Annotated in this window: 58 protein-coding genes (1 of these 58 running past the window's edge); 26 read left to right on the forward strand and 32 right to left on the reverse strand. The window is 52.3% G+C overall.

All coding sequences use genetic code 11. The annotated features are described in order from the left end of the window. Both FHD02_RS24385 and wzz(fepE) read left to right on the forward strand, forming a co-directional pair. The coding region (locus FHD02_RS24385; RefSeq protein ID WP_039391442.1) for a hypothetical protein at window positions 1-90 on the forward strand (90 nt) is incomplete at its 5' end. 82 nt (window positions 91-172) lie between these two features. Next, the gene (wzz(fepE), locus tag FHD02_RS10360; RefSeq protein ID WP_137360474.1) at window positions 173-1,306 is read left to right on the forward strand and encodes an LPS O-antigen length regulator Wzz(fepE); all 1,134 of its coding nucleotides are present in this window, start codon (window positions 173-175) and stop codon (window positions 1,304-1,306) included. Between the two features lie 45 nt (window positions 1,307-1,351). Here the strand turns inward: wzz(fepE) and fepC are convergent, their stop codons facing one another. Genes fepC through fepD form a run of 3 tightly spaced genes read right to left on the reverse strand, consistent with a single transcriptional unit; the run spans window position 1,352 to window position 4,142 of the window. Further along, window positions 1,352-2,149 (reverse strand): iron-enterobactin ABC transporter ATP-binding protein, encoded by a 798-nt coding sequence (fepC, locus tag FHD02_RS10365; RefSeq protein ID WP_137360475.1) that lies wholly within the window; start codon window positions 2,147-2,149, stop codon window positions 1,352-1,354. Beyond that, window positions 2,146-3,138 carry an iron-enterobactin ABC transporter permease gene (gene fepG, locus FHD02_RS10370; protein ID WP_200007445.1) on the reverse strand — a complete coding sequence of 331 codons (993 nt, stop codon included), beginning with the start codon at window positions 3,136-3,138 and terminating at the stop codon, window positions 2,146-2,148. Before fepG ends, fepC begins: the two co-directional genes overlap by 4 nt. Next, entirely contained in the window at window positions 3,135-4,142 is a 1,008-nt protein-coding gene (fepD, locus tag FHD02_RS10375; RefSeq protein ID WP_137360476.1) for a Fe(3+)-siderophore ABC transporter permease, read from the reverse strand. The genes fepG and fepD overlap by 4 nt, the downstream gene beginning before the upstream one ends. 109 nt (window positions 4,143-4,251) lie before the next feature. Between fepD and entS the strand changes: the two genes are divergently transcribed. Further along, the gene (gene entS / locus FHD02_RS10380; RefSeq protein ID WP_137360477.1) at window positions 4,252-5,487 is read left to right on the forward strand and encodes an enterobactin transporter EntS; all 1,236 of its coding nucleotides are present in this window, start codon (window positions 4,252-4,254) and stop codon (window positions 5,485-5,487) included. A gap of 39 nt (window positions 5,488-5,526) precedes the next feature. Here the strand turns inward: entS and fepB are convergent, their stop codons facing one another. Then, a complete protein-coding gene (fepB, locus tag FHD02_RS10385; RefSeq protein ID WP_137360478.1) occupies window positions 5,527-6,483 on the reverse strand; it encodes a Fe2+-enterobactin ABC transporter substrate-binding protein in 957 nt (318 codons plus the stop codon). 187 nt (window positions 6,484-6,670) lie between these two features. Between fepB and entC the strand changes: the two genes are divergently transcribed. From entC to FHD02_RS10420, 7 genes are all read left to right on the forward strand, one after another. Next, entirely contained in the window at window positions 6,671-7,846 is a 1,176-nt protein-coding gene (gene entC / locus FHD02_RS10390; RefSeq protein WP_137360479.1) for an isochorismate synthase EntC, read from the forward strand. Window positions 7,847-7,855: 9 nt separating this feature from the next. Further along, window positions 7,856-9,466 (forward strand): (2,3-dihydroxybenzoyl)adenylate synthase EntE, encoded by a 1,611-nt coding sequence (gene entE, locus FHD02_RS10395; protein WP_137360541.1) that lies wholly within the window; start codon window positions 7,856-7,858, stop codon window positions 9,464-9,466. Between the two features lie 13 nt (window positions 9,467-9,479). Next, entirely contained in the window at window positions 9,480-10,337 is an 858-nt protein-coding gene (locus FHD02_RS10400) for an isochorismatase (RefSeq protein WP_137360480.1), read from the forward strand. After that, window positions 10,337-11,092: a 2,3-dihydro-2,3-dihydroxybenzoate dehydrogenase EntA gene (gene entA / locus FHD02_RS10405; RefSeq protein WP_137370890.1), complete on the forward strand. Its 756-nt coding sequence runs from the start codon at window positions 10,337-10,339 to the stop codon at window positions 11,090-11,092. The genes FHD02_RS10400 and entA overlap by 1 nt, the downstream gene beginning before the upstream one ends. A 2-nt stretch (window positions 11,093-11,094) precedes the next feature. Next, window positions 11,095-11,508, forward strand: a complete 414-nt coding sequence (entH, locus tag FHD02_RS10410) for a proofreading thioesterase EntH (protein WP_042310169.1) — start codon at window positions 11,095-11,097, stop codon at window positions 11,506-11,508. Between the two features lie 184 nt (window positions 11,509-11,692). After that, on the forward strand, window positions 11,693-13,798 hold the full coding sequence (cstA, locus tag FHD02_RS10415) for a pyruvate/proton symporter CstA (RefSeq protein WP_006685575.1): 2,106 nt from the start codon (window positions 11,693-11,695) through the stop codon (window positions 13,796-13,798). A gap of 64 nt (window positions 13,799-13,862) precedes the next feature. After that, complete coding sequence (locus FHD02_RS10420; RefSeq protein WP_003022064.1) at window positions 13,863-14,060, forward strand: YbdD/YjiX family protein; 198 nt, start codon at window positions 13,863-13,865, stop codon at window positions 14,058-14,060. A 127-nt stretch (window positions 14,061-14,187) separates the two neighbouring features. Here the strand turns inward: FHD02_RS10420 and FHD02_RS10425 are convergent, their stop codons facing one another. Then, window positions 14,188-15,276: an oxidoreductase gene (locus FHD02_RS10425; protein WP_042309859.1), complete on the reverse strand. Its 1,089-nt coding sequence runs from the start codon at window positions 15,274-15,276 to the stop codon at window positions 14,188-14,190. 132 nt (window positions 15,277-15,408) lie between these two features. Between FHD02_RS10425 and FHD02_RS10430 the strand changes: the two genes are divergently transcribed. Continuing rightward, a complete protein-coding gene (locus FHD02_RS10430; RefSeq protein ID WP_079225047.1) occupies window positions 15,409-16,569 on the forward strand; it encodes a pyridoxal phosphate-dependent aminotransferase in 1,161 nt (386 codons plus the stop codon). Here FHD02_RS10430 and FHD02_RS10435 read toward each other — a convergent pair whose 3' ends face one another. From FHD02_RS10435 to dsbG, 4 genes are all read right to left on the reverse strand, one after another. Further along, on the reverse strand, window positions 16,570-17,187 hold the full coding sequence (locus FHD02_RS10435) for a ParB/RepB/Spo0J family partition protein (protein WP_137370889.1): 618 nt from the start codon (window positions 17,185-17,187) through the stop codon (window positions 16,570-16,572). Further along, window positions 17,172-18,395 carry a phosphoadenosine phosphosulfate reductase gene (locus tag FHD02_RS10440; RefSeq protein WP_137370888.1) on the reverse strand — a complete coding sequence of 408 codons (1,224 nt, stop codon included), beginning with the start codon at window positions 18,393-18,395 and terminating at the stop codon, window positions 17,172-17,174. The genes FHD02_RS10435 and FHD02_RS10440 overlap by 16 nt, the downstream gene beginning before the upstream one ends. 164 nt (window positions 18,396-18,559) lie before the next feature. Next, on the reverse strand, window positions 18,560-19,465 hold the full coding sequence (locus FHD02_RS10445; protein ID WP_220393857.1) for a LysR family transcriptional regulator: 906 nt from the start codon (window positions 19,463-19,465) through the stop codon (window positions 18,560-18,562). A gap of 205 nt (window positions 19,466-19,670) precedes the next feature. Then, window positions 19,671-20,417: a thiol:disulfide interchange protein DsbG gene (dsbG, locus tag FHD02_RS10450; RefSeq protein ID WP_137360487.1), complete on the reverse strand. Its 747-nt coding sequence runs from the start codon at window positions 20,415-20,417 to the stop codon at window positions 19,671-19,673. Window positions 20,418-20,783: 366 nt separating this feature from the next. On the opposite strand from dsbG, the gene ahpC reads away from it, so the two are divergent. The 6 genes from ahpC (at window position 20,784) to FHD02_RS10480 (ending at window position 27,426) form a co-directional block, all read left to right on the forward strand. Beyond that, entirely contained in the window at window positions 20,784-21,347 is a 564-nt protein-coding gene (gene ahpC / locus FHD02_RS10455) for an alkyl hydroperoxide reductase subunit C (RefSeq protein ID WP_004859485.1), read from the forward strand. A gap of 150 nt (window positions 21,348-21,497) precedes the next feature. Further along, window positions 21,498-23,063 carry an alkyl hydroperoxide reductase subunit F gene (gene ahpF / locus FHD02_RS10460; RefSeq protein WP_220393858.1) on the forward strand — a complete coding sequence of 522 codons (1,566 nt, stop codon included), beginning with the start codon at window positions 21,498-21,500 and terminating at the stop codon, window positions 23,061-23,063. Window positions 23,064-23,284: 221 nt separating this feature from the next. Beyond that, window positions 23,285-23,845 carry a molecular chaperone gene (locus FHD02_RS10465; RefSeq protein ID WP_061381645.1) on the forward strand — a complete coding sequence of 187 codons (561 nt, stop codon included), beginning with the start codon at window positions 23,285-23,287 and terminating at the stop codon, window positions 23,843-23,845. Continuing rightward, a complete protein-coding gene (locus tag FHD02_RS10470; RefSeq protein WP_137360490.1) occupies window positions 23,835-26,105 on the forward strand; it encodes a molybdopterin-dependent oxidoreductase in 2,271 nt (756 codons plus the stop codon). Before FHD02_RS10465 ends, FHD02_RS10470 begins: the two co-directional genes overlap by 11 nt. Beyond that, window positions 26,102-26,659: a 4Fe-4S dicluster domain-containing protein gene (locus tag FHD02_RS10475; RefSeq protein ID WP_042309843.1), complete on the forward strand. Its 558-nt coding sequence runs from the start codon at window positions 26,102-26,104 to the stop codon at window positions 26,657-26,659. Before FHD02_RS10470 ends, FHD02_RS10475 begins: the two co-directional genes overlap by 4 nt. Next, a complete protein-coding gene (locus tag FHD02_RS10480) occupies window positions 26,659-27,426 on the forward strand; it encodes a DmsC/YnfH family molybdoenzyme membrane anchor subunit (RefSeq protein ID WP_220393859.1) in 768 nt (255 codons plus the stop codon). The genes FHD02_RS10475 and FHD02_RS10480 overlap by 1 nt, the downstream gene beginning before the upstream one ends. Window positions 27,427-27,496: 70 nt before the next feature. On the opposite strand, the gene uspG is transcribed toward FHD02_RS10480, so the two are convergent. Together uspG and rnk are read right to left on the reverse strand one after the other, a co-directional pair. Then, window positions 27,497-27,925 carry a universal stress protein UspG gene (gene uspG / locus FHD02_RS10485; protein WP_016152215.1) on the reverse strand — a complete coding sequence of 143 codons (429 nt, stop codon included), beginning with the start codon at window positions 27,923-27,925 and terminating at the stop codon, window positions 27,497-27,499. Between the two features lie 187 nt (window positions 27,926-28,112). Further along, window positions 28,113-28,523, reverse strand: a complete 411-nt coding sequence (gene rnk / locus FHD02_RS10490; RefSeq protein ID WP_005120853.1) for a nucleoside diphosphate kinase regulator — start codon at window positions 28,521-28,523, stop codon at window positions 28,113-28,115. 276 nt (window positions 28,524-28,799) lie between these two features. On the opposite strand from rnk, the gene FHD02_RS10495 reads away from it, so the two are divergent. Both FHD02_RS10495 and FHD02_RS10500 read left to right on the forward strand, forming a co-directional pair. After that, window positions 28,800-29,630, forward strand: a complete 831-nt coding sequence (locus tag FHD02_RS10495) for an alpha/beta fold hydrolase (RefSeq protein WP_038638697.1) — start codon at window positions 28,800-28,802, stop codon at window positions 29,628-29,630. A 96-nt stretch (window positions 29,631-29,726) separates the two neighbouring features. Then, complete coding sequence (locus FHD02_RS10500; RefSeq protein ID WP_042309838.1) at window positions 29,727-30,350, forward strand: flavin reductase family protein; 624 nt, start codon at window positions 29,727-29,729, stop codon at window positions 30,348-30,350. 41 nt (window positions 30,351-30,391) lie between these two features. Here the strand turns inward: FHD02_RS10500 and rna are convergent, their stop codons facing one another. From rna to citC, 8 genes are all read right to left on the reverse strand, one after another. Further along, window positions 30,392-31,198, reverse strand: a complete 807-nt coding sequence (rna, locus tag FHD02_RS10505) for a ribonuclease I (protein ID WP_061381648.1) — start codon at window positions 31,196-31,198, stop codon at window positions 30,392-30,394. 110 nt (window positions 31,199-31,308) lie between these two features. Further along, entirely contained in the window at window positions 31,309-32,772 is a 1,464-nt protein-coding gene (gene citT / locus FHD02_RS10510; protein ID WP_038638704.1) for a citrate/succinate antiporter CitT, read from the reverse strand. Between the two features lie 25 nt (window positions 32,773-32,797). After that, window positions 32,798-33,703, reverse strand: a complete 906-nt coding sequence (gene citG, locus FHD02_RS10515; protein WP_220393860.1) for a triphosphoribosyl-dephospho-CoA synthase CitG — start codon at window positions 33,701-33,703, stop codon at window positions 32,798-32,800. Then, complete coding sequence (gene citX / locus FHD02_RS10520; RefSeq protein ID WP_137360493.1) at window positions 33,672-34,226, reverse strand: citrate lyase holo-[acyl-carrier protein] synthase; 555 nt, start codon at window positions 34,224-34,226, stop codon at window positions 33,672-33,674. The genes citG and citX overlap by 32 nt, the downstream gene beginning before the upstream one ends. Before the next feature lie 3 nt (window positions 34,227-34,229). After that, window positions 34,230-35,762 carry a citrate lyase subunit alpha gene (gene citF / locus FHD02_RS10525; RefSeq protein ID WP_042309829.1) on the reverse strand — a complete coding sequence of 511 codons (1,533 nt, stop codon included), beginning with the start codon at window positions 35,760-35,762 and terminating at the stop codon, window positions 34,230-34,232. A 9-nt stretch (window positions 35,763-35,771) separates the two neighbouring features. Then, window positions 35,772-36,680 (reverse strand): aldolase/citrate lyase family protein, encoded by a 909-nt coding sequence (locus tag FHD02_RS10530; RefSeq protein WP_220393861.1) that lies wholly within the window; start codon window positions 36,678-36,680, stop codon window positions 35,772-35,774. Further along, on the reverse strand, window positions 36,677-36,973 hold the full coding sequence (citD, locus tag FHD02_RS10535; RefSeq protein WP_003831276.1) for a citrate lyase acyl carrier protein: 297 nt from the start codon (window positions 36,971-36,973) through the stop codon (window positions 36,677-36,679). The genes FHD02_RS10530 and citD overlap by 4 nt, the downstream gene beginning before the upstream one ends. Then, window positions 36,970-38,046 (reverse strand): [citrate (pro-3S)-lyase] ligase, encoded by a 1,077-nt coding sequence (citC, locus tag FHD02_RS10540; protein ID WP_137360494.1) that lies wholly within the window; start codon window positions 38,044-38,046, stop codon window positions 36,970-36,972. Before citC ends, citD begins: the two co-directional genes overlap by 4 nt. Before the next feature lie 388 nt (window positions 38,047-38,434). Here citC and dpiB point away from each other — a divergent pair, with 388 nt between their 5' ends. Together dpiB and dpiA are read left to right on the forward strand one after the other, a co-directional pair. Next, window positions 38,435-40,096, forward strand: coding sequence for a sensor histidine kinase DpiB (dpiB, locus tag FHD02_RS10545; RefSeq protein WP_220393862.1), 1,662 nt, complete (start codon window positions 38,435-38,437; stop codon window positions 40,094-40,096). After that, window positions 40,065-40,745: a two-component response regulator DpiA gene (gene dpiA / locus FHD02_RS10550; RefSeq protein ID WP_137360496.1), complete on the forward strand. Its 681-nt coding sequence runs from the start codon at window positions 40,065-40,067 to the stop codon at window positions 40,743-40,745. Before dpiB ends, dpiA begins: the two co-directional genes overlap by 32 nt. A 113-nt stretch (window positions 40,746-40,858) precedes the next feature. On the opposite strand, the gene dcuC is transcribed toward dpiA, so the two are convergent. Then, complete coding sequence (gene dcuC / locus FHD02_RS10555; protein WP_220393863.1) at window positions 40,859-42,244, reverse strand: anaerobic C4-dicarboxylate transporter DcuC; 1,386 nt, start codon at window positions 42,242-42,244, stop codon at window positions 40,859-40,861. A gap of 449 nt (window positions 42,245-42,693) precedes the next feature. Between dcuC and pagP the strand changes: the two genes are divergently transcribed. Both pagP and cspE read left to right on the forward strand, forming a co-directional pair. After that, window positions 42,694-43,257, forward strand: coding sequence for a lipid IV(A) palmitoyltransferase PagP (pagP, locus tag FHD02_RS10560; protein ID WP_038638726.1), 564 nt, complete (start codon window positions 42,694-42,696; stop codon window positions 43,255-43,257). Window positions 43,258-43,444: 187 nt separating this feature from the next. Further along, the gene (gene cspE / locus FHD02_RS10565) at window positions 43,445-43,654 is read left to right on the forward strand and encodes a transcription antiterminator/RNA stability regulator CspE (protein WP_000034825.1); all 210 of its coding nucleotides are present in this window, start codon (window positions 43,445-43,447) and stop codon (window positions 43,652-43,654) included. A gap of 51 nt (window positions 43,655-43,705) precedes the next feature. Here the strand turns inward: cspE and crcB are convergent, their stop codons facing one another. Then, entirely contained in the window at window positions 43,706-44,089 is a 384-nt protein-coding gene (gene crcB, locus FHD02_RS10570) for a fluoride efflux transporter CrcB (RefSeq protein WP_003831281.1), read from the reverse strand. Window positions 44,090-44,179: 90 nt separating this feature from the next. Here crcB and FHD02_RS10575 point away from each other — a divergent pair, with 90 nt between their 5' ends. Then, on the forward strand, window positions 44,180-44,968 hold the full coding sequence (locus FHD02_RS10575; RefSeq protein ID WP_042309822.1) for a deaminated glutathione amidase: 789 nt from the start codon (window positions 44,180-44,182) through the stop codon (window positions 44,966-44,968). Window positions 44,969-45,096: 128 nt separating this feature from the next. Continuing rightward, on the forward strand, window positions 45,097-45,300 hold the full coding sequence (tatE, locus tag FHD02_RS10580; protein ID WP_042309820.1) for a twin-arginine translocase subunit TatE: 204 nt from the start codon (window positions 45,097-45,099) through the stop codon (window positions 45,298-45,300). Window positions 45,301-45,397: 97 nt separating this feature from the next. Here tatE and lipA read toward each other — a convergent pair whose 3' ends face one another. The 10 genes from lipA to FHD02_RS10630 form a co-directional block, all read right to left on the reverse strand. Continuing rightward, window positions 45,398-46,363 (reverse strand): lipoyl synthase, encoded by a 966-nt coding sequence (gene lipA, locus FHD02_RS10585; RefSeq protein ID WP_042309819.1) that lies wholly within the window; start codon window positions 46,361-46,363, stop codon window positions 45,398-45,400. A gap of 206 nt (window positions 46,364-46,569) precedes the next feature. After that, complete coding sequence (lipB, locus tag FHD02_RS10590) at window positions 46,570-47,211, reverse strand: lipoyl(octanoyl) transferase LipB (RefSeq protein ID WP_042309816.1); 642 nt, start codon at window positions 47,209-47,211, stop codon at window positions 46,570-46,572. A gap of 112 nt (window positions 47,212-47,323) precedes the next feature. Continuing rightward, window positions 47,324-47,587, reverse strand: a complete 264-nt coding sequence (gene ybeD, locus FHD02_RS10595; RefSeq protein WP_003022706.1) for a DUF493 family protein YbeD — start codon at window positions 47,585-47,587, stop codon at window positions 47,324-47,326. A gap of 106 nt (window positions 47,588-47,693) precedes the next feature. Continuing rightward, window positions 47,694-48,905: a D-alanyl-D-alanine carboxypeptidase DacA gene (gene dacA, locus FHD02_RS10600; protein WP_038638745.1), complete on the reverse strand. Its 1,212-nt coding sequence runs from the start codon at window positions 48,903-48,905 to the stop codon at window positions 47,694-47,696. A 142-nt stretch (window positions 48,906-49,047) separates the two neighbouring features. Beyond that, window positions 49,048-50,142 (reverse strand): endolytic peptidoglycan transglycosylase RlpA, encoded by a 1,095-nt coding sequence (rlpA, locus tag FHD02_RS10605; protein WP_137360497.1) that lies wholly within the window; start codon window positions 50,140-50,142, stop codon window positions 49,048-49,050. 10 nt (window positions 50,143-50,152) lie between these two features. After that, entirely contained in the window at window positions 50,153-51,265 is a 1,113-nt protein-coding gene (mrdB, locus tag FHD02_RS10610; protein WP_006685529.1) for a peptidoglycan glycosyltransferase MrdB, read from the reverse strand. A 2-nt stretch (window positions 51,266-51,267) separates the two neighbouring features. Further along, window positions 51,268-53,169 carry a peptidoglycan DD-transpeptidase MrdA gene (gene mrdA / locus FHD02_RS10615; RefSeq protein ID WP_220393864.1) on the reverse strand — a complete coding sequence of 634 codons (1,902 nt, stop codon included), beginning with the start codon at window positions 53,167-53,169 and terminating at the stop codon, window positions 51,268-51,270. Window positions 53,170-53,199: 30 nt separating this feature from the next. Then, window positions 53,200-53,667 (reverse strand): 23S rRNA (pseudouridine(1915)-N(3))-methyltransferase RlmH, encoded by a 468-nt coding sequence (gene rlmH / locus FHD02_RS10620; RefSeq protein ID WP_115614971.1) that lies wholly within the window; start codon window positions 53,665-53,667, stop codon window positions 53,200-53,202. Between the two features lie 3 nt (window positions 53,668-53,670). Continuing rightward, window positions 53,671-53,988, reverse strand: a complete 318-nt coding sequence (gene rsfS, locus FHD02_RS10625; RefSeq protein WP_003022728.1) for a ribosome silencing factor — start codon at window positions 53,986-53,988, stop codon at window positions 53,671-53,673. Between the two features lie 254 nt (window positions 53,989-54,242). Continuing rightward, on the reverse strand, window positions 54,243-54,854 hold the full coding sequence (locus FHD02_RS10630) for an adenosylcobalamin/alpha-ribazole phosphatase (protein WP_220393865.1): 612 nt from the start codon (window positions 54,852-54,854) through the stop codon (window positions 54,243-54,245). Window positions 54,855-54,950: 96 nt separating this feature from the next. Between FHD02_RS10630 and cobD the strand changes: the two genes are divergently transcribed. Further along, window positions 54,951-56,045 carry a threonine-phosphate decarboxylase CobD gene (cobD, locus tag FHD02_RS10635; RefSeq protein ID WP_220393866.1) on the forward strand — a complete coding sequence of 365 codons (1,095 nt, stop codon included), beginning with the start codon at window positions 54,951-54,953 and terminating at the stop codon, window positions 56,043-56,045. On the opposite strand, the gene nadD is transcribed toward cobD, so the two are convergent. Next, on the reverse strand, window positions 56,020-56,459 hold the 3' portion of the coding sequence (gene nadD, locus FHD02_RS10640; RefSeq protein ID WP_137360499.1) for a nicotinate-nucleotide adenylyltransferase. The gene runs 202 nt beyond the window's last position; 440 of the gene's 642 nt are visible here — the last part of the coding sequence; its start codon lies beyond the right edge, outside the window; its stop codon occupies window positions 56,020-56,022. The genes cobD and nadD overlap by 26 nt on opposite strands.

The following is a 56,459-nucleotide window of genomic DNA, read 5'->3' on the forward strand; positions in this document are numbered from 1 at the left end:
TCAATGTGGCAGTTACTGAAAAAGGTCCGCCATTTTATGGAAACCGCCAGCCCATTCCCCGGAGGAAAACATGGCCAGGCAAAAGTGTAGCGGTATTAGGCGCAGCTATTTAGCTGGTAGACTTCTCCCACGGGAGTGTTTTTCATTTGGGAAAGTTTTCAGGTCACGCAACATGTCATCATTAAATATTAAGCAAGACAACGTTTCGGAATTTACTGCCTATCCTCAGCCTACGGTAAACACCAACGAAATAGATTTGGTTAACCTGATCGAAATCTTATGGCGCGCCAGGACGAAAATTGTGGCTACCGTTTTCGCCTTTGCCTTTGTGGGTATCCTAGTCTCTTTCCTGCTGCCGCAAAAATGGACCAGTCAGGCCATCGTGACCCCAGCAGAACCGGTTCAGTGGCAGAACCTCGAGAATACATTGACCAAATTGCGCGTACTGGATATGGATATTGGCGTTAGCCGTGGTGATGTGTTTAACCTGTTTATCAAAAAATTCCAGTCGCCTTCATTGTTAGAAGTTTATCTGCGTTCTTCACCCTATGTGATGGATCAATTGAAAGGCGCTGATATTGACGAAATGGACCTGCACCGCGCAATCGTCAGGCTCAGTGAAAAAATGACCGCGGTTGACGCCAACCGTGACAAAAAGAATGAGACCTCGCTGTATACCGCGTGGACGCTGAGCTTTACCGCCCCTCAGGCCGAAGAAGCCCAGTCTGTGCTACAGGGATATATCCGATATATTTCTGATATTGTAGTGAAAGAAACGCTGGAAGATATTCGCAATAAACTGTTCATCAAAACCAGTTATGAGAAAGAAAGACTGGCGATGGATCGCGTCAGGCTCAAAAACCAGATGGAAGCAAATATCCAGCGGCTCAACTACTCCCTGGAAATTGCGAATGCCGCCGGGATTAAAAAGCCGGTCTACAGTAATGGCCAGGCGGTGAAAGATGACCCTGATTTCTCTATTTCACTGGGCGCTGACGGTATCTCGCGTAAATTAGAAATAGAAAAATCAGTAACAGATGTTGCGGAGATTAACGGAGAATTACGTAACCGCCAATATCACGTTGATCAGCTGTTAGCGATGAATGTGAGTGACGTAAAATTTACGCCGTTTAAATATCAGCTTTCACCTTCACTGCCCGTGAAAAAAGATGGTCCGGCTAAATCGATAATCGTTATTCTGGCGGCGTTACTGGGTGGCATGGTGGCTTGTGGCGGCGTTCTGCTGAACTACGCCATGGTGTCGCGTAAGCAAAAAATGACGTTTATTGATCAGCAACTGGTGTGATTAATTGGCGTATGGCGGCAGGCAGCCGCCATACGTTAAATCTCGTTATTTGTTGCGCCCTAGTGGCACCACTAACGGCGTGCCGGCAACCGGATCGTCGATAATCATACAGCGTAATCCATAGATTTTTTCGATAAGCTCCGCAGTAACAATCTCCTCCGGTGCCCCCTCGGCAATAATTTTTCCGTCACGAAGCGCAATCAGATGCGTGGCGTAGCGACAGGCCTGATTGAGATCGTGTAGAACGGCGGCCAGCGTGTAACCCTTCTCCCTGTTTAGCTCACTGAGCAGCTCCAGCAGATCAATCTGATGGCTGATATCCAGCCAGGTGGTGGGTTCATCGAGCAACATAATCGATGTTTCCTGCGCCAGCACCATTGCAATCCATGCGCGCTGACGTTGCCCGCCGGAAAGAGTATCTACACTTTGCGCTGCCAGATGCGTGATCCCTGTGGCCTGCATCGCTGTGTTTACCGCGATTTCATCTTCTTGCCGCCAGCGGGTAAACAGCGGCTGATGTGGGTAACGCCCGCGAGCAACCAGCTCCTGTACGGTAATATCACCCGGCGTGGTGGCGTTTTGCGCCAGCAAACCTATTCTGCGTGCGACCTCTTTGCTGGCATAGTGCTGAATATGCTCACCGTCGAGCCAAACCTTGCCGTGTGCGGGTGTCATCAGACGACTCAGTGTACGTAGTAGCGTTGATTTCCCGCAGCCGTTTGGCCCAATGATCGCGGTAAAGTGACCGTCGGGAATCGACACATTGAGGTTTTCCGCTACGGTAAACTTGCCATAACCCAGCGTTAACTGGTCGCCGCGCAAACGGGCAACTGATTCGATCATTTTTTGCGGGACTCCTGAATTAACAAGACGATAAGATAAATACCGCCGAGGCTTACGGTGACCACACCCACCGGAAGCTGATAAGGCATAAACAGCTGTTGGGCGCATAAATCCGCCATCAGCAGCAGCAATGCGCCGCACAGCGCTGACAGGGTTAATCCCCAGCGGGATGTGCCGCTAAGTCGACGCGCAATATGCGGGGCGACGAGAGCAATAAAGGAAATTGGACCTGCCAGCGCGGTGGCGGCGGCGGTCAGTACCACGGCGACCAGCATCATCATCAGACGCGAACGCTCAACGCTGACGCCAAGCGCACAGGCGCTGTCATCACCCATTTCCAGTAAACGCATCCGGCGCACCAGCAGTGTGGCGCACACCAGCATCACAATAATCAGCGGGGCAGAAGGCCAGGTCTTGGCCCAGGTCAGGCCATTGAGCGATCCGGCGTTCCACAGTCCGGCTGTTAACGCGGTTTCTAATGATGCTTTCAGTAGCAGCCAGGTGTTGAACGCCACCAGCATAGCGCGTATGCCAATACCAATAATTATTAGCCGGAAGGTGTCGATACCATTACGCCAGGCGAGCGCCCAGACTACCAGTGAAGTCAGGATCCCACCCAGCATAGCCGCCAGTGCGATAGCGGTGAGATGCTGACCGAACAGCACCATTGCCACCAGTACACCGCTCCAGGCTCCGGTATTGAAACCCATCACATCCGGGCTGCCCAACGGGTTGCGCATCAGCGACTGAAATATTGCGCCGCTCACGCCCAGTGCTGCGCCAATCAATAGCGCCATGAGCACGCGTGGCAAACGCCATTCGGTGACCACCAGCGTAATACTGCGCGGCGCATCGCCGAACAGAGCGGCAATAATTTGCTGAGTTTCCAGCGTAACGACGCCGCTACGCAGGCTCCACAATCCAACGACGAGACAACCTACAACCAGCAGCATGCTGCTGATGATCAGGCGACGTGAGCGATGCATCATGCGCCACCCCCGCGCGATTTACGGCGTACCAAAAAGATAAGCACCGGCGCGCCGATAAACGCGCTGACCACCGAAACACGCAGCTCACCGGGGACAATCACACGACCGATAATATCGGCAATTAACAGCAGAGAGGGGGTTGCCAGCAGAGTGACGGGCAATGACCAGCGGTGATCGGCGCCTACCAGCCAGCGCGCCATATGCGGCATCATCAGGCCGATAAAGGCGATAGGACCAACAATCGCGGTCGCGCTGCCGCACAGGACAGTGATCGCCAGCAGGCCGATAAACTGCGTGCGAGCGACTTTACTGCCAAGCGCGGTTGCGGTGTCACTGCCGAGACTCAGGCTATTCAGGGCACGGCTGAGGAACAATGCGACAGCCGCGGCAATCAGTACCGGCAACAGTACTACCTTCAGCGTTTGCAGGCTGCGGATATCGAGGGAACCGGCCTGCCAGAAACGCAACTGATCGTAGACGTCCGGGTTGAGTAGGGCGATGCCGGTGGATAGCCCCTCGAGCACTGCACCCAGCGCAACGCCCGCCAGCGTCAGTCGTACCGGGCTGAGCTGCCCACCGCCCTGGCTACCGGTAAACGCCACAATCAGCGAGGCGGCCAGCGCCCCGGCAAAAGCCATCAGCAATTGTTCCTGTGGCGAAGAGAAACCGAACAGCGACGCGCCCAGCACGATGGCGAAGCTGGCGCCAGAGTTAACGCCAAGGATCCCCGGATCGGCGAGCGGGTTACGCGTGAGCGTTTGCATTAATGCGCCCGCCAGACCCAGCGCGCCGCCGGCGAGCAGTCCTGCCAGCGTGCGTGGCAGTCGCGCGTCCAGCACGATGGTGCAATCCGCGCTTTCGCAACTGCCGGAGAGTGCGTCCAGCACCACGGAGGCAGGTAGCGATTTTGCGCCAATAACCAGGCTTAATACCGTGGTGAGTACAAGTAATAACAATAGTCCGGGCACGGCGAAGGCGCGTGTCGCGGAAACAGAGCATGACATATCAACTTCCCTGATAATGATAGTAATTATCGTTATCGATCTTATTTGGATATGTTAGCATGTGCAGCCATCGAATGGATATTGAAAAAGTACCTGGTAAGGCTCTGTAATGAATCGACAATCCTGGCTGCTTAATCTCAGCTTGTTAAAGACCCACCCTGCATTTCGCGCCGTCTTCCTCGCTCGTTTTATTTCCATTGTCTCTTTGGGGCTACTCGGTGTGGCGGTTCCGGTACAGATCCAGATGATGACCCAGTCGACCTGGCAAGTCGGTTTGTCGGTGACGTTGACCGGCAGCGCGATGTTTATTGGCCTGATGGTTGGTGGCGTACTGGCCGACCGCTATGAGCGTAAAAAGGTGATCCTGTTGGCGCGTGGAACCTGTGGCGTCGGCTTTATTGGTTTGTGTCTGAATGCGCTGCTACCCGAACCGTCGTTACTGGCGATTTATCTGCTTGGCTTATGGGACGGTTTCTTTGCCTCGCTGGGCGTGACGGCTTTGCTGGCAGCAACGCCGGCGTTGGTCGGGCGGGAAAACCTGATGCAGGCCGGGGCGATTACCATGCTGACGGTGCGTTTGGGTTCGGTCATTTCGCCGATGCTTGGCGGAGTGCTGCTGGCGACCGGCGGCGTGGCCTGGAACTACGGGCTGGCGGCGGCAGGCACGTTCATAACCTTACTGCCTCTATTGAGCCTTCCCACGTTACCTCCACCGCCGCAGCCGCGCGAGCATCCGCTGAAATCGCTGCTGGCAGCATTTCGCTTTTTGCTCGCCAGTCCGCTGATTGGCGGCATTGCGTTGCTCGGGGGCTTGTTGACCATGGCGAGCGCCGTGCGCGTGCTGTATCCGGCGCTGGCGATTAACTGGCAGATGTCGAGCGCGCAAATAGGTTTGCTGTATGCGGCTATTCCTCTTGGCGCGGCGGTGGGGGCATTGACCAGCGGACAGCTAGCGCACAGCGTTCGTCCGGGACTGATCATGCTGGGTTCTACCGTGGCTTCGTTCCTGGCTATCGGCCTGTTTGGCTTGATGCCGGTCTGGGAGCTTGGGGTAGTCTGCCTGGCGCTGTTCGGTTGGTTAAGTGCGGTTAGTTCTTTGTTGCAGTACACCCTGTTACAGACGCAAACGCCAGAAGCGATGCTCGGGCGAATTAACGGTTTGTGGACGGCGCAGAACGTCACCGGGGATGCGATTGGCGCGGCGCTGTTAGGCGGTTTGGGGGCGATGATGACGCCCGTCGCCTCGGCAAGCGTGAGTGGATTTGGGCTGGTGATTGTTGGTCTGCTACTGCTGCTGTTGCTGGGGGAACTACGTCGATTCCGGCAAATGCCAGTGAATGCCTGACGGGCCGGATAGGGCGTTAGCCGCATCCGGCGCTGGCGATTAAAAGAGAGCTGACAGACGTTGCAACAGCAGCGTCGCGCTGTAGTAGTCGAGACGGAAGGTTTCCGTGCCCAGGGCGTAAACACGTTTATTTTGCACGGCTGGCAGATGCGCCAGAAGCGGATTGGCATAAATGGCTTCGGCATCTTTGCTGTCGCCAGCAAACAGGAACAGCGCTTCGCCGTTCAGGCCTGCCGCCAGATTTTCACCGCCAAGCTGGATGATATCGTGGCGTTTGCCCTGGCTCTGGCTGGTGTGCAAACCGGCAGGTAGCGGCGCCAGCGTGAAGCCTAGCTGTTCCATCAGCTTGCCCTGTGCCGACTCAGGCGTCCAAAGATTGGCACTGTGCGCCGCAGCGGTATAGACCAGCGCGCTGACCGGCTGTGGTGGCAGGGTGATACGTTGCTTAACCGCTTGCAGTTGCTTATCAAATTCGGCAATACGCGCTGCTGCCTGTTGTTCCTGACCGGTAATTTCACCCAGTTGCGTCAGCAGCGACTGCCAGCTTTTGTCGTCGTAGTTGATGATAAGCGTGGGCGCGATGGTGGACAACTGATCGTATAGCGCGAGGGCGGAGTCGCCGCCGGTGGCGCTGATTAGAATCAGATCCGGCATTTGTGCCGCTACGGCCTCAGCGCTCGGTTCACCGATGTACAGACGGCTGAGTTTGCGTTCCCTGGCCACATCGCTCCATTGACGTAAAAAGCCCTGCGCATCGCCAATGCGGTTGTTCGGCGTGGTGGCGCCGCTGGCGATGACCGGAGCATCAATCGCCAGCAGCGAGCCGGTAAGGGTGACGCTGGTGGAGACAATGCGCTGCGGCTTATGCTCCAGCGTATGCGTGCCACGGCTGTCGGTGATCTGACGCGGCCAGTCGGCGGCGTCACCTAAAGAAACTCCTGAAATAAACACACCAGTCAATAAAAGCACGGTGCGACAAAAAGAGGGGAGACTCACGAATCAGCTTCCTGTTATCAGTATGGTTAATGCTTCTCATTTTCATTGTTAGCGAGCAAGGATGCAAGCCAAAGTCGCACATTGTGCTGCCACAAGAGTTGACATACAGCCGCTTTGCTTTTAGGTTAGCGACCGAAAATATAAATGATAATCATTATTAGAGCCTTTATCATTTTTGGAGGATGATATGGATATGTCACTGGCCGAGGAAAAAACGCAGACTATGCCGACGCTCGCTCCCGACATTTTTTTCTTTATGTCGCCGTATCGTAGTTTTACGACGTCAGGATGCTTCGCCCGCTATGCGGAACCGGCAATTGATGGCGATTCGCCAGACAGCCCTTTCCAACACAAAATGCACGCACTGTTTGCTGATGCCAAATCACAGGGCATCGCTAACCCCATCATGGTCGGGGCAATTCCTTTCGATACCCGCCAGCCATCATCGCTGTTTATTCCCCAATCGTGGCAGAGCTTCTCTCGCACGGCAAAGCAGCAATCATCACGTTACTTTAATCGGCATCAGTCATTAAACGTCGTTGAGCGTAAATCGATTCCGGAACAGGACTTTTTTGAAGAGATGGTTGCCCGGGCGGCGGCGCTGACGGCAACCCCGGAAGTCGACAAAGTGGTGTTGTCACGCCTGATCGATATCACCACCGATGCCAATATTGACAGTGGGGCGTTACTTGAGCGTCTGGTGGCGCAAAATCCGGCGAGTTACAACTTCCATGTCCCTATTGAAGACGGTGGCGTATTGATTGGCGCCAGCCCGGAACTGCTGTTACGCAAAGAGGGCGATCGTTTTAGCTCGCTGCCGCTGGCCGGTTCGGCGCGTCGTCAGCCTGATGATGTGCTGGATCGCGAAGCAGGGATCCGCCTGCTGGCGTCTGAGAAGGACCGCCATGAGCACGACCTGGTGACGCAGGCGATGAAAACGGTATTGCGCGATCGCAGCAGTGAACTGCAACTACCTTCCTCTCCGCAACTGGTCACTACGCCTACGCTCTGGCATCTCGGTACGCCGTTTGAAGGTAAAGCCAACGCAGAGGAAAACGCGCTGACGCTGGCGTGCCTGTTGCATCCGACGCCTGCGCTGAGCGGTTTCCCGCATCAGGTTGCGCGCAAGCTGATCGCCGAGCTGGAGCCGTTCGATCGCGAACTGTTCGGCGGCATTGTCGGCTGGTGTGATGCCGAAGGCAACGGCGAATGGGTGGTGACGATCCGCTGCGCGAAGCTGCTGCGTAATCAGGTTCGTTTCTTTGCCGGCGCCGGAATTGTGCCTGCATCTTCTCCGGTTGCGGAATGGCGTGAAACGGGAGCCAAGCTTGCCACCATGCTGAATGTTTTTGGACTGCATTAAGGAGTCATGATGAGTATTCCTTTCACCCGTTGGCCGGAGGAGTTTGCCCGCCGTTATCGTGAAAAAGGCTACTGGCAGGATTTGCCGCTGACCGACATTCTGACCCGTCACGCCGAGAGCGACCATACGGCGGTAATCGATGGCGAACGCCATCTGAGCTATCGCCAGCTGAATCAGGCCACTGACAATCTCGCCTGCAGCCTGCGTCGTCAGGGAATCAAACCTGGCGAAACCGCGCTGGTGCAGTTGGGCAATGTGGCTGAGCTGTACATCACCTTCTTTGCGTTACTCAAGCTGGGTGTCGCTCCGGTGCTGGCCCTGTTCAGCCATCAGCGTAACGAACTCAACGCCTATGCCAAACAGGTTGAACCGGCGCTGCTGATTGCCGATCGCCAGCATGCGCTGTTTAGCGGGGAAGATTTTCTCAATACCTTTGTGGCTGAACACAATTCAGTGCGCGTGGTGCAACTGCGCAATGATGAAGGCGAACATAACCTGCAAACGGCGATAGACCAGCCTGCGGCTGATTTTACCGCGACGCCATCGCCTGCTGATGAGGTGGCGTACTTCCAGCTTTCCGGCGGTACCACCGGCACGCCAAAGCTTATTCCTCGTACTCATAACGATTACTACTACAGCGTGCGACGCAGTAATGAGATCTGCCGCTTCACCGGGGAAACGCGCTATCTGTGCGCGATCCCGGCGGCGCATAACTACGCCATGAGTTCGCCTGGCGCGCTGGGCGTGTTCCTGGCTGGCGGCACCGTGGTACTGGCGGCTGACCCGAGCGCAACCCTGTGTTTCCCACTGATTGAACAGCATCAGGTTAACGTCACGGCGCTGGTGCCGCCGGCGGTGAGTCTGTGGCTGCAGGCGATTGCGGAGTGGGGGAGTAATGCGCAATTGGCTTCGCTGACGCTGCTGCAGGTTGGTGGGGCACGGCTTTCTGCCTCGCTTGCGGCGCGTATTCCAGCGGAGATTGGCTGCCAGTTGCAGCAGGTCTTTGGCATGGCGGAAGGGCTGGTGAATTACACCCGTCTGGACGACAGTCCTGAGCGCATCATCAATACCCAGGGTCGTCCGATGTGTCCCGATGATGAAGTCTGGGTAGCAGACGCTGACGGCAACCCCTTAGCCCAGGGAGAGACCGGACGTCTGATGACGCGTGGTCCGTACACCTTCCGCGGTTATTTCAAAAGCCCGGAGCACAACGCCAGCGCTTTTGATGCCAACGGTTTTTACTGCTCCGGCGATCTGATCGCTATCGATCAGGATGGCTATATCACCGTACAAGGACGTGAAAAGGATCAAATCAACCGGGGTGGCGAGAAGATCGCAGCAGAAGAAATTGAAAATCTGCTGTTACGCCACCCATTGGTGATCCATGCGGCCCTGGTCAGTATGGATGACGAACTGATGGGCGAGAAAAGCTGTGCCTGGCTGGTGGTGAAAGAGCCGCTGCGCGCGGTGCAGGTGCGCCGTTTCCTGCGCGACCAGGGCGTGGCGGAATTCAAATTACCTGACCGCGTGGAGTGCGTTGAGTCACTCCCGCTGACCCCGGTCGGTAAAGTGGATAAAAAACAATTACGTCAGTGGCTGGCATCACGTTCACTGGCCTGAAGGAGAAATAGAAATGGCAATTCCTAAACTGCAGGCTTATGCGCTACCAACGGCGCTCGATGTTCCGGTGAACAAAGTCGACTGGGTATTTGACCCTGAACGCGCTGCTCTGCTGATCCACGACATGCAGGATTATTTTATCGGCTTTTGGGGCGATAACTGCCCGATGATGGAGCAGGTCATCGCGAACATCGCCGCGCTGCGCCAGTACTGCAAAGAGCATAACATTCCGGTGTATTACACCGCTCAGCCGAAAGAACAGAGTGATGAAGATCGCGCTCTGCTCAATGATATGTGGGGACCGGGCCTGACGCGTTCCCCGGAACAACAAAAGATCGTTGAGGCGCTGGCGCCGGATGAAGCGGATACCATTCTGGTGAAATGGCGTTATAGCGCATTTCATCGATCTCCGCTGGAGCAGATGCTCAAGGAAACCGGACGTAATCAACTGATTATTACCGGTGTGTATGCTCATATTGGCTGCATGACCACTGCGACGGACGCTTTTATGCGCGATATCAAGCCGTTTATGGTCGCCGATGCGCTGGCGGACTTCAGCCGTGATGAACATCTAATGTCGCTGAAATATGTGGCCGGACGCTCCGGTCGGGTGGTGATGACCCAGGAACTTTTGCCGACGCCGGTCCCGGCGAGTAAAGAGGCGCTGCGCAGCGTTATTCTGCCGTTGTTGGATGAGTCCGAGGAGCCAATGGATGACGAAAACCTGATCGACTACGGGCTGGATTCCGTGCGCATGATGGCGCTGGCGGCACGCTGGCGTAAAGTTCATGGCGATATTGATTTCGTGATGCTGGCGAAAAATCCGACCATAGACGCCTGGTGGAAGTTGCTCTCCCGCGAGGTGAACTGATGGCCGGATTTGAGTTTGCAGGGAAAACTGTCTGGGTAACCGGCGCGGGAAAAGGCATTGGTTACACTACGGCACTGGCATTTGTGAAAGCAGGTGCGCAGGTGACTGGCTTCGATCGTGAATTTCCTCAGGATAATTACCCGTTTGCGACCGAAGTGCTGGATGTGGCCGATGCCGGACAGGTGGCTGAGGTGTGCCAGCGCGTCCTTAAAGCGTGCGAGCGGCTGGATGTGTTGGTCAATGCCGCCGGTATTCTGCGCATGGGGGCCACTGACGCACTGAGCGCTGAGGAGTGGCAGCAGACGTTTGCCGTTAACGTTGGCGGCGCGTTCAATCTGTTTCAGCAGACGATGGCGCAGTTTCGTCGTCAGCAGGGCGGGGCGATCGTGACCGTGGCGTCGGATGCGGCGCACACGCCGCGTATCGGCATGAGCTCTTATGGAGCGTCAAAAGCTGCGCTAAAAAGCCTGGCGCTCACCGTCGGGCTGGAACTGGCGGGCAGCGGTGTGCGCTGTAATGTGGTTTCGCCAGGCTCGACCGATACTGACATGCAGCGCACGTTATGGGTCAGTGATGACGCGGAACAGCAGCGTATTCGCGGGTTTGGCGAGCAGTTTAAGCTTGGTATCCCGTTGGGGAAAATCGCCCGTCCACAGGAGATCGCCAACACCATTTTATTCCTCGCCTCCGACCTTGCCAGCCACATTACGCTACAGGATATCGTGGTGGATGGCGGCTCAACGCTGGGAGCATGATGATGATCTGGAAACGCCATCTCACGCTGGACGAATTAAATGCCACCAGCCGCAACACCATGGTCGCGCACTTAGGCATCCTTTATACCCGGCTGGGCGATGATGTGCTGGAGGCCGAAATGCCGGTTGATACCCGCACGCATCAGCCGTTTGGTTTGCTGCACGGTGGCGCGTCGGCGGCACTGGCCGAAACGTTGGGTTCAATGGCGGGTTATCTGATGACCCGCGACGGGCAGTGTGTGGTCGGTACAGAACTGAACGCCACGCACCATCGGGCGGTTTCACAGGGCAAAGTGCGCGGTGTTTGCCAGCCATTGCATCTTGGACGGCAGAACCAAAGCTGGGAAATCGTTATCTTTGATGAGCAAGGACGACGCTGTTGTACCTGCCGATTAGGTACTGCGGTGATGGGGTGAAGTCGCCCGGCAAAGTAAAATGAAATTGCAGGGTTAACAGGTAAATGAAGTGATCTAGTTAACACTGCAATGTAAAAATTCAGTGATACTTCGGGTTTGCATGGTTGTCATGTTGTTAAATTCAGAAAAGATGTTATAGAAACAAAATGTAACATCTCTCTGACCTGGACAACGGATAATCAATATGAATAAATCAGGGAAGTACCTCGTCTGGACAGTGCTCTCCGTTATGGGAGCATTTGCCCTCGGCTATATCGCATTAAACCGTGGTGAACAGATCAACGCGTTGTGGATAGTCGTGGCGTCGGTCTGTGTCTACCTTATCGCTTACCGTTTCTATGGCCTGTACATTGCGAAAAATGTGCTGGCGCTGGACCCAACGCGTATGACGCCAGCCGTGCGCCATAACGACGGTCTGGATTATGTTCCTACCGATAAAAAAGTGCTGTTCGGTCACCATTTTGCGGCGATTGCCGGGGCGGGTCCGTTAGTCGGACCGGTGCTGGCGGCACAAATGGGTTATTTGCCGGGGATGATCTGGCTGCTTGCCGGGGTGGTACTTGCGGGGGCAGTGCAGGACTTCATGGTACTGTTTGTTTCTACCCGTCGCGATGGTCGTTCCCTTGGCGAACTGGTGAAAGAAGAAATGGGCCCAACGGCGGGCGTTATTGCGCTGGTAGCCTGTTTTATGATCATGGTGATTATCCTCGCGGTACTGGCGATGATCGTCGTGAAAGCGCTGACTCACAGTCCGTGGGGAACCTACACCGTCGCATTTACCATTCCGCTGGCGATCTTTATGGGGATCTACCTGCGTTATTTGCGTCCGGGCCGCATTGGCGAAGTGTCGGTCATCGGTCTGGTATTCCTGGTGTTTGCCATTATTTCCGGCGGTTGGGTGGCCGAAAGTCCGACCTGGGCACCGTATTTTGACTTTACCGGCGTACAACTGACGTGGATGCTGGTGGGTTACGGCTTTGTCGCTGCCGTGCTGCCAGTATGGCTGTTGCTGGCCCCGCGTGATTATCTCTCTACCTTCCTGAAGATCGGCACCATTGTTGGTCTGGCGGTGGGTATTCTGATCATGCGTCCGACGCTGACCATGCCTGCGCTGACCAAGTTTGTTGACGGTACTGGCCCGGTCTGGACCGGTAACCTGTTCCCGTTCCTGTTTATTACCATTGCCTGTGGTGCGGTATCTGGCTTCCACGCGCTGATCTCTTCCGGTACCACGCCGAAGATGCTGGCGAACGAAGGGCAGGCCTGTTTTATCGGCTATGGCGGAATGTTAATGGAATCCTTTGTCGCCATTATGGCGCTGGTTTCCGCGTGCATCATCGATCCAGGCGTGTACTTCGCGATGAACAGCCCGATGGCGGTGTTGGCTCCGGCGGGTACGGCGGATGTCGTGGCTTCTGCGGCGCAGGTGGTCAGCAGTTGGGGCTTTGCTATTACCCCAGACACCTTGCATCAAATCGCCAATGAAGTCGGCGAACAATCCATAATTTCCCGCGCAGGCGGTGCGCCGACGCTGGCCGTTGGGATGGCGTATATTCTGCATGGTGCGCTGGGCGGCATGATGGATGTGGCGTTCTGGTATCACTTTGCCATTCTGTTTGAAGCCCTGTTTATTCTGACGGCGGTTGACGCCGGTACACGCGCCGCACGCTTTATGCTGCAGGATCTGTTGGGCGTGGTATCACCGAGCCTGAAACGTACCGATTCACTGCCTGCGAACCTGCTGGCTACAGCGCTGTGCGTACTGGCCTGGGGTTACTTCTTACACCAGGGCGTGGTGGATCCGCTGGGCGGTATCAACACCCTGTGGCCGTTGTTTGGTATCGCCAACCAGATGCTGGCCGGTATGGCATTGATGCTCTGTGCGGTGGTGCTGTTCAAGATGAAACGTCAGCGCTACGCATGGGTAGCGCTGGTGCCAACGGCCTGGCTGCTGATTTGTACTCTGACTGCGGGCTGGCAGAAAGCGTTTAGCCCGGATGCGAAAATTGGCTTCCTGGCTATCGCCAACAAGTTCCAGGCGATGATCGACAGCGGTAATATTCCGGCGCAATACACCCAGTCGCAGCTGACGCAACTGGTGTTTAACAACCGTCTGGATGCGGGTCTTACCATATTCTTCATGGTGGTCGTCGTGGTGCTGGGTCTGTTCTCGATTAAAACTGCGCTGGCAGCACTGAAAGAGGACAAACCGACGTCGAAAGAAACGCCGTACGAACCGATGCCTGAGAATGTCGAAGAGATCGTGGCGCAGGCGAAAGGCGCGCATTAATATTCTCTTAACCAACATAGCCCTCCCCTGAACAGGGAGGGCGTTTGTACGCCAGGGAATCACTATGTTTGAAACACTCGCTAAAGCCGGGAAGTATTTAGGGCAAACCGCCCGCTTGATGATCGGTGTGCCGGATTACGACAACTATGTTGAGCATATGCGTGTCACGCACCCGGACCAGACGCCAATGACCTACGAAGAGTTTTTCCGCGAGCGGCAGGATGCGCGCTATGGGGGGAAAGGCGGCGCGAAGTGCTGTTAATTTTTTGCCGGATGCGCTGACGCTTATCCGGCCTACAACTCTTCGAATTATTGTGAGCATTTGCCGTTATAATTAGTCGTCGTTGACCTGATAAGGCGAAGCCGTCATCAGGCAACCTGCACCATAGTCACACCGTCAACGATTCTACTTTCTCAAATGCTGCGCGCAGGGTATCTGGCGTTAACGTTACCGGCAGCGCATGAATAGATTCCACCGGGCGCAGGGTATGCGCAATCACCTTATCGATCTCAGCGCGATTTGCGATATCCACGTCTAACTGGGCCAGCCTGGTGGGGAGATTGAAGCGCTGATAAGCGGTGACAAGTTGCGCCAGAACATCATCTTGCCCAAGTAATGCGCTCTGCACCAGAATGCCATACGCCACTTTGGTGCCATGGAGAAACTTCTCCGTTTGCGGGAGGACGGTCAGACCGTTATGGACCGAGTGTGCCGCCGCCACACGGGTGTAGCGCTCGCCCAGACCACCAACCATGCCGCCGCCGGCTATAATCGCATCCACCACGTCGCAAAACGCCTGGGTTAGTTCACCACGCTGCTTATCTGCCAGCGCCTGCTCGCTGCTTTCCAGCAGGACGTCGCGGATGGCCAGCGCGCCGTTGATGCCCAGACGTACGGTCAGAGGTAACGTTTCTGGCTGCGGAGCCAGCACCACTGCCTCATACCATTTCGCCAGCGTATCGCCAATACCGGCCAGTAAATACTCTTCAGGCGCGTTGAGTATGATTCGTGGCTCAACCAGCACCAAAAAATTGGCATCGTCGAATATTTCGAAATGCAGAGCCTGACCGGCATCGTTGTACCAGACGGAAAGCGGCGTCCAGGCCGCACAGGTGGCGGCAATGGTCGGGATCGCCACGAAAGGTAAATCAAGGCGGCGAGCCAGCGCTTTAGCCGTATCGAGCAGTGTACCGCCGCCCACGCCAATCACGATGCTGCGATCATCTCCCGATTCTTTTGCCAGTTGAGCAACATCGGTTTCGCTGCAATGTCCCGTAAACAGTAGGCGCTTAGCCTCGGCAAGATGAAAAGCCTCTGGCAGATAAGGGCGGGCCGCATCGATGGCGCGCTCACCGTAAACCCAGACAGCGCGTGAGAGTTGGTCGGTTGTGAAAAAATCGTTGAGTCTCGACAAACTGCCGGGATGGGAAAAATAGTTGGCCGGGCCGGTGACGACGCGAATCTCGGTATTACTCATGTTGTGTTGTCCTTTTGGCTGTCCTGTCCTGGCAGGTTATATTTATATAGACGTCTGAACGTCTTGATTGCCAAATACTAGCATCGTGCTATAGTGGCTTCAACAACAACATCACTCTCTGGGATAACAATAATGAGTAATAACCCGCTGATTGTGCAAAGTAAACTGCCTAATCTGGGCACCACAATCTTCACGCAGATGAGCGCGCTAGCGCAGCAGCATCAGGCCATTAACCTCTCGCAGGGATTTCCTGATTTTGACGGTCCACATTTCTTGCAGGAACGTCTGGCATATCATGTTGCGCATGGCGCTAACCAGTATGCGCCGATGACGGGCGTGCAGCCGCTGCGCGAAGCCATTGCCGATAAAACAGCGGAGTTGTACGGCTATAAGCCCGACGCGACAAGTGAGATCACCGTCACGGCTGGGGCCACAGAAGCATTGTATGCAGCGATTACGGCGCTGGTGCGGCCTGGTGATGAAGTGATCTGTTTTGATCCGAGCTACGACAGCTATGCGCCTGCGGTGGCGTTATCCGGCGGCGTGGTGAAACGTATTGCGCTGCAACCGCCGTTATTTCGTGTGGACTGGCAGGAATTTGCCACGTTGCTCAGCGAGCGTACCCGGTTAGTGATCCTCAATACACCGCATAACCCATCTGCGACCGTCTGGCAGCGCACTGATTTTGATGCGTTATGGCAGGCGATTAAAGAGCGTGAGATTTTTGTTATCAGCGACGAAGTTTATGAGCATATCTGCTTTGCCGCTCATGGACATGCGAGCGTGCTGGCTCATCCGCAGCTACGGGAACGCGCTGTTGCCGTTTCATCATTCGGTAAAACGTATCATATGACCGGCTGGAAAGTTGGCTATTGCGTTGCACCCGCCGCCATTAGCGCCGAGCTACGCAAAATCCATCAGTACCTGACGTTCTCAGTCAACACGCCGGCTCAGCTGGCGCTGGCGGATATGCTGCGGGAGGACCCAATACACTACCGCGAGCTGCCCACGTTTTATCAGAAAAAGCGTGATGTACTGGTGAATGCGTTACGCGACAGTCGACTGGAAATTCTGCCGTGTGAGGGGACGTACTTTCTGCTGGTCGATTACAGTGCAGTCTCAACGCTTAATGACGTTGAGTTTTGTCAGTGGTTAACTAAAGAAGTGGGCGTTGCGGCGATACCGCTGTCGGTGTTCTGCGCCGATCCTTTCCCGCATAAGCTGATCCGCCTATGTTTTGCCAAGCAAGAATCGACGCTGTTAGCAGCCGCAGAGCGTCTGGTTTCGCTGTAATTATTTCACTGTCCAGGCTTTGGAAAACCGACGGTCGGCAAATAACTCCTGCAGGCCGTTGATTTGTTTCAGTCGCAATACTTCGTCGTTATCCATGCCGAGTTCTTTAGCGATTTTTTCTTCACTCCAGCCCAGTTGCGATAATTCACGTACGATTTCCGACATGGCGTGGATTTGGTGGCGTCCGCGAGCGCGGTTGTGGCGGATTGTCGCCGCCATACGCTCATGACGATTGCGTTGCAGGCAGGTGACGGGCAGATAGCCTTTTAAGCGCGGTTTTAGCGATGCTTTGTTTTTACCTAATTCATGGCGGTGAAAGCCATCGATGATTTCATACTCTTCTTCCGTTGAGTGAACCACGACAATCGGCTGGGTGAAGCCATCCGCTTCGATGGATTTCAACAGCAGCTTCTTCTCCGGCGGCGCAACGTTATTAGGATTGTAATCATTGGGCGAAATGTGATCGCTTTTAATCCATAACACGCAATCTACTGGTTCTTCACGAAATGGACTGACGCTGTGGATTGCCATTCTGAATTCATTAATGGCTTCAATTCTATCTTTTTCTGGCAAACCAGAAAGAAAGTCCGTGAGTTCCTGAGTTAGTCGTTGCTGCATAAGATCCCCCATTCCTGGCGTTTGGTTTTCATTCGTTCAGTATATCGCTGGTAGTTTTTCGTTTTTGTGGGGCTGAACGAAAGTGCTCGACACCAGTAATCATTATTCAGGAGTACTTTGCAGATCCTTCTCCATGAGGGGATATCCCTGGAACCAATATCGCTTTCCTGGCTTTCCGGGATATTGTCCATACCTTTTTTCTTATACCACTGTATATAGACGGCGATTTTGTTGCGGTAATGCTCTGCAGTCTTTTCTGGCATGCTATTTAATAGCAGCATGGCGTACTCTTGCCAGCTTAAATGTTCAGGCTTGAGTATTTTCCTATGGCCATAAAAATGGTTGTCATGACCGGCGTAAATCCCGCCGCTTTTAACGCCGCTGACGCGGGCGCACATAGCCGCCCATCGCTGTGGCTCAATGACATGGTACAGCCACAGCCCCTGGCGTTGTTCCGGTCCAAAGGGCTCGCAAATACGCATATATCGTGTTGGAACCCCGGCCTGATACATCAGGTTATACAAGGGATTGCATGGCATTTTTGTCTTTGCAAACCATGTCCAGATATCGGCTGTTTTCCAGTCATATAACGGATAAATATACCAGGTGTGTCCACCTGGCGCTGCCGTCGTCCACGGCTTGTCATCGGCAAAACGTTGCTTACGCGAGTTGGCGATGGCCACAAAGCGGTTATAGGACTCGTCCGCGCGAATGCCGACCATCATCGCGGCTGGTCGTTTTTCTGAAAACCAGTCAGCAAACTCGCGAACAAATTGTTCAAAGGTCATGCCGGGCTGATAGAAAGAAAAGAAATTAGGGTCGGTAATGGCATCGGTCGGCGGCTGACGAACCCACTGTATATTCGGCTCCCAGCACTGCCATTCGGGTTGATATTGTGAAAGTGAGTTTTGCGTGGTTAGAGGTAATGCAACCCAATAAAATTTTTCAATAACGTCAGAATAATGCTCTCTCAATGTTTGAACATAGTCGATGGTGCAAGAAAACTGAGCTTCCCAGTCAATAAATAGTACGCTAATTTTTTTATGTAACTGGCGGGCAAAGGTGGCCGTAAGATGTAGCATAAGACCGGAATCTTTTCCTCCTGAAAATGACACGCATACGCGAGGCAGGGCTTCCAGAGTCCAGGCAATGCGTTCCAGGGACGCTTCCAGAACATTTTGTCCAAGCGGGATTTTGTAAACAGACATAGCAAGTCCATATTGAAATAATAAATGAGTTACATCTCCAATGTATACTTGTAATAAGATAGGCTAATTTACGCGACGTGCAACTTTTAAATATATTTACGGAATGAATTTATCACTCATGGTTTATTCGTGGCGTCAATTTGTCTTTGGCAAAATATATAAGATTAGTGTTCTTTGTCATTTATTTTGTTTATAAATGCCTCAAAGCTTTTATTATTTAGCGAGGCGCGATTATACATGATAAAAAAATCTAATGATGGCATCTCAATATCAATGCCGATCTCTTTTAAGTTCAAAGCAGACGAGTATAGTTCATATTTTGCTTTGGGAAGCAAGCCAATAATATCGGTGTTGGCAATGATGTTAATAATTGATATGAGTGAATTACTGGAAAAGCCTATTTTTCTATTTTGTAAAAAGGAATTTGCTTGAGACTGGTATTTTTTTACACCGGCATCTTCAGTGTTCAGCAGGGAAAACTCCTCTTCAAGTATTTTAGTTAAAGTCGTTTTACCCTTAATCCTGGGATGATTTTTACTGCAGACCAAAACTGTTTCGACCTTTGTAAACGGACTACATATAATCGAACGGTTCTCAACAGGGTATGCAGTGATGACCACATCTGCTTTGCGGTATGCTAGCAGTTCTTCAGCCAACACTGAGGTCATTAATATGTCATTGTGTTCGATTTCAACATTCTTATCCTCTCTGATGAGATTAACTAATGTGCTAGCATATATGTTATGTATAATCTGCGGACTATAGATAATGAATTTTTTCTTCAGGCTGGAACTGTGCATAATATTTATCGTTTGTTCCAGATGATTGAGATTATTCTCGAGGTGGTGGTGTAAATTGATGCTCATCACTGTGGGTGCAATTCCTTTTCCTGAACGAACAAACAGCGGGTCGTTGAGTTGCGTGCGCAATCTTTGTAGCGACTGGCTCACGGCTGAAGGAGTAATAAAAAGTGTTTCCGCGGCTTTGCTGATGCTCAGGTGCTGGTAGATGCATTCAAAAATAACGAGCAGATTGAGATCGAATTTTTTAAGATCGTACAGATTAGCCATGTATACTTTCCTTTGACGGTAAAATTTGAAATAATTAAAATATGAAATAATTTAAAATGTACTTATTTACAGGCTTTATGATTCAGTGCTTAATGACCGATTAATTTAAACTAACATAACACAGAGTGTTTAATTTTTACGAGAAAAAAAGAATTGTACTGAGTGATTGAAATGAGAACGATAACAATCACTCATTTTGTTACCTTTATTTATTTCCCATGATAATGTTTAATTTTTCCTTATCGGGTAACCCGACTTCCTGTTGTAACGTATTGTCTTTACTCATGTAGTAGATGGCTGGCGTCACGTTAGCGCCCAAATCATCCATCAACTTTTGGTTGATATTGAGTATCTTCATCTGCTCGGGCGGGAGAGAGGCAGGAATTTCCAGCTTCATTTTGCCGCCGGAGGCTTCATAGTCATGCCAGGTTTTGGCCGGATCTTTTGCCGACAAGATTGTGACAGCTGTTGCTGGGCTTTCGGGTTTGATTACGCCCACTAACAGCGTACGCAGCTGAACTTTACCGGAATCGACCCACGGACGCGCCTGCTGCCAAAACTGCTTGCAATAAGGGCAGAAGGGATCGGCGAACACGTAGACAATTACCGGAGCCTCTTTATTTCCATCCAGAATCCACGAGGCTTTTTCCATTCGTTGCCACATCTCGCGCCCTGCTGGGGCATAGATCTCTTTTTCTATCAGCGTATTACTAAGATTTTCCCCTTTTTCGTTATACATATAACCGGAGATGGCATGTTTGCCGTCAGGGGTGACATAAATGGTTACTCCCATATCCTGGTATTTACCAAGATAACCTTTCATTCCACCTGGCGCGTCGAAGGGCTTCACGATGGTAATACCCTGTTTCTCAATGGCTTTAACAGGGGCCGGTAGCTCTTCGGCATGGACAATAGCGGGAAGCAAGGATAAGAGTAAGGTACGTTTAAACATTGATTTTCCTTATAAAATCAGAAGGAAAGGGGACTGAATTGCAAAACCTATCACAGCCATAGGTAAGATCGACAGTCTGTCGATTGCCCTTTCTTTAGTTGGGTGATGTAATCCCAATCGCTGTTACGACCTTTGTTAAGGTAATGTAGAGCGCAACACATAGCCAGCTCTGCTGGTACTGACGTTACCTGCGGGTAGCTCGGGTAATGAGGCTCCCTGCATAGGGGGCCTTTTTTACTTTTGTCTTTTAAGTTCGATTGAGTAAGTTGTTAGTTAACGCTTATTGATTTGATAAAGGAAACGCATTAGCCCTTTGAAGAGATTTTCGTTAACTTATCTCTCAACGAAAACACGGAGGAAGTACAGATGTCTTTGATTAATACCAAAATTAAACCTTTCAAAAACCAGGCGTTCAAAAACGGTGAGTTCATCGAAGTAACCGAGAAAGATACCGAAGGTCGCTGGAGCGTCTTCTTCTTCTACCCGGCTGACTTCACCTTCGTTTGCCCGACCGAATTGGGTGACGTTGCAGACCATTATGAAGAACTGCAGAAACTGGGCGTAGACGTTTACTCTGTTTCTACCGATACCCACTTTACGCACAAAGCATGGCACAGCAGCTCTGACACCATCGCAAAAATCAAATATGCGATGATCGGCGACCCGACTGGCGCCCTGACCCGTAACTTCGACAACATGCGTGAAGATGAAGGTCTGGCTGACCGCGCAACCTTTGTTGTTGACCCGCAGGGTATCATCCAGGCAATCGAAGTTACCGCTGAAGGTATCGGTCGTGATGCTTCTGACCTGCTGCGCAAAATTAAAGCCGCACAGTATGTTGCATCCCACCCAGGCGAAGTTTGCCCGGCTAAATGGAAAGAAGGTGAAGCAACTCTGGCTCCATCTTTAGACCTGGTTGGTAAAATCTAAGCTAATTTATAGGCCGGATAAACGTAGTGCATCCGGCATTCCACAGGCGCGAATTTGCGCCTGTTTCATTCCAGCACCATGACGCAAGTTGCATTAACGCAGTCCCGCGAAGTCGGCTTGCATGATGATGTTTTCAGAGAGGGAAGAAGAATGCTCGACACAAATATGAAAACCCAGCTCAGGGCTTACCTTGAGAAACTGACCAAACCTGTTGAGCTGATTGCTACGCTGGATGACAGCGCTAAATCGGCAGAAATCAAGGAACTGCTGACTGAAATTGCTGAACTGTCAGAAAAAGTCACCTTTACAGAAGACAATACTCTGGCAGTGCGTAAGCCATCGTTCCTGATTACCAATCCTGGCTCTCACCAGGGGCCGCGCTTTGCGGGTTCTCCGCTGGGCCATGAATTTACCTCGCTGGTGCTCGCGCTGTTGTGGACCGGTGGTCATCCGTCAAAAGAGGCGCAGGCGTTGCTGGAGCAGATCCGCGATCTCGACGGCGATTTTGAGTTTGAAACCTATTATTCACTCTCCTGCCATAACTGTCCGGACGTGGTGCAGGCGCTGAACCTGATGTCGGTACTGAACCCACGCATCAAGCATACGGCGATTGATGGCGGTACTTTCCAGAACGAAATCACCGATCGCAACGTGATGGGCGTTCCGGCGGTATTTATGAACGGTAAAGAGTTCGGCCAGGGCCGCATGACGCTGACTGAGATCGTGGCGAAAGTGGATACCGGCGCAGAGAAACGTGCGGCTGAAGAGTTGAACACCCGTGATGCCTATGACGTACTGATTGTTGGTTCCGGCCCTGCGGGAGCTGCTGCTGCGGTGTACTCTGCACGTAAAGGTATTCGCACCGGTCTGATGGGCGAACGCTTTGGCGGCCAGGTTCTGGATACCGTTGATATTGAAAACTATATCTCGGTGCCAAAAACCGAAGGCCAGAAACTGGCGGGCGCGCTGAAAGCCCACGTTGATGACTATGATGTTGACGTTATCGATAGCCAAAGCGCCAGCAAACTGGTTCCTGCGGCGCAGGAAGGTGGTCTGCATCAGATTGAAACGGCATCCGGCGCGGTGTTGAAAGCGCGCAGTATTATCATCGCGACCGGCGCGAAGTGGCGCAACATGAACGTTCCGGGCGAAGATCAGTATCGCACCAAAGGCGTAACCTATTGCCCGCACTGTGATGGTCCGCTGTTTAAAGGCAAGCGCGTGGCGGTGATTGGCGGCGGTAACTCCGGTGTTGAAGCCGCTATCGACCTGGCGGGCATCGTTGAACATGTGACGCTGCTGGAGTTTGCTCCTGAAATGAAGGCCGATCAGGTACTGCAGAATAAACTACGCAGTCTGAAAAATGTCGACATCATTTTGAATGCGCAAACGACAGAAGTAAAAGGCGATGGCAGCAAAGTGACTGGTCTTGAGTATCGTGACCGCGTAAGCGGAGATATTCACAGTGTGGAGCTGGCAGGTATCTTTGTACAGATTGGTCTGCTGCCGAACACCAACTGGCTGGAAGGCGCCGTTGAACGCAACCGCATGGGTGAAATTATCATCGATGCGAAGTGCGAAACCAGCGTGAAAGGTGTTTTCGCTGCGGGTGACTGCACAACCGTACCGTATAAGCAGATCATCATCGCGACAGGCGAAGGCGCGAAAGCCTCGTTAAGCTCTTTTGATTATCTGATTCGCACAACAGTAGCATAAAAAAGTAAGACTCACCTGCATGCCAAAACCGCCAGTCATCCGCTGGCGGTTTTTTATTTCCGCGCTTTCAGATTGTCAATTCTTGAAACAATAAACTGCATTAAATATTCATTTAATTAGCCTGATCATTAGTTTTATCAAAAAAAGAATAGGCATTTTCTTTATTATATTAACCTGCACTATGTTTTCATTTCTTGTGTGAATAAATGGTTGGTTAATTCATGGGTGAAATATATGAAACCCTGACGATCTTTGAATCGACAGGGTTATTGTTGCGTGATTTTTTTATTTCTTCTGATAGTAATACGCTGAAAAAAGCTTATTCCGCGCTGGATACAAATGCCTCGACGTTGACAGAGCACGAGTGGCTGCAAGCGGAGTATGACTTCAATGCACTCTTTATCGGGCCGCAGGCGCTCAAGGCCGCACCGTTTGCTTCAGTTTATCTCGAAGAAGATGCTCTTGTTATGGGTCAATCAACCCTGAGTATTCGGGAATTCATGGCAAATATCGGCCTATCTATAAATCATGTGAATAATATTCCTGATGATCATATTTCATATGTATTGGAGTTGGCCGTTTTATTATCGGTAAACGCCCGGGCATCAGCAGAATATCAGACTGTCCTCACTCGATATGTAAATGAGTATATAGTGGTTTGGGTTCCCGATTTTATAGAAAAAATAAAGATAAATGCACAGACCGCCACGTTGAGAACCGTAGCGGGAAAATTGTCTTCTTGGCTTGATGAATTAAACACGAGAGTATCATATGAGCAATGAACCGGGAGTTCTGAACAGACGTTCATTTTTGAAAGGGTTGATTGCCCTTGGCACGGTGGCTGCCCTACCAGGGGGACTGCTGACTTCACGTTGCGCATTAGCGCAACCGCCCATTCCTTTTAACCCGAAAACCTACAAAATTTATCGCAACGCCTGTCCGCGTAACTGCTATGACACCTGTAGCCTGAAAACATGGGTGAAGGACGATGTCATCACCTTTGTAGAAGGCGCGCCTGAGTCAACGTTTACGCATGGAGCACCCTGTGTTAAAGGGTTGAGCTACCCGCGTCGGGTATACAGCCCGGATCGCATTAAATATCCAATGGTTCAGGATGTTCGCGGTAGCGGTAACTGGCGTCGTATTTCCTGGGACGAAGCAATGCAGCGCATTGCGACCAAGATGCTGGAGATCAAAAAGAAAGATGGTTCAATGCTGGGCCTGGCGATGACCAAATATTCCGGCAAATTCGGGGTATTGAACTATGCGGTTGAAGGGATGATGTCTTCGCTGGGTTACACCACCCGTTTTGCCGGAACGCCTTGTTGGCCTGCCGGTATCGATGCCCAGAACTACGATATGGGCGATATGTGGTGTAACGACCCGGAAGATTTTGTGAAAGCAAAATACATCATCATCTGGGGTGCTAATCCGGCATGGTGCTCAATGCACACCATGAAGTATATCTACCAGGCGCGGGAGAAAGGGGCGAAAGTGGTCGTTATCGATCCGCTGTTAACGCAGACCGCCGCAAAAGCCGATCTTTATTTACGCGTTCGTCCAGGTTCTGATGGTGCGCTGGCGCTGGGTATGGCACGCCATTTGGTGGATAAAGGCCTGGTGGACCAGGATTTCGTCAACAACTATTCTCATGGTTACCCGGAATTCGAAGCCTATCTGCGCAACAGTGTGACCGTTGAGTGGGCGGCTGAAATCTGTGGTTTGTCTGCGGATGTCATTCGTCAATTGGCGGAAGAATTTACGGCGGTTAATCCTGCTACCGTGTGGATTGGTTATGGCATGCAGCGCCATGTTAATGGTGGCGCGAATGTTCGTGCCATTGATGCTTTCGTCGCCATGACGGGTAATATCGGTATTGAAGGCGGCGGCGCTCGTTATGGGCATCTGCATACCTGGGGCTTTAACTACAATGCCATGCTGCAAAAGCCACCGGTAGGCTCCATCGGTATGCCTGGAGCAGCGGGTACAACCAGTGAGTTCGGTTCTGCTGGGGCAGTGGCGCAATATTCCGATCGTTCTCTTAATATCAACCAGACCGCCAAGGGAATTCTGGAAGCCAACGAACCGCCTGTTCGTATGCTTTGGGTCGCCTGTAAGAACCCGTTTGCTCAGGATTTCGATCGCAGTAAGATGGAAAAGGCGTTTGAAAAACTGGAAATGGTGGTGTGCGCCGATCAGTTCTTTAATGAAACCGTCCAGCACGCCGATATCGTCTTACCGGTCACTACGGCCTTTGAAGAGTGGAATGTTGATGCCTCCTACTGGCATTACTGGCTCTCTATCAACCAACCGGCCATTAAGCCGATGTATGAGGCGAAATGCGATCTGGAAATTGCCGTTTTACTCTCCCGGGCGATTAACAAGCTGGAGCCGGGTTCTTGCACATTCCCACAGGAGTTCGATCATAAGCGTTGGCTGGACCAGGAATTCAATGACGGGATGGGCAAAATGTTTGGCATCTCCTCCTGGGATGACTTGCTGGATGGTCCGAAAAAAGCCATTTTACCGAGTTCTGCGGCCTGGTATGACCGTAAATTTAAAACCCCCTCTGGAAAGTTTGAATTCAAATCTGAGCTATGTGAGAAAAATGGCCATACGGCGCTGCCGGAATATAAATCGGAGGCGAAAAGTACACTGCCATTCCACCTGTTTACACCGCATGTGCAGTTCGGTATCCATTCCCAATTTATCAACCTTGACTGGATGCAGGTCTTCTATCCGGAGCCGTTTGTCTATATGCATCCGATTTCTGCAGAAAAAAGAGGCATTGCCGAAAACGACCTGGTGAAAGTGTTTAACACCGTAGGTGAAGTAGAACTGCGTGCGAAGGTGACCGCTAACGTTCCGGAAGATTTCCTGGTGATGTACGAGGCGTGGTTTCCGAAACGGAAATACAACGTACAAAACGTGGTGGCGGATACCCCGGCCGATATGGGGCTGATGAAAACCGGTGCACCGGGTGCGGCGATCCACAGTCAGTTTGCGGATATCATTTTGGTAAGTAAAGGAGCAGCGGCATGAGACGCGCGTTTTTAGTCAATAGCGATAAATGCATCGGCTGCCGTGGCTGCGCGATGGCGTGTAAGAGTTTTAACCAGTTGGAGCCTGAACGTTTCTGGCGCTACGTCTATCCGCTGGATAAAGAAATTTATCCGCATGAAGAGCGGGCGTTCTATTCGCTGGCTTGCAATCACTGTGAAAACCCGGCCTGCCTGGCGGCTTGCCCGGTCGAGGCTTACACCAAACGTGAGGATGGTGTTGTGGTGCATAACCCGGAACGTTGTATTGGATGCAAAAACTGTATCCGTAATTGCCCATACGGAGCGCCGCGTTTCAATGAAGAGACGAAAAAGGCGGAAAAATGCAGCATGTGCTACGAACGCCTTGACGTTGGTATGCAACCGGCATGTGTAAATGCTTGTCCGGTGGGGGCGCTGACGCTAATCGATCTGGATGCCGACCCGATACCCAACAATGCCGTCCAGTATCCGCCGGGGTTCCCACGCATGCCGCAGCTTAATCCGGGCACACGTTTTATCCTGGCGCGTCAACCGAAGCAGCCGGAGGTCAAGTAATGGAAAAGTATGAACTTCCTCTGGTCATTTTTACCGTACTGAGTCAGATGTCGGTTGGGATCACGCTGATTTTGACGCTACGCAAGCTGCAAGGAAAACTGGAAAGCAAACGCTTGTACTGGCTGGTTACCGGTCTGGTTCTGGCGGCTGCGTCCGTGGCAGCGATCCTGCACCTTGCGCATCCGGACCGTGCCTACAACGCCCTGATAAACCTGCAGCACGCCTGGCTGAGCCGTGAAATTCTTGGCGCAACCTTATATGGCGCGGCGGTGGGCGTGACGTTCCTGGCAAAAGGGCACAAGGTTCCGGCTGTTCTGGCGTCTGTCCTTGGGATTGCGCTGGTGGCGGTACAGGGTATGACCTATGCCGCACCGGCGATGGTGGCGATCGCCAACGGTCTGACGGTGCTGCTGTTCTTCATCACCGTGTGGGTTATGGGTTGTGCGGCGATTCCGCTGCTTAATCTCGCACCTGCCATTGCCGCATTACGCCAGGGAATTGTTGTTTGTATGGCGGTCATGATCGCAGCCCCAATTATCTGGTTAAGCGGCGGGACCATTATGCAGATGACCGCGCATGCCTGGCTGACCTCGCCGCTTTATCTGGCGAGCCTGGTTTATCTGGCGCTGGCCTTTGTGTTGAGTCGTCAGGGCGAACGTCGGGCAAAAGCGTTGTTTGTTCTGCTGTTTGTTGGCGTAATCCTCAGTCGTCTGACATTCTTTGGCGATACGGTCAGCACCATCGTGAATATCGGTCATTTGTATTGATTGCACGATAATAAAAACCCCCTGTCAGATGTTAACCTGGCAGGGGGTTTTTACAGCAAATCAGACGTTATTAACGAACAACCAATACCGGCAGAGTAGCATGGCGGACAACGCTGGAGGCGTTTGATCCGAGCAGGTGGGTACTGATGGACGGGTTACGCGACCCAATGACCACCACATCTGCATTCAACTCTTCACCCAACTCGTTGACCACGTCACGAACGCTGCCAAAGCGCACGTGTTGTTTAATGCGGGAGGGATCGATGCTGAAGTGACCGACCATTGTTTGCAGACGCGTTTCCGCTTCGTGCTGCAGATGCTCTTCAAAACGACGAACGTCTGCCGCAAAGCGGTGCAGGCTTAAGCTCGCTGAGCCTGGCAGCACATGCAGCAGATGGATAACGCCGTTTTCCTGTGCCAGGAATTCTGCATGGCGAATAGCCTTGTCACTCAGTTCCATTTCGAATACATCAACAGGCATTATGATTGTGTTGTACATAAACATTCTCCTTGTCATTACATGAACACATAACAGCATAGTATTAAAAATGATTCTGTCAGTCACGGCACAGATTTATGTTTTGCGAACAGGAAATAACGCGAGGGTAGGGAGATGAGGAGTAACCGGAAAGAGGATGCAGATGCATCCCCTGCAAGATAAAGCGAATAGCTTTGATAAGACAGAGTTAGCGCAGGTAGTCGCCCGCAGCTTCTGGTTGGTACTCAAGTTCGATGACTTCGAGGTGTGTTGAGGTACCGCCCGGCAGTTCCCAGTGAATGGTGTCGCCAACGCGAAGACCCAGAAGTGCCGCGCCAACAGGCGCCATGACGGAAAGCTGCGTGCTGCTGTCAGTCATGTTGGCCGGATACACCAGGGTACGCACACGGACTTCGCCATCACTCAGATTGCGGAATTTCACGCGGCTGTTCATGGTCACGACATCGTGCGGCATGGTTTCTGGAGAACACATTTGCGCGCGATCCAGTTCAGCGTTCAGGGCGTCGGCAATCGGTAAACCAGCAAAAGCAGGTTGCTCCAACAGGCGGTCAATGCGTTCCGCATCGAGGTCGTTAATGATGATAGTTGGTCTGGACATTTATTACTCCATGTCGTCGATACTGCGGGTGCGCAGGTAAATAATCCCAAAAGAAAACCCTCACCGTCAGGCGGCAAGGGTTTAGCTTTTATGATGATACTGAGACTTACCCTATGTTTGAAGTGATTTAGTTCACATTCAGGTAAATCATCAATATTGTCGCGTATGCTGTGATTTTAGCCGAAAAACGTGATCGTTCTCCAATTTGCATTATGCTTTTTAAGCGCTCGTTGCGGGTGCGTCAATACAACTCAGTGTTCCGCTACAGGAGATCTCATGAGCCAGTACGACAAACTTACCTTAAAAGACGGCAGCTATTTGCATTTTAAAGACTGGGGAAGTGGACAGCCCATCGTGTTCAGCCATGGTTGGCCGCTGACGGCAGATGCGTTTGAGGATCAGATGCTGTTTCTTGGGTCGAAAGGATTTCGTGTGATCGCCCATGACAGGCGCGGACATGGCCGCTCGGCCCAACCGTGGGATGGCCACAATATGGATCAGTATGCTGACGATCTGGCTGAACTTACCGCGCATCTCAATCTTAAAGATGCCGTGCACGTTGGGCACTCTACCGGCGGGGGGGAAGTGGCGCGTTACATTGGTCGCCATGGGACGCAGCGGGTGGCAAAAGCGGTGTTAATTGGCGCGGTGACGCCCATCATGATCAAGACCGACTTTAACCCGAATGGCGTGCCGAAAGAGGTGTTTGATGGCATCCGGGAAGGGGTAGTGAACGATCGCGCCGCCTTCTTCTATGAACTGACCGCGGCATTCTATGGTTATAACCGTCCGGGCGCGAAAGAGTCGAAAGCTGTCCGGGAAAGTTTTGTTGAACAGGGCTTACAAGGGTCTATCAAAGCGTTGTACGACTGCATTCATGCGTTTTCAGAAACAGACCTGCGTGGCGACCTCGAAAAAATGACCATCCCGACGCTGGTGATCCACGGCGATGACGATCAGATTGTCCCGTTTGAAACCTGCGGCAAGGTCGCGGCAGAAATATTGCCGGACGCCCAGTTGAAGGTGTATGCCGGTGGTTCTCACGGCATTTGCACCACCCATAAACAGCAGATCAATGGCGATCTGCTTAACTTTATTCAGTCGTAATCTTTAACGGATTGTTCTACGCTGATCCTCTTTTTCCAGGGAGATGAGCGAAGCATAATTCGTGCTGCGCTACCGTTAACGACACCAGAGAAGGCTATGTATTTCTATCAACCATCACAGGGACACGGCTTACCGCACGACCCGCTCAATGCCATCATTGGACCGCGCCCCATTGGCTGGATTGCGTCGCGCGATAGCAACGGGCGACATAATCTGGCGCCGTACAGTTTCTTTAACTGCTTTAACTACCATCCGCCGATTATTGGTTTTGCCAGCAGCGGCTGGAAAGATAGCGTGCAGAATATTGTCGAAACCGGTGAGTTTGTCTGGAACCTGACCACCCTTGAACTGGCTGGCGCGATGAATGAAACGTCTGCCAGTTTGCCGCACGGTGAGGACGAGTTTTTTGCCGCTGGGCTGAGTAAAGCCGACAGCCGGATTGTCGGCGTGCCGCGCGTGGCGCAAAGCCCGGTTAATTTTGAGTGCCGCTTATCGCAAAGCCTGCAACTGACTACCGCTGATGGCTCACCGGTTGATACCTGGCTGGTATTGGGGGAAGTGGTAGGCATTCACATAGACGAAACGCTCCTGGAAGACGGCATCTATCAGACGGCGAAAGCGAAACCGGTACTGCGTGCTGGTGGGCCAACGGCGTATTATTCGATCAGTGAAACACATCGCTTTGATTTAGTTCGCCCGGACGCCCGAGCAAAACGCTAACCATGCAGACCGACGCCAGGCTGCGGCGTCGGTCGCTATTTTCAATATCCTGCCTTGTCGATAATAAACTGTTTACCGCAGTTACCCGGATGCGGCTGCGGTAAGAATGACTGCGCAGATAGCGGTTGGTTGATGGTGTCGGCTTTCAGGGATAGCTGGATCTCTGTGAGATAAGCCGGATTGCCGTGGCAGCTTAGCTTCACGGCTTTGACGCTCTCTTTGCCCCAGCTTTTGGCGATAGCGGCGTCAAATGCGTTGCGGCTGACGGTTTTACCGTAGTTATCCGCGAGGAACTTGCCCGCTTCACTGTTCTTAACCTCATTATTCAGCCGCACCATCGTGCCAAAGTATACGTCGGGATCAAAACCAAAACAGGCGCCGTGTTTGGCATACTCGTAGCGTTCCAGGCAGGATGTTCCGCCAGCCCCGGGCATCACCGCGCTCAGTTTCGCCGCACTCTCGAGTGACAGGCCGGTTTCAGGTGCTGCGCATTTACGGCTGGCACGCGCTTCAGGCAGGTTAGGAATGGGACGCGTTGCGCAGCCAAAACGCATCCAGCGGCGGTTATCTACTCCGCGAGCGGCGATCGATTTTGGCAGGCTGGGCCACAGGCCGTGAACGGTCAGGAAATCAGCTTTGTCCGCGCTCTCTTTTTGCAGACGACATTCGTCAGGCTCCTGACGATTACGCTCGTGTTGGCTTTGACAGAAACCGGTTTGCCAGGAAAGGGCCAGCACGTAGCGGTCAAAATCAGCGTACTGTTTTGCCTGAAGTTCATCGGCCTGAGCCGCAGAAACCGGGAGCAGAAGTGCTGCCAGTAAAGAAGAATAACGCCACGTTGATGTCATGATGATTTCGGATACTTATATAAATTCTGAATATCATCTATTTAATCATAAAAAATGCCAGTCAGGTTTAGCTGACTGGCATCATTTTCATCAGGCGTGAGCAGGAATGATTAGCTCCACATTGCCAGAATCGGCCAACCGACCAGCAGAAGCATAGCGATGTAGATAACGCCGAAGATAGCTCCCAGACGCCAGTAGTCTTTGGACTTCACATAACCACAACCGTAGATGATAACGCCAGGGCCTGTTGCATACGGAGTCAGGCAGCCCATGATACCGATGGACAGCACCAGCAGGATACACAGATGTTCCATTGGAACGCCTGGGATACCTTTACCGACCGCCAGAATAACCGGCAGCATGGTGGCGGTGTGTGCGGAAAGGCTGGCAAACAGGTAGTGAGCAAAGTAGAACACCAGCACTAGCACGATCACGGTCGCGTTAGGCGAGAAACCTTCCAGGTGCGTGCTCATGGTGTTCGCGAACCAGTCGATGAAGCCTGAACGGGTCAAACCATTTGCCATAACAACCAGCGTGGCGAGGTTAACCAGGGTGTTCCATGCGCTGTTATAGCGGGTAATATCTTTCCACGGTACAACGTGCAGCGCCAGCATCAGGGAAACGGCCAGCAGACCCACCGCGGTGGCATCAATCAGTTTACCCCCGAAGACCCACAGACCCAGGCTGAGCAGAACCAGACCGATCAGGGTTAGTTCTTTACGCGTCAGTTTACCCATGGTTTTCAGTTCTTCACCGGCCCATGCGGCAACTTCAGCACTGTGAGTGACTTCTGGTTTGTACAGAACGTAGGACAGCCACGGCGCAACGATCAGCAAAATAATACCGACCGGCAGGAAGCTGAGGAACCATTGCAGCCAACTGATTTGAATGCCAGCAATTTTGTTGACGAATTCCAGACCCAGTACGTTCGGCGCCGCGCCGGTCACGAACATAGAGGAGCTCAGGCTGGTACTGATGACCATCATCCACATCAGATATCCGCCGATACGGCGCGCGGAAGGATCGTTCGGGAATGATTTAAATAGCGGCGGCAGGTTTTTGATAACCGGGAATACGGTACCACCGGTACGCGCGGTGTTGGACGGTGTAAACGGCGCCAGCAGGATGTCGATAATAACAATCGCATAGCCCAGCGTCAGGGTACGTTTACCCATGAATTTCACCATGAACAGCGCGATACGACGACCCAGGCCGGTAACTTCATAACCCAGTGCGAAAATAAACGCGCCAAACACCAGCCACACGGTGGTGCTGGAGAAGCCCGCCAGACCCCACTTCAGCGCTTGCTTACCCGCTTTGAATGCCGGGTCGGCCAGCTCGGAAGCGTCAAACAGCAGATAGTTACTGCCGATAACGCAGATCGTCACGGCGATAAAGCTGATTGCCGTTGCCGGAATTGGCTCCAGAATCATCCCGACAATCATGGCCACGAACACGGCAAAATAGTGCCATGCCTGTGGGGGCATGCCATCAGGGACGGGGATAAGAAACATGACGCCCATGACTACCAATGGGGCCAGTAACTTCCAAATTTTATCTTTTGCTAAAGACATGTGTGTGATTCTCCGGAAAGGATCTTTAATTGTGATAATGATGAACTTGTGAAATCTGAGCTAAGAACCATGTGACGATCAGCAGATCGGCGCTGCCCCCGGGACTGAGGTTGCGTTCAATACACTGTTGGTCGAACTGGCGCAGGTATTCGAGATCGGCGGGGGTACGAATCCCGCCTTGTTGCAACAACGTGGAGGCCTGCTGCTGTAACCAGCGCAAACCTTCTGCGCCACCACGGGAAGCCACGTTGGTGTCGCCGTTGACAGACATCAGCAGCAGTAACGTATCGAGTAACGCCAGTTCAGGATCGCGACCCTCAGCCAGCAGGGCGCGGTAGTGCGGCAGAGCATGCTGAATAACGAGGGGATATCCTGCTTCGGCTTCGCCACGGGCGCCGGTTAATCCCAGTTGCTGATAAAGACGTTGGCCGGCCGTGAGTTGTTGGTTGTTCTGGCGCAGTTCGCGCCCGGTCAGGCCACGGCAAAATGTTGCTGCCGTAGAGCAAAGGGTTTCAGCGGTAACGCTCAGGCGGAGCTGGAGCAGGCGGCCAATGGCGGCGCACAGTAATCCCAGCGAGAAGATGCTGCCTTTATGGGTGTTCACTCCGGCAGTGGCGCGAAACATATCGGCTTCGCAGGCCATGCCCAGAGGACGCAGTCCTTGCAGGACATCTTCCGGCGACTGCTGTGCGCTAAATGCGCCGTATTCGATAAAACGCGGCAGCCATGTCTGAATCGCTTCAGCACTGCGATAAAAATCTTCCGGCGCCATATCTTTATGCGCGCCGTTATTAATACGATCCACCAGACCCGGTTTGGGCGACAGGTTGACTTCCGTCAGCATGGCGCGCCACGCCAGCGTGGCGTAAGCGTCAGGCAGATCCAGAGGAAGGACTGCGTTATGAGTTGATGTGGCGGGAATCGGCATCATGCAGCAGAGCCTCCATCTGAGTGAGTAAGTCGGAAAGCGCGTGAGTTTTACCCCGCGCGCATTCGGCAGCGCTTTGCCCGCACAGCAGACAGCGGCGGGCAGGGAGCGCGAAATGACGCCGGGACAGAATTTCCCCTTCAGGGTTCAGGACGTCGATGTCCCATAACCGTCCCAGCGGATGTGAATGTTCAAGTCCGATAGTGGCGAGCTTGAGGTCCCGGGCCGGAGCCTCAATGGCCAGCAGGCCTTCCGGTCCGCTGGCAGAGACCAGCGCAGTTTGCTCCCTGACAATCCAGGCGGATTTTTCCGCCAGCGCGAGCAGGGCGGTGACGCCGTGATTAAAGATGCGACGGGTTAATTCGCTGTCTTTAACCGGACCTGGCGCGACCACGGTAAACGAGACCAGTGGCGCGTGATGACGCGTGAGCCAGGCATGCTGCCTTGCCTGTCTCTCATCGCGGCTGGCGAGCAGCCCGGGAATGGAGACCGCGTGGCAGGTGGCGTGTTCAGGGAGCAGGTGCATGGCTTATTCCTTCACCTGATGCACAACGTCAATGACCGAACCATCGCGGTAGCGCACAACGGCAATTACGCGGTCGGTAAATTCGATGGCGCGCGGTTGACCGGTTAACTGCTGGGCACGTTCGCGCAGCCATTCAATCGACACCACTTTCATGCCAGCTTCCTGCAGGCGTTCCGCCAGTTCAGGGCGGGCAGGGTTGACGGCGATACCGTGGTCGGTAACCAGAATGTCAACGCTGGAACCTGGGGTTACGCAGGTCAGCACGTTATCTACCAGTGTCGGGATGCGTCCGCGAACCAGCGGTGCGACGATGATGGAAAGCGCTGCGGCCACAGCCGTATCGCAGTGACCACCGGAAGCGCCACGCAGTACGCCGTCGGAGCCGGTCAGTACGTTAACGTTGAAGCTGGTGTCGACTTCTAATGCGCTCAGGACCACAACGTCCAGACGGTCAACGGATGCGCCTTTCGAGCCCCAGTTAGCGTACTGGTTAGCGCTGATCTCAATGTGATTTGGATTGCGGGCCAGAGATTTCGCGGCGGCACTGTCGAAGCTTTGTACATCCAGCAGTTTGCGGATTAAGCCTTTTTCATGCAGATCAACGATGGTGGCGGTGATGCCGCCCAGCGCGAAATCGGCATGGATGTCACGGCTACGCATTTTGTCTTCCAGGAAACGGGTAACGGCCAGAGATGCGCCGCCGGTGCCTGTCTGCAATGAGAAGCCTTCATTGAAGTAACCGGAGTTAGCAATGACGTCTGCCGCACTGCGGGCGATCAACAATTCACGTGGATTGGTGGTCATACGGGTCGCGTCCGCACCAATTTTGTCCGCATCGCCGACCTGGTCGATCTGCACGATCAGATCCACCTGATCCTGGGTAATGCTGGCCGGGTTATGCGGATAGGTCAGTAGCTGTTCTGTCAGCAGGACAACCTGTCTGGCGTTTTCGGCATCGACGCGGGCATAGCCCAGTGAACCGCAGCACGCTTTACCGGTATAACCGTTAGCGTTACCAAACTGGTCGCAGGACGGTACGCCGAGGAATGCGACATCAATGTTGAGCTCGCCACTTTGCACCAGGTGTACACGACCGCCGTGGGAGTGGATTTGCACTGGCTCAGCCAGCAGACCACGAGAGATCTCTTCTGCCAGCGGGCCACGCAGCCCGGAGGTATAAATTCGGCTGACCACGCCCTGACGGATGTGCTCAACCAGCGGCGCATGGCAGTCGCTCAGGGAGCTTGAGGCCAGCGTCAGATTTTTAAAGCCCATGCTGGCGATGGCGTCCATCACCAGGTTAATCGTCAGATCACCACCGCGAAATGCGTGGTGGAAAGAGATGGTCATACCATCCTGTAAACCTGAACGACGAATGGCGTCTTCCAGATTAGCGCACAGCTTTTTGTCGCGCGGTTTTTGCGCCTGCAGTTCTGCTTTTGCGGTGCTCTGATAAGCGGAAAGCTCGCTTTCTGCATGACGGCTCCAGGTCGCCACGCGATCCTGGCGTTGAGACTGTTCGATTTTCTGCGTCATTTTTTTGCCTTATTCTTCGCGAATGCCGGAAAGTTCTGCCCGGGAGATAACCAGAAGGGCGCGCTCGATAACCGGGCTGTCAACCATCTTGCCGTTCAGGGAAACCACGCCACGACCTTCGCGGGCGGCAGCTTCAGCGGCTTCCACCACCAGACGGGCGTGAGCCAGCTCTTTACGCGTCGGGGCATACAGGTTGTGCAGAAGTTCAATCTGGCGAGGGTTGATCAGCGACTTGCCGTCAAAACCCAGCTGCTTGATGTGTGAGGCTTCGTGCAGGAAACCTGTTTCGTTGTTGGCATCGGAATAGACGGTATCGAACGCCTGAATACCGGCAGAGCGCGCAGCCTGTAAAATAGAGCAGCGGGCAAACAGCAGTTCAGTCCCTTCCGGGGAACGTTCAGTACGCAGGTTACGCACATAATCTTCTGCACCCAGGGCAATACCAATCAGGCGTTCTGAAGCGTGGGCGATTTCTACCGCGCGGGTAATGCCTAACGGCGACTCGATGGCGGCTAACAGGCCGGTGCTGCCGGGCTCACGTCCGCAGGCGTTTTCGATGCGCAGGATTTCGTTTTCAATGTCGGTGACATCCTGTGCGGTATCGGTTTTCGGTAAACGCACGATGTCAGCGCCGCCGCGCACAACAGCTTCGAGATCGTTGATGCCCCATTCGGAGTCGAGGGCGTTCACGCGCACGATGGTTTCAACGTCGTGATACAGCGGATGCTGCAGCGCGTGGTACACCATGCGGCGGGCGGTATCTTTTTCACGCAGCGCGACGGAGTCTTCCAGGTCGAACATCAGCGCATCAGCCGGGTAGATAAACGAGTTGCTGACCATGGCGGCATTGGCGCCCGGTACGAACAACATGCTACGGCGGGTACGGGTTTTACGTTGTTGCAAAGATTCGGCAATCACTGGCAATCCTCCCATGGCAGTGCCGGAATACCGCCAGCGCGGGCCAGTAGTGCTTCCAGTCGCGCACGTAAAATGCAGTCCAGTGCGCCTTTATCATCAACATTTAATTGCACGCCGCGTACGTTGTAGCGGGACAGTACGTCCAGAATGGTGGCCCGAATGGCATCACCGAACTGCTTTTCGACGCTACTGTTAACCTGCAGGTCAATATCCTGCGAATCGAGTGGGGCGATGCGGATCATCACATCACCGGACTCGAGTGTGCCTGCGACGGCTGCCTGGTTTATTTTCATTTTTCACCTGTTGCTAATGCGGGGGTATTTTGGCGGACTGCCGCACCCGATGAGGCTCGTTCAGCCATGCTTTGCAGATAGCGCAGCGTGGCGTCAGGAACCAGGGATGCGATAGCCGTGAGATCTTTTTTAACCAGCAGCTTGCGCACCCAGGAGGCGGAAATCGGCATCTCCTGGAAGCACAGCCGCTCAATTTCCACCAGTTCAATCGGTGGGGCGGGAAGCGTTGGGGTCTCCAGCCAGTAACGCATATCGTTGTTGTACTGGGAGGTGACGGTGCAATACGGCTCGGTACCCACGAAACGGTGCGTAACGCCGAGAGCCGGGGCCAGGTACTGGCGGAAGATTTTCAGGTCTATTTCGGTGTAGCAGTGGTTAATAACGCTCTGCTCTTTGATGAAGTAGCACGGGAACGTGGCGCGGGAAATGATGTATTCCGAACCGCGATGCACGGTTAAACGCGGAATGTCTTTTGTCCCTTTGAGTACCAGATCCAGTCGGTCTTCATACGGAAAACGCGAGGTATCTTCTTTCACCAAAAACAGATGCAGCCAGTCACATTGCGCGGCCGCCTGTTGGATCAGAAAACGATGACCGTTGGTGAAGGGGTTGGCGTTCATGACGATACAGCCAATTTTTTTCCCTTCATGACGCTGTTTTGCCAGCGATTCGGCGTAGCGTTTCAGCCGTGTGGTGCTGTTTTCCATCAATACCATAATGCCGGGCACGCTGGTGAGCGTGGAAAAGCCGCACTGTTTAAACAGCGATTCGTACTCGGTTTTGGTATAGATGAAGAGGTGCGTACAGTGGCGCTCATAGGCGAGGTTGATGAGTTCTGTCGCCAGCGTCAGCGCCAGGCCTTCACCGCGCACGGACTCACAAATCGCGACGCACTTAATGATATTTCCGGCGATACCGCCACAGGCAATCAGGCGATCGTCACGGGTGACGGTGATAAATACTTCGACGGTGGTATCAACGCTCAGATCGTTCTCTTTCAGAAATTGCGCGATAGCCGCCATCTTTTTATTTTCTGAGCGTTTGACTTGCGTGAATATATTATTACCGAACATAGTGAATAGAGCCCCGACGCTATATTTGTTACTGGGTTTCTGTTTTTGTTGCTCTGATTAGCAACCTGATAACGTTTCGTTTGCAATTGAAGGGAATGATTTTTTATTACGGAGTATTTCTTTTTTTCCCTGCTGCATACATCGTAAGGAGTATTTTGGAGGTAATTTTTGATTTATTTCACAATAAGTTAGAAGGTTTTAATGTGTTTTATGGTTTTAAGTTTTTTAATTAATTTAACTCGGAAATAGCGCGCGGTTTTAATTTGTTTAATTGATTTAAGGTGGGGAATCTGCAACGATCCTGTTTTATACCGTGACTTTTAAATAAAACATTTTTATTACAACTACAATAGAAAATAAGTTTCGGTAACGTCGGTGAGGAAAAATTATGGCAGAGCAGAAAAATAAAACACGGTTTCCTTTTTTTCGCAGTCTGGCGTTTCCGTTACGCATCTTTCTGCTCATTCTGGTCGTTTCTGTTCTTATTATCGCAGCGTTAGCACAATACTTTACCGCCAGTTTTGAAGATTATCTGACGACACACGTCCGTGATATGGCAATGAACCAGGCCAAAATCATCGCCTCTAATGACAGCATCATCGCGGCGGTGAAGCATCGTGATTACAAGCGTCTGGCGACTATTGCCGACAAACTACAGAGTGGGACTGATTTCGACTATGTCGTTATTGGAGATACGCACTCCATTCGTCTTTATCATCCGAACCCGGAAAAAATTGGTTACCCGATGCAGTTCACCAAGCCTGGCGCGCTGGAAAAAGGTGAGAGCTACTTTATTACCGGTAAAGGATCTATTGGGATGGCAATGCGCGCCAAAACTCCTATCTTTGATGACGATGGCAAAATCATTGGCGTGGTCTCAATTGGCTATCTGATCAGTAAAATTGACAGCTGGCGATCGGATTTCTTACTGCCAATGGCTGGGGTATTTATCCTGTTGTTGTTGGTACTTATGCTGCTCTCCTGGTTTTTTGCTGCCCATATTCGTCGGCAGATGTTAGGGATGGAACCTAAACAAATCGCGCGGGTGGTGCGTCAGCAGGAAGCGCTGTTCAGCTCGGTGTATGAAGGGTTGATTGCCGTTGATCCTGACGGATATATCACCGCGATTAACCGCAGTGCGAGGAAAATGCTGGGGCTGTCATCGCCGGGTCGAAAGTGGCTGGGCAAACCGGTAAATGAAGTCGTTCAGCCATCGGACTTTTTCACCCAGCAGATTGCGGAACAACGCCAGGATGCGATGGTTAATTTTAATGGGTTGAGCGTTATCGCCAACCGTGAGGCGATTCGCTCCGGTGACGACCTGCTCGGCGCCATTATCAGTTTTCGTAGTAAAGATGAAATTGCTACCCTTAATGCACAATTAACGCAAATCAAACAGTATGTTGAGAGCCTGAGAACGCTGCGTCATGAGCACCTGAACTGGATGTCGACCATCAATGGCCTGCTGCAAATGAAAGAGTATGACCGGGTGCTGGCTATGGTTCAGGGAGAGTCACAGGCACAGCAGCAACTGATTGACAGCCTGCGCGGCGCCTTTGCCGATCGTCAGGTGGCGGGATTGTTATTTGGTAAGGTACAACGTGCGCGGGAACTGGGTCTTACGATGGCCATTGTTCCTGGCAGCCAACTGCACCAACTGCCTGAAGGGCTGGATAGCACAGAGTTTGCAGCAATTGTTGGCAATCTGCTTGATAATGCATTTGAAGCGAGTTTACGCACCCAGCAAGGCAACAAAGTCGTCGAACTCTATTTGAGCGACGAAGGGGATGATGTGGTCATCGAAGTTGCCGATCAGGGATGCGGTGTGCCGGAAGCATTGCGTGAAAAAATATTTGAACAGGGTGTAAGCACCCGTACCGATGAACCAGGCGAACATGGCATCGGTTTGTATCTGATTGCAAGTTATGTGAGGCGCTGTAACGGGGTGATTACGCTCGAAGATAACTCCCCTTGCGGCACCTTATTTTCTTTATTTCTTCCGAAAGTGAAAAAAAATAATGACGGAACCATTAACGCTACTGATCGTTGAGGATGAAACGCTACTGGCGGAAATGCATGCTGAATATATCCGCCATATACCCGGCTTCAGCCAGATATGGCTGGCGGGTAATCTTGCGCAGGCAAGAATGATGATTGAGCGTTTTAAGCCCGGTTTGATTCTTCTTGATAACTACTTACCGGACGGTAAGGGTATTACTTTGTTGCATGAGCTGACCCAGGCGCGCTATCCGGGCGGTGTGGTCTTTACCACGGCGGCCAGCGATATGGAAACGGTCTCCGAGGCCGTGCGCAGCGGCGCGTTTGATTATCTGGTCAAACCTATCGCTTACGAGCGGTTGGGGCAGACGCTTACGCGGTATCAACAGCGCAGACGCATGCTGGCAGGCAATGACAACGCTAGTCAAAAGCAGATTGATGAAATGTTTAACGCCTACGCGCGCGGCGAGCCGAAAGGCGATTTGCCGACCGGGATTGATGCGTTAACGCTGAATGCGGTGCTGAAGCTATTTGCCGATCCGACGGTACATCATACTGCGGAAACGATCGCCCAGGCGCTCACCATCAGTCGTACGACCTCCAGACGCTATCTGGAGTACTGTGCCAGCCGCCATTTGATTATCGCGGAGATTATTCACGGGAAGGTAGGCAGGCCGCAGCGTATTTATCACGGCGGCTAAATGCTGATTTCTTAAGTAGGCCGGATAAGATGCTTTAGCATCGCCATCCGGCAACGGGGTTGAAATGCCGGATGCGGCGTAAATGCCTTATCCGGCCTACATTTCGCTGAAAGTCAGCCGCCAACAACGGCTGAAGAAGAGCCTGGTACCATCACTTCGGTGGCGATAATCACCACCAGCAGTCCGACCAGTACCGGAACCGAGGTACGTTTCACCACTTCGAACGGAGAAATCTTCGCCATCCCTGCGACAGCCACAACCACGCCGGAGACCGGGGAAATTGTGCGCCCAAGGTTAGAAGCCTGAAGCATCGGGATAACAAGATAAGCCGGGTTAATGCCGGAAGAATGTGCCAGCTTAGGGATCATCTCAACGAAAGCATAGAACGGGGCGTTACCGGAGCCTGTAGTCATTGCCGCCAGCATCGTCAGGATCACCAGCACCATCATCAGAATAATGCTTGCTGAGCCAAACGAGGTGGCGATAGAGATCAGACTCTGAATAAAGCCGATGGTGCTCAGCCCTTGGGCAAAAACACCCGCTGCAACGAGCAGCATTACTACGTTGGCAAAGGCATCCGCCATGCCACGGTAAGCGACTTCCAGACCTGAAAACACCTTTTGAGTGTTGAATCCACGAATAAATTCCAGAACGGCGGCGATGAGCATGCACAGTACCAGAATCGTAATGATGTGCAGCTGTGGACCCCATTTACCATCAAAAATCAGGACGCCTACGATCGGTGTAAACGGCAGGATGGCGTAAAAAGACGGCGCGGTAGTGGTGATTTCTGCCACGTCTAACATTTCGTGAGAAATGTTCTCTTTTTTATCCAGGTAGCGCTGCCAGAAAAAGTGTGCGATCGCCATAGCAATGATGGCGGCAATGGAAATTGGCAGCGTGGTTTTAAACGCGAAATCAATCAACGGCATTTCTGCGGCTTTTGCCGCCAGCACCACATCACCGGATGTCGGTGAAAGAATGATTGCAGCGGGGGAGGCACATATGGCCGCCGCGGCGCCACGGCTGATCCCAACGTTTACCATGACCGGGAACAGCGTTGCCATCAGCAATACACCCAAGCCGGTAGCTGACGAGACTGCCAGCGACATCAGACAGGCGACAAAATAGGCGGCAATCATCAACAGATAAGGTGAGTTGATATATTGCAGCGGTTTGGAGGCCAGCTTAACTACCATATCGTTCGCGCCAATATGCGTCATGTAGGCGGCAAAACCACACAGCATCATAATCATCATGCCGAGATCGCCACCGCGGCTCATCAGCAAAATTTTAATGTATTCAACAATGTCTGTAGCAGTATAGCCTGTCGTTGCTGCGCTGGAAGGCAGAACTTTATGTCCCATCACCGCACTGATAATCAGCAAAACCAGACCGCCAACAAACAGTACGCCGGTGGCGGAATAACCTTTGATGATGTAGCGCGCCACACCCACAATAACCACAACCCCAATAAGGAGTTCAATAAATGTCAACATTGTTTCCCCTGTCGCATTGCTGCCCAGAAAGTAAAAAAACTAAAAAAAGTAAAAAGTGGTGACAGAATGTGCCTAATAAACCGATAACTATTGCTGATTGAAATCAATAAAAATACGGATTCAACCGATGGCCAGACTGTTTTTTCAACATCGTGGTTTAAAAAAGAATCTCCCCGGCAAAAACTGTGAAACGCATTGCTGTTGTGTGTATTTTGATATTAAAATGTTAAATTATTGTTTCTTTGTTTGCTTGTCACGTTTGAAAAGAACAATTTAATAGCAATTAAGAGAAACTTATTCCTGTAATAAAGCCCGGTAAATAGAGGGGAATCATCTTATAAGCATTATCCAAAGAATATTCTGATTTTTTACCTGCGCATTTTTGTTAAGTTAACATTAAGGTTGAGTTTGCTACAATTGCTAATAACTCCCAGGATGGTAATTAAGTTGTGATTGTCGCTAAACGATATTTTCTCATTTTTTCATTTCTTTTTATTCAGTTAGCTTTCATTCCCCAAGGGGCTGCTGAAGATAAAGGCTGGTTTGCCACGTTTAAAGATAATGTCAGTGAAACCTGGCAGCAGCCGGAACATTATGATCTGTATGTACCGGCTATTACCTGGCATGCCCGTTTTGCTTACGATAAAGAAAAAACGGATCGCTACAACGAGCGACCTTGGGGGGCAGGATTTGGCCAATCCCGCTGGGATGATAAAGGAAACTGGCACGGGCTTTATATTATGGCCTTTAAGGATTCCTACAATAAATGGGAACCGATTGGCGGCTACGGCTGGGAGAAAACATGGCGTCCGCTGCCTGATGAAAACTTCCATACCGGCCTTGGCTTTACTGCTGGCTTTACCGCGCGCGATAACTGGAACTACATACCCGTGCCGGTGCTGTTACCGCTGGCGTCAATTGGTTATGGTCCGGCAACGTTCCAGATGACCTACATTCCAGGAACCTATAACAATGGTAACGTCTACTTTGCGTGGTTACGCTTCCAGTTTTGATAGGCTATCTGTAGTGTCAGCCAGGTATTAAAAATCATTAAAAAACAGATAGATGGCAACTCTCACTGAAAAATAACGCGACATTTATCACTTTTTGATAAAGTTCGACTGGACAAAGCGCACCACAATTGTTGTACTGATACCCGACACAGCATTTGTGTCTATTTTTCATGTAAAGGTAATTTTGATGTCTAAGATTAAAGGTAACGTTAAGTGGTTTAATGAGTCCAAAGGATTCGGTTTCATTACTCCGGAAGATGGCAGCAAAGACGTGTTCGTACACTTCTCTGCAATCCAGACCAATGGTTTTAAAACTCTGGCTGAAGGTCAGCGCGTAGAGTTCGAAATCACTAACGGTGCCAAAGGCCCTTCTGCTGCAAACGTAATCGCTCTGTAAGCATACGACAGCAAGCATTCAAAACCCGCTTAATTGCGGGTTTTTTTCGCTCTAATGTGCGGGAGAGGCAGAAACCAGCCAGAATGCCAGAGCGGTCATCGCAAATGATCCCAGTAGATTAACCAGCACATTCACCATAGCCCAGCCAAAGCGTCCTTCCTGAAGTAAAAATACGACCTCTGCCGAGAAGGTGGAGAACGTTGTCAGCCCGCCGCAAAAGCCGGTAGTAATCAGAACCTTCCACATTGGATCGATGTTTGTCATACGATTAAACCACGCCAGACCCATACCAATGATAAACGCGCCAAGTAAGTTTGCCGCCAGTGTACCGAATGGAATAGCCTGATGCAGTGGGTTGAAGCGCATGCTCAACATCCATCTTGCTACGCTACCTGTACCACCACCGATAAAAACCGCTAAAAGAAGTTGTAACACTGCTAAATCCTGCTATTTGATTGTATATAGGGTGAGTGTAACGCTGAATAATCGTTGTTGGCGAGCCTGACAAACTTTTCTGGAGGGAATATGTTCGTTGCAGCAGGGCAGTTTGCCGTGGGACCTTCGTGGGAAAGGAATGCAGAAACCTGTGCATCATTGATGTCTCAGGCCGCAGGAGAGGGAGTATCGTTGTTGGTACTACCGGAGGCGTTGCTGGCCCGTAACGATATTGACCCTGACCTGTCAGTAAAGTCAGCACAATTGCTGGAGGGTGGGTTTCTGACACGTTTACTCCAGGAAAGCGCGCAAAATGAGATGACGACAATCCTGACGATTCATGTTCCTTCTGTGCCAGGCCGGGCATTTAACATGTTGGTGGCGTTACGAGGAGGCCGGGTGGTTGCCCATTATGCAAAATTGCATCTTTACGACGCGTTCGCGATTCAGGAGTCGCGGAATGTCGATGCTGGAGACGCCATAGCGCCGCTGCTGGACGTAGACGGATTAAAGGTAGGGTTGATGACCTGCTATGACCTGCGTTTCCCTGAGCTGGCGTTAGCGCACGCTCTGCAGGGGGCAGACATACTCGCTTTACCTGCCGCATGGGTGCGGGGAGCACTAAAAGAGCATCACTGGGCAACATTGTTGGCGGCAAGAGCCCTGGATGCCACTTGCTATGTTATTGCGGCAGGAGAATGTGGTAATAAGAACATTGGTCAAAGCCGGGTCATCGATCCTTTTGGCGTGACCATTGCCGCCGCGGCAGAAACGCCTGCGCTGATTATGGCCGAGGTTTCAGCAGAGCGGGTGAAGCAGGTCAGGGCCCAACTTCCGGTATTAAGTAACCGACGCTTTGCGCCACCGCAATTATTATGACGTTTTTTTAAACAAGGCTTGATTCACATTGTTACAGATTGCTATTGTGTGCGCGCGTCGAAAGGCCGTTAATATTCTCAGGTTAATATGGCGCTTTATGCAGCCTGGTTTAAGTTAAGAAGGTATCTATGGGTGAGATTAGTATTACCAAACTGCTGGTGGTTGCCGCACTGGTCGTTCTGCTGTTTGGTACCAAGAAGTTACGTACACTGGGTGGAGACCTGGGAACGGCAATTAAGGGCTTTAAGAAAGCGATGAACGACGATAATGCCGATGCCAGAAAAGAGGCTGATGGTAGCGTTCAGGCGGAAAAGCTCTCTCATAAAGAGTAATGTCAGGAGCATGATGCTCTTACTGTGTGCTCTGTATGAAAAAAACCGGCAATTTGCCGGTTTTTTTATTGCTGAAATGTAAGTGAGTATTACACGATTACTTCACTTCCAGCCCTTTAGCCTGCATGTCAGCGTGGTATGAAGAACGAACGAATGGGCCGCAGGCTGCATGGGTAAATCCCATCGCCATGGCTTCGGCTTTCATCTCGTCGAACTCATCCGGGCTGACGTAGCGTTGCACTGGCAGGTGATGGCGGCTCGGCTGTAAATACTGCCCCAGCGTCAGCATGGTCACGCCATGGCTGCGCAGATCGCGCATGACTTCAATGATTTCGGCATTGGTTTCACCCAGACCTACCATCAGACCCGATTTAGTCGGGATCTCCGGGTGCGCTTCTTTGAAACGCGCCAGAAGCTTCAGCGACCAGTTGTAGTCAGCTCCCGGACGTACGTTACGGTAAATACGCGGTACGTTTTCGAGGTTGTGGTTAAATACGTCCGGCGGTGTGGCCGTGAGAATATCCAGCGCGCGATCCATACGACCACGGAAGTCAGGCACCAGAGTTTCGATCTTAATCGACGGACTTTTCTCGCGAATAGCAGTGATACAGTCAGCAAAGTGCTGAGCACCGCCGTCACGTAGATCGTCACGGTCAACGGAGGTAATGACGACATAGCGCAGCGCCATGTCCGCAATGGTCTGAGCCAGTTTCAACGGCTCGTTGGCATCAGGCGCAACCGGACGGCCATGGGCAACGTCACAGAATGGGCAACGGCGAGTACAGATTGCGCCGAGGATCATAAAGGTTGCGGTTCCGTGATTGAAACATTCAGCCAGGTTAGGGCAGGAAGCTTCTTCGCAGACAGAGTGCAGGCCGTTTTTGCGCATTGCCGCTTTGATGCCCTGGATGCGAGTGGAGTCCGCTGGCAGTTTTATTTTCATCCATTCCGGTTTACGCAGCAGGGCTTCACGCTCTGTTGCCACATTTTTAACCGGGATAAGAGCCATCTTATCGGCATCGCGGTATTTAACACCGCGTTCCATCACAATGGGTTTACTCATAGCTTGCGTGTTCCAGTTGCGAATTACGAAGGAAAGCGTTTCAATTCAAGGGAATGTTGCATTTATCAACTATTTTTGAATTAGTGATACGCAGTATATCATTGAAACGGGCCAGAAAGCAGCCTGACAGGCTGGCAAAATGTAAAATAGTTGTTGTTTTGTGCCATTTGCCACAACATATGCCGTGGCAAAGTATGACCGCATTTTTAGTCCGCAACGTATTCGTGCGGTGGGTTACCCAACAACGCCAGAATGTTGGCCAGCAGGCGTGGGCGAATGCTCTCAGTGGTGGCCGCGCTATCCCATTGCGATACTTTTGCCATCTCCATTCCGGCATAACCGCAAGGGTTGATACGCAGGAAAGGCGACAGGTCCATATCCACGTTGAGCGCTAAGCCGTGAAATGAACATCCCTTACGAATACGTAACCCTAATGAGCAGATTTTCTTCTCACCGACATAAACGCCAGGCGCATCGGCTCGCGGGTGGGCGTCGATGCCAATTTCCGCAAGGGTATTGACGACAGTTTGCTCCAGCAGCGTAACCAGCTCGCGAACACCCAGTTTGCGGCGTTTCAGGTTCAACAGCACATACATGACCTGTTGGCCCGGTCCGTGGTAGGTCACCTGACCACCACGATCGCTCTGAATCACCGGAATATCTCCCGGCATCAGTACGTGCTCGGCTTTACCGGCCTGACCCTGAGTAAAGACAGGATAATGCTCTACCAGCCAGATTTCATCATGACTGTTTTCATCGCGGGTATCGGTAAATTCGTGCATGGCCAGAGAGACTGGCTCGTAAGGTTGAAGACCGAGCTGGCGGACCAGAATTTTATCCTGATACAAAACGGCATCTCCGTAGATACTCACACAGAGTAGAGAATGTTAAAGAGGGGAAAAGTATATCACAGGAGGAAGAGGTTACCCGAGCGGGGATGCAGCGGGTAACCGACAGGTTTTACAGCACCATGCGTACGATATCGATATTACCTAATTCTTCGTACAGCGTTTCAACCTGCTCAATGTGCGTAGCAGTGATGGTGATAGAGACCGAGTGGTAGTTGCCTTTGCTGCTCGGTTTTACCGTCGGAGAGTAATCACCTGGCGCATGGCGCTGTACCACTTCAACCACCTGATCAACCAGCTCAGGCAACGCCTGCCCCATTACTTTGTAAGTAAATGGAGTAGGGAATTCAAGCAGTTCGTTAAGTTTGGTTTTCATGTCAGCTCCGGCGTTACATCAAAAAATAATAACTCCCACAGCGCGTGGGAGTTATCTGGATACCTAGTATATGGGGACGTAAATCACACTTTCAAGTGTTCGATTTTTAGCCAAACCAGTGGTGGAACATTAATTTAATGTAATCAATGATTTTCCCAAAGAAGTTGCCTTCCGGGATTTCCTGCAGCACGACCAGTGGGCGCTGCTCGATGGTTTTGCCATCAAGCTGGAAGTTGATGGTACCGACAACCTGATTTTTCTGCAGCGGCGCGTGCAGTTCAGTGGTGTTCAGCACATAACTTGCTTTCAGATCTTTCATACGGCCGCGCGGAATGGTCAGGTAGACATCCTTATCGACACCTAACGATGCGCGATCGGTGTTACCAAACCAGGCGGGTTCTGAGGCAAATTCTTTACCCACTTTCAGCGGGTTGACGGTTTCGAAGAAACGGAAGCCCCAGGTCAGCAGTTTTTTGCTTTCGGTTTCGCGACCTTTATAGGTGCGGCCACCCATTACGGCGGAGATCAGACGCATCTGGCCTTCGGTTGCGGATGCAACAAGGTTATAGCCAGCTTTATCGGTGTGACCGGTTTTGATACCGTCAACATTCAGGCTGTTATCCCACAGCAGACCGTTACGGTTTAACTGACGAATGCCGTTAAAGGTGAACTCTTTTTCTTTATAGATAGAGTATTCATTAGGCACATCGCGAATCAGCGCCTGACCAATCATCGCCATATCGCGGGCTGAACTGTACTGACCGTCAGCATCAAGACCATGAACGGTCTGGAAGTGGGTGTTTTTCAGACCCAGCGCGTTCACATAGCTGTTCATCAGGCCGACGAAAGCATCCTGGCTACCGGCAGCGAAGTCAGCCATCGCCACACATGCGTCGTTCCCGGACTGCAGGTTAATACCACGGATCAACTGAGAGACAGGAACCTGCATGCCTGGCTTGAGGAACATCAGCGATGAACCTTTAAAGACCGGGTTACCCGTAGCCCATGCGTCATTGCCGACGGTGACCAGATCGGTTTCTTTGAACTTCCCGGCTTTCATCGCCTGGCCGATGACGTAGCTGGTCATCATTTTGGTCAGGCTGGCGGGGTCGCGGCGAGTGTCAGCATTCTGTTCTGCCAGAACTTTACCTGAGTTGTAATCAATCAGGATATACGACTCCGCATCGATCTGCGGAACGCCGGGGATCATGGTTTTAATATTCAGGTCATCGGCATGGGCAGCAGAGAGAGTAGCTGCGCAGAGAGCCGCGGTGAGCGCCATACGCTGCACGAAACGAGCGGAAAAAGTGGTCTTCATGGTCTGAACTACGACGTCCGTGATGAAATTAAAAAAAGTGCCCTACTATAGCAAATGCATAACGGGCAGGCATCTGACTTTCCGCGTGACTTTGTTAATGTCATTTACGGAAATTGACAATTCAGATACCCGGTTTACGTTATTACATGCCGGTGATGAAGGACTGTAATTGCGCCTCGGATTGAAGACGCTGCTGCAATGAGGAGGCTTCAGTTTTGCTGGCGAATGGCCCCATCTGAATACGCCATACCGCGCCGTTTTGCACTACCCGTCCTGGGACGCCAAACTGCTGACTTAAGCGCTTTTGATACTGCTGCGCTCGGGTTTGATCGCTAACGGCACCGACCTGAACGACATAGCGTCCGTTGGTCGCAGCGGTTGGCGCGGCAACGGTCGCTGGCGCTGATACCGGGGCAGTTGATGCTGCGGGTGCGGCGGTTACAGGCTGTGGCGCAGGCGCGGGTTCACTGCCTTCAAGCACACCAGCAGCAAGCGTTGTCGGTGCGCCGAGGAAACCACTGCTGTTGACCGGCGCACCGCTGGCATCTTCGCTTTTCAGCGTGGAATTGCTGATAGGGCGGATGTCATTTTGCGGCTGGCCCGCATCCGGTGCGGAAGACATAGTGCCACCACCGCTTAAATCAGGGCGAGCGGGCAGGGCATAGGTTTGTTTCGCCACGGTCGTACAGGCCATACCCGGTCCAGATAATGAACCATCCTGAGCGACGATGATCGGGTCGATACGCACTTTGGTGTTGTTAGACGTGTTCAGTCGATCGGCGGCGGCACGTGAAAGTGAAATTACGCGATCGTTGCCATAAGGGCCGCGATCGTTAATGCGCACGACGATCATCCTGCCGTTTGCCAGGTTGGTGATTCTGGCATAGCTTGGGATCGGCAGCGTCGGGTGCGCAGCGGTCAACTGCATTGGATCAAACGCTTCACCAGACGCGGTTAAATTGCTTCCAGGCTCCGCATCATAAATAGCGGCAAGCCCGGCCTGACTAAAGCGGGAGGGATCCTGGACTATTTTGTAGCTCTTACCATCACGCTGGTAGTCCTGATTCGCCGTTGGGTTCAGGGGTTCAAAGCGCGGATCGGCCCCGCTGATTTCAACAATCGGACCATTACACACCGCAGGCTGCGGCGCGACAGCAACCTGTTGCTGACCATCATCATTCGAACACGCCGCGAGCATTCCTGCTGCGATGCAGATACCAAGCCACTGCTTACGCATTGCGTACCCCTTACACGCTTTTCGACAACATTTTTCTATGGGTGTGGATCGACATAACAATCCCGAACCCGGCCATCAGCACGATCAGTGCTGAGCCTCCGTAACTGACCAGTGGGAGTGGAACCCCAACCACAGGGAGAATACCGCTCACCATACCAATATTTACGAAGACATAAACGAATAATATCAACATTAAACCACCCGCCATGACGCGGCCAAAGGTGGTTTGTGCGCGAGCCGCGATCCACAACCCGCGCATAATCAGCAAAATGTACAGCGTCAGCAAAATCAAGATTCCCACCAGACCCAGTTCTTCCGCTAAGACGGCGAAGATAAAGTCAGTGTGGCGTTCGGGTAAAAACTCAAGTTGCGACTGCGTACCGTGCAGCCAGCCTTTACCGCGTAATCCGCCGGAACCAATAGCAATTTTAGACTGAATAATGTGATAGCCCGCGCCCAGCGGATCGGTTTCAGGGTCGAGTAACATCATGACGCGCTGACGCTGGTAGTCATGCATCAGGAAGAACCACAGTATCGGAATAAACGCGGCGACCAAAACGACTGCCACACCGATTAAGCGCCAGCTCAAACCAGAAAGGAACAGGACAAACAGGCCAGAAAGGGCAACCAGAATTGAGGTGCCGAGGTCAGGCTGAGCGGCAACCAGCAGCGTGGGCATAAAAATCAGCACCAGCGCAATCGCGGTATTTTTTAGCGATGGCGGGCAGACGTCGCGGTTGATGAAGCGTGCGACCATCAGCGGCACGGCAATCTTGGCGATTTCAGAAGGCTGAAAGCGCACGATCCCCAAATCCAACCAGCGCTGGGCGCCTTTGGAAATAGCGCCGAAGGCATCAACTGCCACCAACAGAATGATGCAGAAGATATAGAGATAGGGCGCCCAACCTTCATAAACCCTGGGCGGAATTTGCGCCATCACCACCATGATGACCAGACCCATCGCGATCTGGCCGACCTTACGCTCCATCATGCCAATATCCTGGCCGCTGGCGCTCCAGATGACCAGCGAGCTGTAGACCAGCAGAGCCAGCAAAATAAGCAACATGGTGGGATCGATGTGGATTTTGTCCCAAAATGTTTTTTTGTTCGGATTATCCGTCACGATTATTGGTCCTCAGCTGCTGCAACCGCTGGGTTTTCCGCAGGCAGATTGGTGTTGTTGTCGCCCAACATAATGTGGTCAAGGATCTGGCGCATAATCGTCCCTACAGCCGGACCCGCACCGCCGTTTTCAAGGATCATGGCGACAGCGACCTGGGGTTTATCGTAAGGTGCGAAGGCCGTCATTAACTTGTGGTCACGTAAACGTTCGGCGATTTTATGCGCGTTATAGGTTTCATTAGCTTTCAGGCCAAAGACCTGTGCGGTACCGGATTTCGCCGCAATTTTGTATGGCGCGCCAGCGAAATATTTATGTGCAGTCCCGTTAGGGCGGTTAGCGACGCCGTACATACCGTCTTTGGCGATTTCCCAGTAACCGGAATGAATATCGCCAACGGGCGGTTCGTGCGGCTGCACCCATGGGACTTGCTTGCCGTTTTCTGCCGTGCTCATCAGCAGATGCGGGACTTTTACCAAACCGTCGTTGATAAGGATCATCAGCGCTTTACTCATCTGGATAGGGGTTGCCGTCCAGTAACCCTGACCGATGCCGACCGGAATGGTATCACCCTGGTACCATGGCTTTTTAAACCGTTTTTGCTTCCATTCTCGGGTTGGCATGTTTCCGGAACGTTCTTCGGCAAGATCGATGCCCGTATATTGACCGTAGCCAAACTTGCTCATCCACTCGGAAAGCCGGTCTATCCCCATATCATAGGCGATTTGATAGAAAAACGTATCCGCGGACTCTTCCAGAGAGCGGGTGATGTTCAGGTGGCCGTGACCCCACTTTTTCCAGTCGCGGTAACGTTTCTCAGAGCCGGGTAACTGCCACCAGCCCGGATCGAACAGACCGGTATTGCGAGTGATGACGCCTGCGCTTAACGCAGAAACCGCAACGTAAGGCTTAACCGTCGACGCTGGAGGATAAACGCCTTGCGTGGCGCGGTTAACCAATGGGGTATTCGGGTCATTGAGCAACCCGGAATAATCTTTACTAGAGATGCCATCCACAAACAGGTTGGGGTCGTAGCTTGGCATGGAGACCAGCGCCAGAACGCCACCGGTACGCGGGTCGGTGACCACCACGGCGGCGCGGCTCCCCGCCAACAGCGTTTCAATGTACTGCTGGAGTTTCAGGTCAAGGGTGAGATAGATATCGTGCCCGGCCTGCGGCGCCACTTCTTTCAGTTGGCGAATGACGCGGCCGCGGTTGTTCACTTCAACTTCTTCATAACCAGTCTGGCCGTGAAGTACGTCTTCATAATAGCGTTCAATACCCAATTTACCGATGTCGTGCGTCGCCGCGTAGTTGGCCAGCTTGCCGTCTTTGTCCAGGCGGTCCACGTCTTTATCGTTGATCTTCGATACGTAGCCAATGACGTGGGTCAGCGCAGAGCCGTAGGGGTAATAGCGGCGCTTATAGCCCTTAACTTCAACGCCGGGAAAGCGATATTGATTAACGGCGAAGCGTGCCACCTGCACTTCACTCAGGTTAGTTTTTACCGGAATGGAGGTGAAACGGTGTGAACGGGCGCGCTCTTTTTTAAAGGCGGCAATGTCATCGTCCGTCAGGTCAACGACGTTACGCAGCGCGTCGAGGGTCTCCTGAACGTTGTCGACCTTTTCTGGCATCATTTCTATCTGATAAATGGTGCGGTTAAGGGCGAGCGGAATTCCGTTGCGGTCATAGATAATGCCGCGACTGGGAGGAATAGGTACCAGTTTAATGCGGTTCTCGTTCGAACGTGTCTGATAATCAGTAAAACGAACGATTTGCAGATTATACAGGTTGGCGATCAGCACGCCGGTCAGCAGCAAAATCCCCAAAAAAGCGACCAGCGCCCGGCGCACAAACAGCGCGGACTCAGCCGAATAGTCGCGAAAAGAATTCTGTAGTTTCATCCGCTGCTTAATCTACTCAAGAATCAATGATCACTCACGGTGATAAGGATGGTTGGTGGTAATGCTCCACGCCCTGTACAGACTCTCCGCTACCAGAACCCGAACAAGAGGGTGAGGAAGGGTTAACGCAGAGAGTGACCAGCTTTGTTCCGCCGCTGCTTTACAAGTGGGAGAAAGACCTTCCGGCCCGCCGATCAGCAGACTGACGTCGCGGCCGTCCAGTTTCCAGCGCTCCAGTTCGGTCGCCAGCTGCGGCGTGTCCCAGGGTTTGCCCGGAATATCAAGGGTGACGATGCGGTTCTTGCCTGCGGCGGCCAGCATCTGCTCACCCTCTTTGTCGAGAATGCGTTTAATGTCCGCGTTCTTGCCGCGTTTTCCTGCCGGGATTTCGATCAGCTCAAAGGGCATATCTTTCGGAAACCGACGCAGATACTCGGTAAATCCGGTTTGTACCCAGTCAGGCATTTTCGTACCCACAGCGACAAGTTGCAGCTTCACGCATTAACTCCAGAGTTTTTCCAGTTCGTACAGGCGACGGCTTTCTTCCTGCATCACGTGGACAATCACATCGCCGAGGTCAACGACGATCCAGTCAGCGACGTTCTCGCCTTCCACGCCGAGCGGCAGCAGGCCGGCAGTGCGGGACTCCTGAACAACGTGATCTGCGATGGACATAACGTGACGGCTGGACGTGCCAGTGCAGATAATCATGCAATCAGTGATGCTGGATTTGCCCTGAACGTCTAAGGCGATGATGTCTTGACCTTTCAGGTCATCAATTTTGTCGATTACAAAATCCTGGAGTGCTTTACCCTGCAAGTGTTCCCCCTGGGTGAAAAGAGTTAAAAACGTCTGTTAGTATACCTGAACCAGAGGCGATATCGGGACAAATGTCTCCGAAAGCGCTTTTGAAGTGCGCTATCATCCCACCCCACGCCACAGAATGCATCGCCATTTTTGTAAAACAATTTCTGCAAAGCTCTGAAAGGCGGGAAAAGTCAGGTTGCGGAGGATAACAGCCTGTCAGGGGGTGTCAATGGGAGAGAGGCCCTTCCGCAGAAAAAACAGCGCATTCACTCCCCGTCGTGCCATACGGCCCGGCTGTTAAGCACTTTCAGAACCGCAAAATCGTCACATAAATCTATTGCGCTCCAGCAGCCTTGTTCGACGCGGAAATGCCACATTGCCGCAGCCGGCATGGACAGTAGGCGGGCGATTAACACGCTCAGCACGCCCTGATGACTCACCACCAGCAGGTTTTGACACGCTTTGTAATCGGCAAGTTGGGCAATAAAGCGTTCAACCCGCTGAGAAAATGCCTGAAAGCCTTCGCCATTTGTTGGCGTTGCATTCTGCCAGTCGTTACACCATAAGGCGTAATTTTCAGCGTCTTCACGCGCTAAATCTCGATGGTGGCGCATTTCCCAGTCACCAAAAAACATCTCATTCAGCTCAGGCATAATACGTACCGGGAGGTCGCGCTCGCCTAAGATCAACCGGGTTGTATGGCGGGCGCGTTCGAGTTCGCTGCAAAGCACGTTGTCAACGGGAAGATTATGTAACAGCTTGCCCACTGCTTGCGCCTGTGCGATCCCCCGCTCCGTTAGCGCAGTGGGAGCGTGGCCGCTGTATAATCCGGCGACATTGGCGTCGGTTTCGCCATGCCGTACTAACCAGAGTCTCATGTTTTCCTCGTGAAGCTATTCGCACAAAATATGATGTTTGCCCTGATTGCGCAGAGTTTTTTCACTAAAATACCCTTTTTTACGTGGAGCGGCACGATGTCTTTATTGAAGAGCGCGCATGGTGGTAATACCCGAGAAGCCGCCGAATTGTTGGGTATCTCGCCTGAACAATTGCTGGATTTTAGCGCGAATATTAACCCGCTGGGTATGCCAGCAAGTTTAAAACGCGCGATTATCGACAATCTGGACAGCGCGGAGCGTTACCCGGATGTCGATTACGCTCAGTTGCATACGGCGCTGGCGGATCATCATCAGATTCCGGCCTCGTGGATCCTGGCCGGAAACGGTGAGACCGAGTCTATTTTTACCCTGGTGCATGGCCTTAAGCCACGCCATGCGATGATTGTCACGCCCGGATTTGCGGAATATCGTCGGGCGTTGCAATGGGGGGACTGCACGATTCATGAATTTGCGCTGCGTGAAGAGGATGGCTGGCAGCTTACCGAGGCCATCCTCGATGCGTTAACCCCAGAACTGGACTGCCTGTTTCTCTGTACGCCCAACAATCCCACCGGGCTACTGCCCGATAACCGCCTGTTGCACGAGATCGCCGCCCGTTGTGAGCGGCTTGGGATTGCGTTGATCCTTGATGAGGCATTTATTGATTTTATTGCCGGTGAGCCGGGGTTTATCCCGCTGCTGCACGGGAATCCACATATTTGGGTGCTGCGCTCGCTGACGAAATTCTATGCGATACCGGGATTGCGTCTGGGGTATCTGGTCAACAGTAACCAGCACGCCGTTGCACAGATGCGTAGACAACAAATGCCGTGGTCAATTAATGCGTTTGCTGCCCTTGCAGGCGAGATTATTTTACGCGATAGCGCCTATCAGCAGGCGACGTGGAAATGGCTGGAGCAAGAGGGCGCGCGGTTTGATCAACAGTTGCAAGCACTGTCCGGCCTGACGGTGTATCCCGGCCGGGCTAATTATCGTTTATTACGCTGCGATCGGGCGGATGTTGATCTGCAACGCGCCATGCTCGAACAACATGTTTTGATCCGCAGTTGCGCCAACTATCCGGGGCTGGATACGCGCTATTATCGGGTAGCCGTTCGCAGCATGGAAGAGAATAACCGACTGCTGGCGGCATTACGTAAGGCGCTTAGCGATACAGCCCTTGTTGATTGATATAGTCAAGCACTGCGCCTGGTAGTAAGTCGTCGCACGGCTCGCCTTTTTCCAGGCGCTCGCGGATCAGCGTGGCGGAAATGTTAAACCACGGCGTTTCGGCCAGGTAAATTTTCCCGCAGGGCAGGTTGTGCAGGTCTTCCGGCGAATGGGTCAGATGATCCTCCAGCCACTGCTGGTGCTTTTCCTGCGCCATTTCGAGGGGATAGCCTGGACGTCGGCACACAATGAGATGCGTGTTACCCAGAATCGTGTGGTAGTCATGCCAGGACGGAAAGGTAAGCAGCGAGTCCTGACCAATAATAAACGCTAACGGCACTTCCGGACCTTGCTCTTCGCGCCATTCTTGTAGCGTTTGCGCGGTGTAGGAAGCTGTATCGCGTTTGAGTTCGCGTTCATCCAGAGAAAACAGCG

It is taken from the genome of Citrobacter sp. EC_71 (assembly GCF_019584005.1).
In the GTDB taxonomy this organism is placed as follows: domain Bacteria; phylum Pseudomonadota; class Gammaproteobacteria; order Enterobacterales; family Enterobacteriaceae; genus Citrobacter; species Citrobacter werkmanii.

Excerpts from the sequence above, each read along its gene's own strand:
- FHD02_RS10465 (WP_061381645.1), top strand. The coding sequence starts at position 23,285 with ATGGGTGAAATATATGAAACCCTGACGATCTTTGAATCGACAGGGTTA.
- cspE (WP_000034825.1), top strand. The coding sequence starts at position 43,445 with ATGTCTAAGATTAAAGGTAACGTTAAGTGGTTTAATGAGTCCAAAGGA.
- entH (WP_042310169.1), top strand. The coding sequence starts at position 11,095 with ATGATCTGGAAACGCCATCTCACGCTGGACGAATTAAATGCCACCAGC.
- rnk (WP_005120853.1), bottom strand. The coding sequence starts at position 28,523 with ATGTCCAGACCAACTATCATCATTAACGACCTCGATGCGGAACGCATT.
- ahpF (WP_220393858.1), top strand. The coding sequence starts at position 21,498 with ATGCTCGACACAAATATGAAAACCCAGCTCAGGGCTTACCTTGAGAAA.
- citX (WP_137360493.1), bottom strand. The coding sequence starts at position 34,226 with ATGCACCTGCTCCCTGAACACGCCACCTGCCACGCGGTCTCCATTCCC.
- FHD02_RS10435 (WP_137370889.1), bottom strand. The coding sequence starts at position 17,187 with ATGCAGCAACGACTAACTCAGGAACTCACGGACTTTCTTTCTGGTTTG.
- FHD02_RS10480 (WP_220393859.1), top strand. The coding sequence starts at position 26,659 with ATGGAAAAGTATGAACTTCCTCTGGTCATTTTTACCGTACTGAGTCAG.
- FHD02_RS10420 (WP_003022064.1), top strand. The coding sequence starts at position 13,863 with ATGTTTGAAACACTCGCTAAAGCCGGGAAGTATTTAGGGCAAACCGCC.
- citG (WP_220393860.1), bottom strand. The coding sequence starts at position 33,703 with ATGATGCCGATTCCCGCCACATCAACTCATAACGCAGTCCTTCCTCTG.
- dcuC (WP_220393863.1), bottom strand. The coding sequence starts at position 42,244 with ATGTTGACATTTATTGAACTCCTTATTGGGGTTGTGGTTATTGTGGGT.
- FHD02_RS10445 (WP_220393857.1), bottom strand. The coding sequence starts at position 19,465 with ATGGCTAATCTGTACGATCTTAAAAAATTCGATCTCAATCTGCTCGTT.
- fepC (WP_137360475.1), bottom strand. The coding sequence starts at position 2,149 with ATGATCGAATCAGTTGCCCGTTTGCGCGGCGACCAGTTAACGCTGGGT.
- FHD02_RS10440 (WP_137370888.1), bottom strand. The coding sequence starts at position 18,395 with ATGTCTGTTTACAAAATCCCGCTTGGACAAAATGTTCTGGAAGCGTCC.
- FHD02_RS10475 (WP_042309843.1), top strand. The coding sequence starts at position 26,102 with ATGAGACGCGCGTTTTTAGTCAATAGCGATAAATGCATCGGCTGCCGT.
- rna (WP_061381648.1), bottom strand. The coding sequence starts at position 31,198 with ATGACATCAACGTGGCGTTATTCTTCTTTACTGGCAGCACTTCTGCTC.
- FHD02_RS10400 (WP_137360480.1), top strand. The coding sequence starts at position 9,480 with ATGGCAATTCCTAAACTGCAGGCTTATGCGCTACCAACGGCGCTCGAT.
- lipA (WP_042309819.1), bottom strand. The coding sequence starts at position 46,363 with ATGAGTAAACCCATTGTGATGGAACGCGGTGTTAAATACCGCGATGCC.
- FHD02_RS10425 (WP_042309859.1), bottom strand. The coding sequence starts at position 15,276 with ATGAGTAATACCGAGATTCGCGTCGTCACCGGCCCGGCCAACTATTTT.
- citF (WP_042309829.1), bottom strand. The coding sequence starts at position 35,762 with ATGACGCAGAAAATCGAACAGTCTCAACGCCAGGATCGCGTGGCGACC.
- FHD02_RS10575 (WP_042309822.1), top strand. The coding sequence starts at position 44,180 with ATGTTCGTTGCAGCAGGGCAGTTTGCCGTGGGACCTTCGTGGGAAAGG.
- ahpC (WP_004859485.1), top strand. The coding sequence starts at position 20,784 with ATGTCTTTGATTAATACCAAAATTAAACCTTTCAAAAACCAGGCGTTC.
- fepG (WP_200007445.1), bottom strand. The coding sequence starts at position 3,138 with ATGATGCATCGCTCACGTCGCCTGATCATCAGCAGCATGCTGCTGGTT.
- FHD02_RS10495 (WP_038638697.1), top strand. The coding sequence starts at position 28,800 with ATGAGCCAGTACGACAAACTTACCTTAAAAGACGGCAGCTATTTGCAT.
- dpiA (WP_137360496.1), top strand. The coding sequence starts at position 40,065 with ATGACGGAACCATTAACGCTACTGATCGTTGAGGATGAAACGCTACTG.
- entE (WP_137360541.1), top strand. The coding sequence starts at position 7,856 with ATGAGTATTCCTTTCACCCGTTGGCCGGAGGAGTTTGCCCGCCGTTAT.
- mrdA (WP_220393864.1), bottom strand. The coding sequence starts at position 53,169 with ATGAAACTACAGAATTCTTTTCGCGACTATTCGGCTGAGTCCGCGCTG.
- ybeD (WP_003022706.1), bottom strand. The coding sequence starts at position 47,587 with ATGAAAACCAAACTTAACGAACTGCTTGAATTCCCTACTCCATTTACT.
- entC (WP_137360479.1), top strand. The coding sequence starts at position 6,671 with ATGGATATGTCACTGGCCGAGGAAAAAACGCAGACTATGCCGACGCTC.
- entA (WP_137370890.1), top strand. The coding sequence starts at position 10,337 with ATGGCCGGATTTGAGTTTGCAGGGAAAACTGTCTGGGTAACCGGCGCG.
- tatE (WP_042309820.1), top strand. The coding sequence starts at position 45,097 with ATGGGTGAGATTAGTATTACCAAACTGCTGGTGGTTGCCGCACTGGTC.
- FHD02_RS10430 (WP_079225047.1), top strand. The coding sequence starts at position 15,409 with ATGAGTAATAACCCGCTGATTGTGCAAAGTAAACTGCCTAATCTGGGC.
- fepD (WP_137360476.1), bottom strand. The coding sequence starts at position 4,142 with ATGTCATGCTCTGTTTCCGCGACACGCGCCTTCGCCGTGCCCGGACTA.
- citC (WP_137360494.1), bottom strand. The coding sequence starts at position 38,046 with ATGTTCGGTAATAATATATTCACGCAAGTCAAACGCTCAGAAAATAAA.
- cobD (WP_220393866.1), top strand. The coding sequence starts at position 54,951 with ATGTCTTTATTGAAGAGCGCGCATGGTGGTAATACCCGAGAAGCCGCC.
- dacA (WP_038638745.1), bottom strand. The coding sequence starts at position 48,905 with ATGAAGACCACTTTTTCCGCTCGTTTCGTGCAGCGTATGGCGCTCACC.
- dpiB (WP_220393862.1), top strand. The coding sequence starts at position 38,435 with ATGGCAGAGCAGAAAAATAAAACACGGTTTCCTTTTTTTCGCAGTCTG.
- cstA (WP_006685575.1), top strand. The coding sequence starts at position 11,693 with ATGAATAAATCAGGGAAGTACCTCGTCTGGACAGTGCTCTCCGTTATG.
- FHD02_RS10470 (WP_137360490.1), top strand. The coding sequence starts at position 23,835 with ATGAGCAATGAACCGGGAGTTCTGAACAGACGTTCATTTTTGAAAGGG.
- FHD02_RS10500 (WP_042309838.1), top strand. The coding sequence starts at position 29,727 with ATGTATTTCTATCAACCATCACAGGGACACGGCTTACCGCACGACCCG.
- rlpA (WP_137360497.1), bottom strand. The coding sequence starts at position 50,142 with ATGCGTAAGCAGTGGCTTGGTATCTGCATCGCAGCAGGAATGCTCGCG.
- dsbG (WP_137360487.1), bottom strand. The coding sequence starts at position 20,417 with ATGTTTAAACGTACCTTACTCTTATCCTTGCTTCCCGCTATTGTCCAT.
- citT (WP_038638704.1), bottom strand. The coding sequence starts at position 32,772 with ATGTCTTTAGCAAAAGATAAAATTTGGAAGTTACTGGCCCCATTGGTA.
- entS (WP_137360477.1), top strand. The coding sequence starts at position 4,252 with ATGAATCGACAATCCTGGCTGCTTAATCTCAGCTTGTTAAAGACCCAC.
- citD (WP_003831276.1), bottom strand. The coding sequence starts at position 36,973 with ATGAAAATAAACCAGGCAGCCGTCGCAGGCACACTCGAGTCCGGTGAT.
- uspG (WP_016152215.1), bottom strand. The coding sequence starts at position 27,925 with ATGTACAACACAATCATAATGCCTGTTGATGTATTCGAAATGGAACTG.
- FHD02_RS10630 (WP_220393865.1), bottom strand. The coding sequence starts at position 54,854 with ATGAGACTCTGGTTAGTACGGCATGGCGAAACCGACGCCAATGTCGCC.